This window comes from Flavobacterium muglaense (genome assembly GCF_014305155.1).
Taxonomy (GTDB): domain Bacteria; phylum Bacteroidota; class Bacteroidia; order Flavobacteriales; family Flavobacteriaceae; genus Flavobacterium; species Flavobacterium muglaense.
Map to the genome: position 1 here is coordinate 1 of NZ_JACRUK010000022.1, position 56,032 is coordinate 56,032.

50 protein-coding genes are annotated in these 56,032 nt (G+C 33.6%); 27 read left to right on the forward strand and 23 right to left on the reverse strand.

The features are described from left to right. Window positions 1–296 precede the first annotated feature (296 nt). The 5 genes from H8R24_RS10165 (at window position 297) to H8R24_RS10185 (ending at window position 5,074) form a co-directional block, all read left to right on the forward strand. Window positions 297–824, forward strand: coding sequence for a hypothetical protein (locus H8R24_RS10165; protein WP_187018640.1), 528 nt, complete (start codon window positions 297–299; stop codon window positions 822–824). A gap of 50 nt (window positions 825–874) precedes the next feature. After that, a complete protein-coding gene (locus tag H8R24_RS10170; protein ID WP_187018641.1) occupies window positions 875–1,264 on the forward strand; it encodes a hypothetical protein in 390 nt (129 codons plus the stop codon). Window positions 1,265–1,533: 269 nt separating this feature from the next. Then, a complete protein-coding gene (locus H8R24_RS10175; RefSeq protein ID WP_187018642.1) occupies window positions 1,534–3,378 on the forward strand; it encodes a PLP-dependent aminotransferase family protein in 1,845 nt (614 codons plus the stop codon). A gap of 130 nt (window positions 3,379–3,508) precedes the next feature. Beyond that, window positions 3,509–3,934, forward strand: coding sequence for a hypothetical protein (locus H8R24_RS10180; RefSeq protein ID WP_187018643.1), 426 nt, complete (start codon window positions 3,509–3,511; stop codon window positions 3,932–3,934). Between the two features lie 96 nt (window positions 3,935–4,030). Then, a complete protein-coding gene (locus H8R24_RS10185) occupies window positions 4,031–5,074 on the forward strand; it encodes an OmpA family protein (RefSeq protein ID WP_187018644.1) in 1,044 nt (347 codons plus the stop codon). A gap of 12 nt (window positions 5,075–5,086) precedes the next feature. Here the strand turns inward: H8R24_RS10185 and H8R24_RS10190 are convergent, their stop codons facing one another. Genes H8R24_RS10190 through H8R24_RS10215 form a run of 6 tightly spaced genes read right to left on the reverse strand, consistent with a single transcriptional unit; the run spans window position 5,087 to window position 8,605 of the window. Then, window positions 5,087–5,422, reverse strand: coding sequence for a hypothetical protein (locus H8R24_RS10190; protein WP_187018645.1), 336 nt, complete (start codon window positions 5,420–5,422; stop codon window positions 5,087–5,089). A gap of 7 nt (window positions 5,423–5,429) precedes the next feature. Beyond that, complete coding sequence (locus H8R24_RS10195; RefSeq protein ID WP_187018647.1) at window positions 5,430–6,119, reverse strand: hypothetical protein; 690 nt, start codon at window positions 6,117–6,119, stop codon at window positions 5,430–5,432. Between the two features lie 6 nt (window positions 6,120–6,125). After that, window positions 6,126–6,842, reverse strand: coding sequence for a hypothetical protein (locus tag H8R24_RS10200; RefSeq protein WP_187018649.1), 717 nt, complete (start codon window positions 6,840–6,842; stop codon window positions 6,126–6,128). Between the two features lie 24 nt (window positions 6,843–6,866). After that, window positions 6,867–7,172, reverse strand: coding sequence for a hypothetical protein (locus H8R24_RS10205; RefSeq protein WP_187018651.1), 306 nt, complete (start codon window positions 7,170–7,172; stop codon window positions 6,867–6,869). A gap of 5 nt (window positions 7,173–7,177) precedes the next feature. Next, window positions 7,178–7,864: a hypothetical protein gene (locus H8R24_RS10210; RefSeq protein WP_187038202.1), complete on the reverse strand. Its 687-nt coding sequence runs from the start codon at window positions 7,862–7,864 to the stop codon at window positions 7,178–7,180. A gap of 27 nt (window positions 7,865–7,891) precedes the next feature. Next, window positions 7,892–8,605: a hypothetical protein gene (locus H8R24_RS10215; protein WP_187018655.1), complete on the reverse strand. Its 714-nt coding sequence runs from the start codon at window positions 8,603–8,605 to the stop codon at window positions 7,892–7,894. Window positions 8,606–8,711: 106 nt separating this feature from the next. Between H8R24_RS10215 and H8R24_RS10220 the strand changes: the two genes are divergently transcribed. Then, window positions 8,712–10,724 (forward strand): transglutaminase domain-containing protein, encoded by a 2,013-nt coding sequence (locus H8R24_RS10220; protein ID WP_187018657.1) that lies wholly within the window; start codon window positions 8,712–8,714, stop codon window positions 10,722–10,724. 42 nt (window positions 10,725–10,766) lie between these two features. Then, window positions 10,767–11,243 (forward strand): hypothetical protein, encoded by a 477-nt coding sequence (locus tag H8R24_RS10225; RefSeq protein ID WP_187018660.1) that lies wholly within the window; start codon window positions 10,767–10,769, stop codon window positions 11,241–11,243. Window positions 11,244–11,277: 34 nt separating this feature from the next. On the opposite strand, the gene H8R24_RS10230 is transcribed toward H8R24_RS10225, so the two are convergent. Next, window positions 11,278–12,162, reverse strand: a complete 885-nt coding sequence (locus H8R24_RS10230) for an AraC family transcriptional regulator (protein ID WP_187018662.1) — start codon at window positions 12,160–12,162, stop codon at window positions 11,278–11,280. 163 nt (window positions 12,163–12,325) lie between these two features. Here H8R24_RS10230 and H8R24_RS10235 point away from each other — a divergent pair, with 163 nt between their 5' ends. The 9 genes from H8R24_RS10235 (at window position 12,326) to H8R24_RS10270 (ending at window position 20,353) form a co-directional block, all read left to right on the forward strand. Further along, complete coding sequence (locus H8R24_RS10235; RefSeq protein ID WP_222617390.1) at window positions 12,326–13,387, forward strand: L-dopachrome tautomerase-related protein; 1,062 nt, start codon at window positions 12,326–12,328, stop codon at window positions 13,385–13,387. Window positions 13,388–13,428: 41 nt separating this feature from the next. Continuing rightward, on the forward strand, window positions 13,429–13,722 hold the full coding sequence (locus H8R24_RS10240) for a putative quinol monooxygenase (protein ID WP_187018665.1): 294 nt from the start codon (window positions 13,429–13,431) through the stop codon (window positions 13,720–13,722). A 228-nt stretch (window positions 13,723–13,950) separates the two neighbouring features. Then, the gene (locus H8R24_RS10245) at window positions 13,951–14,526 is read left to right on the forward strand and encodes a glycine betaine ABC transporter substrate-binding protein (protein ID WP_222617391.1); all 576 of its coding nucleotides are present in this window, start codon (window positions 13,951–13,953) and stop codon (window positions 14,524–14,526) included. Next, complete coding sequence (locus H8R24_RS18305; protein ID WP_222617392.1) at window positions 14,486–14,725, forward strand: glycine betaine ABC transporter substrate-binding protein; 240 nt, start codon at window positions 14,486–14,488, stop codon at window positions 14,723–14,725. The genes H8R24_RS10245 and H8R24_RS18305 overlap by 41 nt, the downstream gene beginning before the upstream one ends. A gap of 221 nt (window positions 14,726–14,946) precedes the next feature. Next, window positions 14,947–15,960: a zinc-binding alcohol dehydrogenase family protein gene (locus H8R24_RS10250; RefSeq protein ID WP_187018667.1), complete on the forward strand. Its 1,014-nt coding sequence runs from the start codon at window positions 14,947–14,949 to the stop codon at window positions 15,958–15,960. A gap of 143 nt (window positions 15,961–16,103) precedes the next feature. Beyond that, entirely contained in the window at window positions 16,104–16,589 is a 486-nt protein-coding gene (locus tag H8R24_RS10255; RefSeq protein WP_187018670.1) for a cupin domain-containing protein, read from the forward strand. Between the two features lies 1 nt (window position 16,590). Continuing rightward, window positions 16,591–17,697 (forward strand): major royal jelly family protein, encoded by a 1,107-nt coding sequence (locus tag H8R24_RS10260; protein WP_225876802.1) that lies wholly within the window; start codon window positions 16,591–16,593, stop codon window positions 17,695–17,697. 243 nt (window positions 17,698–17,940) lie between these two features. Next, window positions 17,941–19,308 carry an NAD-dependent succinate-semialdehyde dehydrogenase gene (locus H8R24_RS10265; RefSeq protein ID WP_187018672.1) on the forward strand — a complete coding sequence of 456 codons (1,368 nt, stop codon included), beginning with the start codon at window positions 17,941–17,943 and terminating at the stop codon, window positions 19,306–19,308. Window positions 19,309–19,435: 127 nt separating this feature from the next. Further along, window positions 19,436–20,353 (forward strand): AraC family transcriptional regulator, encoded by a 918-nt coding sequence (locus tag H8R24_RS10270; protein WP_187018675.1) that lies wholly within the window; start codon window positions 19,436–19,438, stop codon window positions 20,351–20,353. A gap of 1 nt (window position 20,354) precedes the next feature. On the opposite strand, the gene H8R24_RS10275 is transcribed toward H8R24_RS10270, so the two are convergent. Together H8R24_RS10275 and H8R24_RS10280 are read right to left on the reverse strand one after the other, a co-directional pair. Further along, a complete protein-coding gene (locus H8R24_RS10275) occupies window positions 20,355–20,729 on the reverse strand; it encodes a DUF779 domain-containing protein (protein ID WP_187018677.1) in 375 nt (124 codons plus the stop codon). A gap of 68 nt (window positions 20,730–20,797) precedes the next feature. Continuing rightward, window positions 20,798–22,303 (reverse strand): aldehyde dehydrogenase family protein, encoded by a 1,506-nt coding sequence (locus H8R24_RS10280; RefSeq protein WP_187018679.1) that lies wholly within the window; start codon window positions 22,301–22,303, stop codon window positions 20,798–20,800. 263 nt (window positions 22,304–22,566) lie between these two features. On the opposite strand from H8R24_RS10280, the gene pheT reads away from it, so the two are divergent. After that, window positions 22,567–24,987, forward strand: a complete 2,421-nt coding sequence (pheT, locus tag H8R24_RS10285; RefSeq protein ID WP_187018681.1) for a phenylalanine--tRNA ligase subunit beta — start codon at window positions 22,567–22,569, stop codon at window positions 24,985–24,987. A 120-nt stretch (window positions 24,988–25,107) separates the two neighbouring features. Here the strand turns inward: pheT and H8R24_RS10290 are convergent, their stop codons facing one another. The 7 genes from H8R24_RS10290 to lon form a co-directional block, all read right to left on the reverse strand. Further along, window positions 25,108–25,662 carry a fasciclin domain-containing protein gene (locus tag H8R24_RS10290; RefSeq protein ID WP_187018683.1) on the reverse strand — a complete coding sequence of 185 codons (555 nt, stop codon included), beginning with the start codon at window positions 25,660–25,662 and terminating at the stop codon, window positions 25,108–25,110. 347 nt (window positions 25,663–26,009) lie between these two features. Beyond that, window positions 26,010–26,474 carry a hypothetical protein gene (locus H8R24_RS10295; RefSeq protein WP_187018685.1) on the reverse strand — a complete coding sequence of 155 codons (465 nt, stop codon included), beginning with the start codon at window positions 26,472–26,474 and terminating at the stop codon, window positions 26,010–26,012. Between the two features lie 109 nt (window positions 26,475–26,583). Beyond that, window positions 26,584–28,362 (reverse strand): 30S ribosomal protein S1, encoded by a 1,779-nt coding sequence (gene rpsA, locus H8R24_RS10300; protein ID WP_187018687.1) that lies wholly within the window; start codon window positions 28,360–28,362, stop codon window positions 26,584–26,586. Between the two features lie 370 nt (window positions 28,363–28,732). Further along, window positions 28,733–29,995 carry a nucleoside permease gene (locus H8R24_RS10305; RefSeq protein WP_187018689.1) on the reverse strand — a complete coding sequence of 421 codons (1,263 nt, stop codon included), beginning with the start codon at window positions 29,993–29,995 and terminating at the stop codon, window positions 28,733–28,735. A 68-nt stretch (window positions 29,996–30,063) separates the two neighbouring features. Continuing rightward, window positions 30,064–30,759: a (d)CMP kinase gene (gene cmk, locus H8R24_RS10310; protein WP_187018691.1), complete on the reverse strand. Its 696-nt coding sequence runs from the start codon at window positions 30,757–30,759 to the stop codon at window positions 30,064–30,066. Between the two features lie 7 nt (window positions 30,760–30,766). After that, window positions 30,767–31,786, reverse strand: coding sequence for a type IX secretion system protein PorQ (gene porQ, locus H8R24_RS10315; protein ID WP_187018693.1), 1,020 nt, complete (start codon window positions 31,784–31,786; stop codon window positions 30,767–30,769). 168 nt (window positions 31,787–31,954) lie between these two features. Next, window positions 31,955–34,405: an endopeptidase La gene (gene lon, locus H8R24_RS10320; RefSeq protein WP_187018694.1), complete on the reverse strand. Its 2,451-nt coding sequence runs from the start codon at window positions 34,403–34,405 to the stop codon at window positions 31,955–31,957. A gap of 299 nt (window positions 34,406–34,704) precedes the next feature. On the opposite strand from lon, the gene H8R24_RS10325 reads away from it, so the two are divergent. Genes H8R24_RS10325 through H8R24_RS10340 form a run of 4 tightly spaced genes read left to right on the forward strand, consistent with a single transcriptional unit; the run spans window position 34,705 to window position 37,587 of the window. After that, a complete protein-coding gene (locus tag H8R24_RS10325) occupies window positions 34,705–35,259 on the forward strand; it encodes an RNA polymerase sigma factor (protein ID WP_187018696.1) in 555 nt (184 codons plus the stop codon). Then, on the forward strand, window positions 35,256–35,792 hold the full coding sequence (locus tag H8R24_RS10330) for an anti-sigma factor (RefSeq protein ID WP_187018698.1): 537 nt from the start codon (window positions 35,256–35,258) through the stop codon (window positions 35,790–35,792). The genes H8R24_RS10325 and H8R24_RS10330 overlap by 4 nt, the downstream gene beginning before the upstream one ends. Next, window positions 35,776–36,840, forward strand: coding sequence for a hypothetical protein (locus tag H8R24_RS10335; RefSeq protein WP_187018700.1), 1,065 nt, complete (start codon window positions 35,776–35,778; stop codon window positions 36,838–36,840). The genes H8R24_RS10330 and H8R24_RS10335 overlap by 17 nt, the downstream gene beginning before the upstream one ends. Before the next feature lie 18 nt (window positions 36,841–36,858). After that, the gene (locus tag H8R24_RS10340) at window positions 36,859–37,587 is read left to right on the forward strand and encodes a head GIN domain-containing protein (protein WP_187018702.1); all 729 of its coding nucleotides are present in this window, start codon (window positions 36,859–36,861) and stop codon (window positions 37,585–37,587) included. A 59-nt stretch (window positions 37,588–37,646) separates the two neighbouring features. Here H8R24_RS10340 and H8R24_RS10345 read toward each other — a convergent pair whose 3' ends face one another. The 6 genes from H8R24_RS10345 to H8R24_RS10370 all read right to left on the reverse strand — a co-directional run bounded on the left by H8R24_RS10345 (window position 37,647) and on the right by H8R24_RS10370 (window position 47,244). Then, window positions 37,647–38,957 (reverse strand): MFS transporter, encoded by a 1,311-nt coding sequence (locus H8R24_RS10345; protein WP_187018704.1) that lies wholly within the window; start codon window positions 38,955–38,957, stop codon window positions 37,647–37,649. Window positions 38,958–39,091: 134 nt separating this feature from the next. Next, window positions 39,092–39,910, reverse strand: a complete 819-nt coding sequence (locus H8R24_RS10350) for a M48 family metallopeptidase (protein WP_187018705.1) — start codon at window positions 39,908–39,910, stop codon at window positions 39,092–39,094. A 91-nt stretch (window positions 39,911–40,001) separates the two neighbouring features. After that, entirely contained in the window at window positions 40,002–42,401 is a 2,400-nt protein-coding gene (locus tag H8R24_RS10355; protein ID WP_187018707.1) for a glycoside hydrolase family 31 protein, read from the reverse strand. A gap of 169 nt (window positions 42,402–42,570) precedes the next feature. After that, complete coding sequence (glgB, locus tag H8R24_RS10360) at window positions 42,571–44,478, reverse strand: 1,4-alpha-glucan branching protein GlgB (RefSeq protein ID WP_187018709.1); 1,908 nt, start codon at window positions 44,476–44,478, stop codon at window positions 42,571–42,573. A gap of 67 nt (window positions 44,479–44,545) precedes the next feature. Then, a complete protein-coding gene (locus tag H8R24_RS10365) occupies window positions 44,546–45,826 on the reverse strand; it encodes a glucose-1-phosphate adenylyltransferase (protein WP_187018711.1) in 1,281 nt (426 codons plus the stop codon). After that, window positions 45,823–47,244 carry a glycogen synthase gene (locus H8R24_RS10370; RefSeq protein WP_187018713.1) on the reverse strand — a complete coding sequence of 474 codons (1,422 nt, stop codon included), beginning with the start codon at window positions 47,242–47,244 and terminating at the stop codon, window positions 45,823–45,825. The genes H8R24_RS10365 and H8R24_RS10370 overlap by 4 nt, the downstream gene beginning before the upstream one ends. A 187-nt stretch (window positions 47,245–47,431) precedes the next feature. On the opposite strand from H8R24_RS10370, the gene H8R24_RS10375 reads away from it, so the two are divergent. From H8R24_RS10375 to H8R24_RS10385, 3 genes are all read left to right on the forward strand, one after another. Then, complete coding sequence (locus tag H8R24_RS10375) at window positions 47,432–48,301, forward strand: alpha/beta fold hydrolase (protein WP_187018715.1); 870 nt, start codon at window positions 47,432–47,434, stop codon at window positions 48,299–48,301. 14 nt (window positions 48,302–48,315) lie between these two features. Further along, complete coding sequence (msrB, locus tag H8R24_RS10380; protein WP_187018717.1) at window positions 48,316–48,705, forward strand: peptide-methionine (R)-S-oxide reductase MsrB; 390 nt, start codon at window positions 48,316–48,318, stop codon at window positions 48,703–48,705. A gap of 181 nt (window positions 48,706–48,886) precedes the next feature. Continuing rightward, on the forward strand, window positions 48,887–51,625 hold the full coding sequence (locus H8R24_RS10385) for an AsmA family protein (RefSeq protein WP_187018719.1): 2,739 nt from the start codon (window positions 48,887–48,889) through the stop codon (window positions 51,623–51,625). Window positions 51,626–51,863: 238 nt separating this feature from the next. Here H8R24_RS10385 and H8R24_RS10390 read toward each other — a convergent pair whose 3' ends face one another. Then, window positions 51,864–52,814 carry an NAD(P)H-dependent flavin oxidoreductase gene (locus H8R24_RS10390; protein WP_187018720.1) on the reverse strand — a complete coding sequence of 317 codons (951 nt, stop codon included), beginning with the start codon at window positions 52,812–52,814 and terminating at the stop codon, window positions 51,864–51,866. A 164-nt stretch (window positions 52,815–52,978) separates the two neighbouring features. Between H8R24_RS10390 and H8R24_RS10395 the strand changes: the two genes are divergently transcribed. From H8R24_RS10395 to H8R24_RS10405, 3 genes are read left to right on the forward strand one after another with little or no spacing between them, the layout of a single operon-like run. Beyond that, window positions 52,979–53,593 (forward strand): hypothetical protein, encoded by a 615-nt coding sequence (locus H8R24_RS10395; protein WP_187018722.1) that lies wholly within the window; start codon window positions 52,979–52,981, stop codon window positions 53,591–53,593. A gap of 1 nt (window position 53,594) precedes the next feature. Beyond that, a complete protein-coding gene (locus H8R24_RS10400) occupies window positions 53,595–53,888 on the forward strand; it encodes a winged helix-turn-helix domain-containing protein (RefSeq protein WP_187018724.1) in 294 nt (97 codons plus the stop codon). Between the two features lie 56 nt (window positions 53,889–53,944). Beyond that, a complete protein-coding gene (locus H8R24_RS10405) occupies window positions 53,945–55,327 on the forward strand; it encodes a DUF4153 domain-containing protein (RefSeq protein WP_187018726.1) in 1,383 nt (460 codons plus the stop codon). Window positions 55,328–56,032 lie beyond the last annotated feature (705 nt).

A 56,032-nucleotide genomic window follows, 5' to 3' on the forward strand; every position in this document is an offset into this window, starting at 1 on the left:
GAAATCCTATTATAAGCGCTTTTTTAATCTCTAGAAAACGACGTTAATCAAAATATGCGTAGTTTTTCAGTGCCCTCTCTTTTAGAGGTGCTTTTTTTTGTTTATAATTCTAGTAATCAAGCTTGCTATTAAACCGTTTTTCATAAAATAGTACATTGACAAGTTGGTACTCCAACCTTATTTGCTTTTAGGATCATTTTTACCATCAATTGATTCATTTCTACCTTTTACAAAATCTACAACTGTCGCACATTTGCATTGTTAAATAACATTTCAAAAATCTAAAAAAAATTAAAATGAAAAACACAAGCAAATTACTTTTAGCAACAATTACTTTTGGTCTATTATCACTTACTTCATGCAGTAGTGACGACAATACCACGACGCCAATTACTTTAGGTACCAATGTAAAAGTAGCCAATACCTTTCAAGGTACAATGACAAATAATGTAGAAACGGCTATCGAAACGGTTTTTAATGCGCCAAAAGGTTCACTGGAAGCAACGGCAAAATTGTCAGAATCTGTAGAATTCCCTGCTTACTTATTAGGATTGTATGATATTGACATCAATCAAAGTACAATTAACTTTAAACTTGTAGCAAAAGCTGGTGATGCAACTTATGGTAACTTTTTCAGAGTATTAGAAGCTGGATCAACAGATCGTTATTACTTTACTTTTGATAGCGCTCAAAATGTAAAAAGCTTTACTTCATCTGATCCTGCGGCTAAATTAAGAATGGATTCAAGTACGGTTTTAGTTGTTGAAATTGGTGAAGGATTTAATTTCAACCCAGATGCTAATTTTACTATTACCTTGAAATAAAACCCTAATTACGCACTTAAAAATATTCCTTGAATTCAAATAATTAGCAAATGAAAAAAATAATTGCAATTTTTGCAGTACTCGCATTGATGAGTTTTCATCACAAGATTCAGCACAAAAAACAGCTGTGTCATCAAGTAAAGAGTTCGTATATTACAGAAATAACTACTTTCAAATACAAACCAGAGGTCAATGCAGTCGATTTTTGGAAAGAAGACGCTAAAATTCAAGCGAACTACACCAGTGTTCAAGCTGGTTTTATAAGCCGTGAAAGTGGGGATTCTGAAGAAAAAAATGAAGTTTTAGTAATTGTAAAATGGAAAACTAAAGCAGATGCTGATGCATCGATGAATAAGTTCATGACAGACAAATCAGTACAAACCTATATGCAAATGATTGATCCATCAACGATGAAGATGGAACGTTATGAAAATAAATAATTAGCACGCAACTATTGTCATAACAGCAATAACTTCTTTAGTAGTCCTAAAGTCGTTGTTGCTGTTTTTTTGATCTTACACAAACTCACATAGCCTATTATTACCATCAAAAATTAGTACACAAAAAACATTCATAGTAACCTATCTTAGGGATTAGAACTTCAGTCGACAAACAAAATCGCAAAGCCAAAAAAGATTTAAAATTAGCAAGCATATTTTTAAAACAATTCTATTTGCTGTACCTTGGTCGCTTAATTAAAAGTACCGCCATGAACAACAATAAAATGCTTAATTATATAAAAGAAGTTGTAGCTAATATGCCTGCTGGTTGGCTTAATATCACCACTCACCGACTTGATATTTACGATGAGTCACAAGCCAAAACGCAATTTTTAAAGGAGTTAGAAACTTTATATTCAAACTCAAACGCACAACTTTCTGCATTAAAAGATTTACCTACCGCTTATGATTATATTCGTCTAGGACACCCATTATCATGTGTTTTAGAATGGGGAGTTGCTCAATTAAATGACTTAAAATGGGAAAATGCCATTAGTTTTTCATCTAATACTGTTCCTGTTTTATCCATACTTCGTAAAAATTTATTAGAACATAAAAATACCCAAATTCTATATTCGGGTTCTTTGCCAGCTTGCTTTGATGGCAAAGTACTAAAAGATATTTATGGCTATCAATTTGAATTGAAGCAAATTGACAATCAGGAACAAGTAACAGCCTTTGATGGTACTACAATTTACTTGACCAAAAATGAAATTGTAAGTGCAACGCATCGCACTGCCAATATCGATTTTTATATTACCCTTTATGATGATTTAGGAAGTATTCTACTCGTAAATGGCCTATCAAACGAAACTTACATCTCAGACATTCAGCATGTGCGCCGTCGTGAGACTATTGCTATGACGCCTGCCAATTGTTTAACAGCTTTGCATTCATTAGTAGATCAATCCAAAATTGTTAGATCGAATACCAATTTTCAACAAAATAAAACTGCGGTTCTAGAAGCAATTACTAAAATTACAGGAAGCGCAACAAAACCATTAGTCGCCTCTAGCGGACTTTCTATTCAATATGCCATTTTAATGGGACTTATAGATGATGCAGTTCAAAAACATCCAGGTAAAGCCATTAAAATCATTGTTCCTCCCAACTGTTATGGTGGTACAAACGATCAAGCACGTCGTGTTGCAGCTTGCATTGAGAATGTTGAAATTGTCGATTTATTGGTTGATGGAGACAATGATATGGTACAAAGTATCAACACGGTCCTAGCTCAAATTGCGATTGAAGATGCTGTACCGTATATTATTGCCGAAATTCCAACAAATCCAAGAGTCGAAGTTCCAAACTTAATTGAGTTGAAAAATGTTTTAAGCGCTGAACGCAAAACAGCATCTGGTGCTTTTGCAGTTGATCCAGTGTTTATATTAGATCAAACATTTTGTCCTAATGTTCACTTTTTGGGGGAAAATGAGATATTATCTTCGGTGCGAACCATCTCGTTTGCTAGTGGATCAAAATTCCCAAGTGGCGGACAATGTACAGCAGGATATTGTGTAGGTAACACGAAAACCAAAGGATTAATGGCAGAAATAGAAAACCATTTGATGCTATGTGATAATGAAGCCACTGAATTGCAATACGAAATATTAGCCAAGCAACTGCCGTCTATGAACCAGCGCATTGCCGACGCTTACAAAAACACTCGCGAATTTGTAAACTTTATTCATACCGTTTTACCAGCTGCAAAAATCAATTTTGTGTCTGATGAACTTGCTGAACAAGGTTTTACCCCTTCAGTTTTCTCTCTAGATTTACCAACAAAAGGAGCAAATGATGCCGAAAAAGAGGACTATAAAAGAGCCTTGAATTTGAAACTGATTCATTTAATGATAACCGAAATTCCAGATGAAAGTAAGTTTTGTGTGAGTTATGGACAATTAAAAGGTTGCTATTGGACCATTCCAGCAACCTCTACACAAGGAACAACAAAGGAATGCGATAAAGATTATATTGTACGAGCAGCACTTTCAGGTAATATGGATTTGGAACTGCACAAGAGAATATTTTCGAAATTTGTTGAAAGTATTTAAAATTAAATGGGAGACTGAAAAGTCTCCTTTTTTTTTGTTTAACAAATTGTAAACAAATACTTAAATTGATTTTGTAGCGTTTTTATTTGTAATTTAGATCTAATAAAATAGCGTAATTTAAATCAATACAGTGAAAATATTTCTAACGACACTTTTAGTACTATGTAGTATTGGCCTTTTTGCTCAATCGCAACAATTAACTGGCAATTACAGACTCGTAATAGAGAATAAAGAAGAACACTTATTTGAATTTGATTTATCTCTAAATCAAGACGGTACTTTTAATTTTCAACATCACTCCATTGTTAAAAATAGAATTCCTACCGAAGAAAATAAATATGGAAAAGGAAAATGGATTGAAAAGAATAATATGATCCAGTTCATAACCAATTCAAAAAACGATATTGATCAAAAATTTACTTTAGATTTCAGCAATTCCAAGGCTCGATTTATCACAAAATCTCCTAGAGACAAAAGCGACCGTGTCATTGCAACAAGTTTGCGATTTATAGAATCTGATATCTTTTGGATGAAAGGAGTCACTGTTATACAATGATAGCCAAACCAAAATAGAACAGCCCCAATACCTATAGATTGCTCCAAATTCAATTGTTTTAAGTACAATATTATTTCTAAATTTAAAATAGAACCCATGAAGAAAATTGCAATACTTGCTTTAGGAATCGTACTTTTTTCTTGTAAGAAAGAAAAAGACGCAGTGCAAACTACTACACAAAGCGTAGAAACAGAAGCCAACGAAGTTGGAGGAAACGCTACGGCTAAAACCGATTTTTTTATAAAAGACTTAGACTGGTCTAAAATACCCGAATCTAGTGCGAACATTGGAGCCTTTCCTTATATAACGGCTCCAGATGGTTTTGTAATTTTAGCCGATGGGCACAATGCTGTAGCTAAGAACGGAATGACTGTGTTTTCTGATTTCAATAAGTTAATCATGTATAACGGAACCTCCTTTTACAATGCCGAAGGTAAAAAAGCCGAAATGCATTTTAAGATGGCTCAAGAGAAAAACGATTTCAATCAATTTAAATTTGATAAAAGTGTTGATAGTTATTTAGAGAGTATTGGAGCTGTTTTGTTATTCAAAGGACAAATTCCGAAAGATAAATTAACGGAACTAAACAAAGAAGATGATAGAACCGTGTACAATTATATTCAGGGAGATCCGTGGAATAGTGATCCTGTTAGACATTATGCGTTAAACCATAAAAATGGAAAAATTATGTTCCAAATCTGGTCAAACTCTGCCACGGGCGAAGTGGGTGTTGTAGAACTTGAAGGATTTAAACAAACTATTAAAGCACCTACGGCTAGCGAAATGCAAAAAGATATTGAAGCGAAAGGAAAAGTGGTTTTGGATATAAATTTTGATACCGATAAGGCAATCTTAAAACCAGATGGTCAAAAAGTGGTAGATGAAATATACAATCTACTGTCTACAAATTCCTCTTTAAAATTATCAATTGAAGGTCATACAGACAATACAGGGAATAGCCAGCATAACAAACAATTGTCTGGAGAAAGAGCCAATACCGTCATGTATATTCTAGCTTCCAAAGGTATTGATATCAAGCGATTAAAAGCCGCTGGTTTTGGAGCTGAAAACCCCCTAGTCCCTAACGATTCAGAAACGAATAAAGCTAAAAATAGACGTGTTGAATTGGTTAAATTTTAAAAAAAGAGGCTATTAAGCCTCTTTTTTTTTACTAGGTTGCCATTCTTTCTTTTTTGCCGCTACATGTTTTTTATAGTGAGAATACGCACCAACAAACATCCCAATGCCTGGTCCTAGGAACAAGACTAAAACTGCCCATTTCCCAAAAGTAGAATAGATTTTATATAATTCTTTGAATATATGTACTTCTTCTCCTCTTTCGATCGCTTCAAATTGTGTATTATAATAATAAGCAAGTAAAAAACAGATAGATCCCATTATGATGGCAAAAATCATTAATCCAACATAATCTTTTTTGGTCGAACCAGAATATTCAAATTCTTTGTTCGGGTTGTTGTTTAGTTCCATTTTGTAATTATTCTTTAATATTTGAAAGGATATAACCCATGACAAAATATTTTAATTTTTCTGATGTTGGATTAACATATAATAAGTGCCCATAAGTTTTTAATTTTGGAGTTTTAACTTCAATTATTGTTCCAAATTTTGAATTGTCCACATCAGAAAGTCTCATTACATATTGATCTTTATAATCAAATTTATCAGAATAAGTGGTAAGAATTGTCTTGTTTGCATCCATTTTTATCACTTTTGCTAGTGAAAAATCGCTTTTTTCGGTTACTTCATCTCTAAATTCAACAAAAAGTACGTCTCCCACTTTACAGTTTTCAATAGCCCATTTGTTAACTTGATTTAAAACTGTAGGATGATCAATTTTATATTTTATATAAACAAAAGGACTTATCCCTAACATTAGAAAAACAAGTAAACCAAGCAAGAATTTTTTAGGCGTTTTTAATACTTTCTTTTCTTGTTTATAAATGGCATCTAATTCTTTAGACCATAATTTATTAGGAATTGTTTTTTTACAATAATCACAATCTAATACTGCATATTTTTTGCCTGGCATAATAGGAAAAATTACCGAAGCATACTGCTGCATTAAATGCATTTTGAGCACGCCTCTATTTTTACATACAGGACAAGTTTGATCTTGTAAATTGATTGTTTTATGATGGTGTGAGCGAAGAGTATAAAAGAACATATTTTTTTATTTTATAATGGTTAAAGATTTTCCAAAAACCTTATTTTCGAGCATTCCTTCTTGTTTTGTGTAATAGACTAAACTTTCATCTTCTCTTAAAAAATTTGTTTTTACCACTATTTCTTCTTTAAATTTTGAATCGTCAATCGCAGACAAACTAAGGGTATTTTGATCTTTAAAATCAAACGTTTCTGTATACTTTTTTAATTTAGTTTTGTCGCCTTCAATTTTAATTACTTTAGCCAATGTAAAATCATATAAACTAGTATTGTTTTTATTGGCTTTGTCTGCACTTATAAACAACACATCACCTTCTTTAAAATCTTTTACATCGGTTTTTTTAGCATTAACCGTTTCGATTAAAGGTTTTACCGTTGCTTTTTTAAAGACTTTAAGTTTGATTAAGGTATATGGAATCAAATATAGTAATACCATTAAAACAGCGCCACGCCACATTCGTACTGGTGTTTTAATTGCCTTTATTTCTTTGTGGTATATAACTTCTGTCTTTTTATTCCATTCAGAACTCGGTATTTTGTTATCACAAAAACTACATTCAATAATTGCATACTTTTTACTTGGCAAAAGTGGAGCAAACAACCAAACATACTTTTGCATCAAGTACATTTTAAGAGTACCACGATTGCCGCAATTGGTACAAGTCTCATTGGGCAAATCAATTGTCTTATGATGATGAGAACGTTCCTGATAAAATACAATCATAGTGAGAATTTATATTACGACTCTTTATTTAGATTGTTGATCTTCTTCAATAATCCAATCGGCTTTCATTTTTTTAACTTCAGTATACCCTATTAATCCTGCAATGAATAAAGCAACAGCAATATTGAGCCACTTCCCTCCTATTGTGTATATGAGAAAAGAAAAACCATCCATTTTTATATCATTGCCTGCTTCATAACTACTAAATTCTACATAGTAATAATAGCACATCCACAAAAAGCAAATTATAGCAAATAACATAATTAAAACTCTAAATGATTTTTGAAACAAATTAGGTTTACCGGTATAATGATCGTCTGGCTCAAACATGGCGTTTATTTTATGATTAATTTTGCTGCTGCAAATGCCTTATTATCGGTTTCGGGGTCAATTAGGATATTGTTCTTTTTAAATTCTGCTGCATCAAAATAACGTATTTCATCACCAAAATCAGCATCATTTACTTTGGATAAAGAAAGGTCAAAACCATCTAACCAACTAGGATACTTTATAGCACTAATTTTTACACCAATCTTATTTCCATCAACAGAAACCACTTTTACTATTCCTGCATCTCCACCATTTAAAAACGCAACCATCATCACATCATTGACTTGAATAGCTGCAAAACGAGCTTTACTTTCCGCTTCGGTTTGTTGATCATCTTTCATCCCAAGCGGATTTTTAATTCCAGATTGCATCAATAAAAACAATCCTAAAAAAACAGAAACAATCACAATTGTACCTCTCCATAATCGCAAAGGTGTTTTTAGTTTTGCTTTTTCGTCCTTGTAAATAATCTCTAATTCCTTAGTCCATTTTTTATTTGGAATCGTAGTTTGGCAACTTTCACATTCTAAAACTGCATGTTTGGTATAAGGCATCATTGGCCCAAAGAAAAAGGCATAATTTTGCATAAAAAGCATTTTCATTGTGCCTCTATTTTTGCAAACAGGGCAAGTTTGATCCTGTAAATCAATTGTTTTGTGATGATGATCTCTAATTTCGTAAAAGAAAAACATAGTATCTAGTTTAAGATTATTATTAATTTAAGGTTCGATTTTGGATACAGCAGTTCCATACATAGCCTCTGCAGAAGGTTTGTTAGGATATAGTAATCCTTGGTGCTTTATTAAATTTTGTGTTTGAATAATGATATTTGTTGAGTTAAATTGATTTTGATCAATATCTTCGTAATCAATTGAACGGCCATCTGAAAAATCCTTATATCGTTGCGAGTATTCTTTAATAACCGTTTGCTCTACATTGGTCGAAATCACTTTTACCAGTCCATAACCACCTCGCTCTCTATCGTGTTGTATCGAAACAAACAAAATATCATTTACATGTATTTCCTTTAGATTTTCTTTTCTAGCTAATGAGCTATTAGCACCATTGAATTTAACTTGGTATACCAAGAACAAGGCTAAGAAAACGAATGGGAGTATAAACATTAGTGCCAAATTTCGATATAGCTTTTTAAGTTCTTTTGGAGTTTTTAATTGTGCTAATTCTTGTTTGCTTAAAGTTTTTAAATCAGCATCCCATTCTTTTTTTGGAATTTCGGTATCACAATAGTCACAAATTAACGAAGCAATTTTATTAAAACCTCCTTTTCCTAGTAAATTAGAACGGTATAATTGACTAAATATCATATTCAAAGTACCTCTATTTTTGCAATACGGACAACTATGATCAGGAAGTGAGATCGATTTATGATGGTAAATATTAAAAGCTACTGATTTTTGTTTTAAAGTGCTCATAGGTAAATGACTATTATTTTATACATGTTAAAAATCTTGTCAAATTTATTACAATTTTCTTTAACGTTTTCAGTTTTTTCTTATTTTTGATATAAATTTTAAAACAATGAGCGAAACCATTATTGAAAATATATACCGTGTACAACAACCTGATGCTTGGGCTGTTAGTTTAACAGATGCACAAATAATAGAAAAATGTCAAGAAACCCCTTTTTCAAGAGCCCAAAATGATGAGGGTAGAGATTATTGTTTTTTTATTGACAAAATATACCATACCACAGATTATTGCAATAGCGAATATGCTTTTCTAGCCTACACTCTAAATGAACCAGCAAACTTAGAAAAAGCATCAATTAATGAAATCATTGTTGAGGATAATGAAGTCTATCAAATTCATCGCATCAGCGTATTGAGAGAAGGTGTTCTTATTGATAAAATACCTGATTTGCAAATCAAAGTTTTGGATGGAGAAAACCAAAGTGCTACAGGCGTACTGAATAATTTCAAGAAAATAAACATTACCGTTAAAGATTTACGTTTGTACGATATTTTAATTTTAGAAGACACTAAAGTAAAGACTTTTACTCCCGATGAATTTTTACGTAGGGATTTTGCAAAGTATGTTTGGGTTGGTCCAGATGTGTATTGGGCTTATGGACATTATAAGTTTCAATTTATTAATGAACGTCAAAAAACAGTAGCTTGCAAAAAACTCTATTTTAGAGATTCTTTTGGAACTATCATCACGCCAGAAGTGTTGTCTCTAGAGAAAGGAGATATATTTGTTTTTGAAGAAACGGAGTACATCAATCCCGTAGATTCTACTAGAGAGATTCACCCTTTTATCGACTTTGCTACAAAATCCGATTGGCATTCATTGTCTAATTATATGGTTCCAATTTATCAAGCGATTTATGACCACCAAAAATTAGAAAATTTTGCGCCTAACTTAATCGAAAAAATAGATGCTTTTACCGATTTAGAAGATAAACTACGTTTTGCCATTGAGTACGTGCAAAACAACATTAACTACATTTACAATGCTTATGAAATGAACGGACATAAGCCGCAAGAACCTGCTAAAACCTTCGAAAACAAACAAGGAGATTGTAAAGCGAAATCCGTTTTAATGAAAGTCGTTCTAGATTATATAGGAGTGGAAGCCGCGGTTGTATTAGTGAATTATAATACTGATGTGTATCTCGCGCACTACTTTCCATCTTTACTTTCATTTAATCATGCCATTGTTAAAATAAAACACAAAAACGAGATTTATTTTGTTGATGCGACACAGCGAGATGAGTTTGGCTATTTAGAAAATAGAGGTGTTATTTTCTTCAAATATTATTTAGAAATAGGTGCTAATCAAGAACTTCAAAAAAGACCATCTTTTGAATACAACTACTTTGCAATTGATGAAAAAGTAAACTTTACTGTTAAAAACAATATAGGCGACTTTTCTCTAACTACCATTTACAAAGGAAATCGGGCCAACAATATGCGAAAATATTTCAAAAGCACTAACAAGCGCGAAATAATCGACAGTTGGAACAACTTTTTATACCATACAATGCATTATTCTAGTGATCGAAAAGGAACGGATGTGCGAACCATTTTTCCAAATGCAACCATCGACATTGTGAGCGACGATAAAAATGCCAATGAATTTACTATTTGTTACAAAGCAACCATTGACAAGGCGTATTATGTAGATGGCAAAAACAATCGTTTTTTAATGTATTTTGATCGTACTTTAATCAAAGATAATGCGCGAGAATATACGCATAAAGATTTATTGTATTGGCAAACATTTGAAAATGAACGATACGAAATAGCTTTATTTACCGATCTAACTATTGATCAAAAAGAAAGGTACACTGTGCAAGAAGCCAACATCAACAATCGCTATTTTACGCACAAAACAACGAAACAAATTCAAAAAAACGGTGCGATCGTGACCATTGAGTCCAAACCTATTTCAAATATAGAAATTGAAAGCCAAGATTTTGAGGCTTATCGAATTGCGCATCATAACGTAGCTGACAGTAATTTTGGTTTAGGAATTGATATCGTTCAGCCTAGTGTTTTCAATTTCATCAAGTCAAAAATAATGGGTTAACATACTTCTTGTATACTATTCCTAATACCAATAAAAAAAGCAATGATCAAGCAACTAACAAAGATTGGATTACTAATAGCAATCTTATTGTTTTCGATAAATTCGATTTATGGACAAGATGAGAAAAGTTTCAAACTCACTTTATATTCTCAATTTAACAATCAAAAAAGTGTACTAGACTTGACTTCTTTTGTATACACTATTGGCAAAGATCCCACTAATGGTGTAGCAAAACCACTTACCAACACAGAAAATATTTTCCTGTCACTATCTGGTGCTATGCCGGTAGATTATGCTTGCTTAAAAATGTTTGAAACAAAGACACAAAGCATAAATGGTTTTATCGAAATTGTTGACCTTAGCGGAAAATTACCCACTCGGAAAATAGAATTCAATAACGCTACCTACTTTTTGACAGAAAGTTTCTCGGCAGTATCCTATGGAGACATCTCTAATTTCTCTTTAAATATTTACACTACAGATCTTGTTATTGACGGGATTTCTATATTTAAAAACTAATTTTTGATCCATTTGGAAGCACCAAAAAAAACAATTAAAAGGTACAACTACTCCTTTTTAACAGAATATATTCACCCTCATTTTTAAATTCTCGAATGGATTTTCCGGAATATTTTTTAAAGGTTTTAGATAAGTGGCTAACATCTGTAAAACCAAGATCATCAGCGATTTCTGTTAAAGTAAAATTTGAATTCAGTAAACGAATTTCAACCAACTTCAATTTGGCTTTAATGATGTATTCGCGTAACGGAATGTTGACTTGTTTTCTGAAAAATTCACTCACATAAGTGGGTGACATTGCAAAAATATTGGCAAGATTTTCAATTTTAATAAGTTCTGGCTTGTCTATATGCTCATTAATATAAGTAAGCATTTTTGTGATTCTCTCGTCATTATTAGACGATGGCAACTCGTTAAAACTTCCCTTTTTAATATTACGAATGAGAATCTCAAGCACACTCATCATCAAACTCACAATAAAACTAATTGATTCTTCGCCATAATTATGTGATTCTTGTAAAATCATAGCAATTAAACGTTCTAAATGCTGACGATCTAAATCATTCTTAATAATATCACCAGGCATCTGATTGTAATTGGATAAAATATAGGAAGCTTCTTTGAACCATTCGTTTCTATCAATGGCAAAGCGATTGGTACTTTTAAAAATAGAATCGGTAAATTTTAAAAAAACAAATTTAGAAGGCGTTTTGATATCAAATGAATGACACTTTAATGGTGGTAGCAAAAAAATACTTCCTGAACTATATGAATAATGATTGTAATTGATGCATTGCGTTCCTTCACCAGATTTCACAAAAACTAATTCAAAAAAATTGTTTTTAACGGGTCGTTGTTTCCAATCTGTTAATTCTAATTCTTGTATTTCAAAAGGTTTATAAGTCTCTAATACTTGCATTGTAATGTTATTTTGATACAAAAATAGTTTTTTTCATCCAATAAAAGGCTATACAAATGACACAAACCTTTAAATGTACATAAACACCCTTTTTTATTACCTCGTTGACTAAAAGTAACCATTATATCTTTGCATCATCATTTAAACAACTCATACAAACGCGATGAAAAAAAATGCAACAAAAATAGTTTTATTATCGGCAATGATTGCTATTACTATACTTAGTAGAGGGGCTGAAAGCCAAAAAAAAGTAACTTTAATCAATATAAAAGATACAATTGCTAAAGTACCAACTGCTCAAACAGTTTTTACTAGCGCAGTAGTACGACCAGGAAACATGACTATCACAAAAAGTGGACGGATGTTTGTTACTATGAATCCGCTCATGGCTCCAGTTACCAAAGTATTCGAAATAAAAAAAGACGGCAAAACAGTAGCTTATCCAAATGAAAAATATGCCACAGGCGACGTTTCTGTCATTAAGGCTATTATTGCCATTCGAGCAGACAGCAAAGACAACCTTTGGCTATTAGATATGGGAGAAAAACAATTTATTATTTGGAATACAAAAACTGAGAAACTAGTAAAAACTATCCAAATTCCATCCAATGTAATTGAATCTACCAGTTTTTTGCAAGATTTTGTAATTGACGAAAAAAACAATCGTTTGATTATTGCAGATATGACACAAGGAGATTTAAAAAGTGCTCCGATTCCGGCCTTTATTGTTATTGACACTAAAACGGGAAGTGCTAGCAGAATGGCCAAAAGTCACTCATCAATGATGCCGGACTTTGAAGGTGGTTTTGGATTGAATCCGATCGCAATTGATCCAAGTTTTAAATGGGTTTATTTTGGTGCACTTCATGGTAAAAAAGTATATCGAGTTCCTGCAAATAGTTTTGACAGTGACGAAAAGCTAATTCAAGATATTGAAGAATATACTCCAAAATCATATTCTGACGGAATTGCAGTGGACGAAAAAGAAAATGTATATGTAACTAACATAGAAGAGCAAGCAATTGGCCTAACAAATAAAAAAGAAGGTTTTAAAAACATTGCACTTTTGCCAAAAGGACAAACTTGGCCTGATGGACTTCATATTGCCAATGATGGTTTTATCTACAGCACCGTAGATCAATTAAACAGAACAGCTGCTTTAAATAATGGAAAAGACGAAAGCACAGCTCCATTCTTGATTATTAAAACAGAACTGATAAAATAAAGTATTCACAAAAATAATTTCACACTTAAAAACAAATTATTATGAGCAATCAATTGACTATCGTAGCTAGAATTTTAGCAAAAGAAGAAAAAAGAGATTTAGTAAAAGCCGAACTACTAAAGCTAATAGATTTTACTAGAACCGAAAAAGGCTGTATTAATTATGATCTGCATCAAGACAATAAAGATCCCAATTTATTTTTATTTTATGAAAACTGGGAAAGCTATGAACTTTGGCAAATACATATGGGGAACCAACATCTAGCTGATTATTTGAAGGCTACTGAAGGAGCTGTAGTAGAATTTATTGTACACGAAATGACAAATATATCTTAATCACTATCTCTGAAAGCGCACTTTAAATAAAAATAGAGTGCGCTTTTTTTTACTTAATTTTAAAAGGTAACATCATATCCTTAGCATTATCCAATATGATGTAATTAGGAACGAAAGCACCCGATTTCAGATTACTAGATAATTTGATAGCTGGTGAACAAGTTTCTGATGTACAGCACCCAAGTATGGGTTGTATTATCAAAATGGGAATTATAAAAATTAAAAATCATGTCAAAAAAAATAACAATTGGGGTTACTGATCTTTCGTTTCATCATATTGCAGCATCATTGGTAACCAACACGCTCCAAGAAATGGGATTTGAAGTGGAAAGAATCTACTCAACGCACGAAGAAAATTTCAAAAAACTAAAAGAAGGAACTACAGACATGCTCGCTTCGGCCTGGTTACCATCGAGTCATGGCGGCTACAAAGCGGAGGTAGAGAAAACTGTTCCTCTTATAGAATTAGGACTGCATTACGAACCTTATGCATTATGGGGTGTTCCTGATTATGTACCGGCCGAAATTGTTTCTGAAATTTCCGATCTTTTGAAACCAGAAGTCGTCAAAAACATGAATTCTGATATTCAAGGAATTAATCCTGGTGCCGGAATTACACGTTTTTCGATAAAGATGATGTATGAATATGGACTTAGCGAAGCAGGGTATAAATTTAACACAGGATCTGAAAAGGATTGTTTTAGTGCTTTTAAAAAGGCTGTTGCCAATAAAGAATGGGTTATTGTACCTTTAGCCGCAATTTTTGCATTACAAATACAAAATTCGAGAATTAAAAGAACCTAAGGGCCTTTTAGGGGTCGTCGATAAAGCGGTTTTACTTTTAAGAGAAGACAAGAAGCAACTTTTCAGCCAACAGCAACTAGAAAAGCTTGATGGATTGCATTTTTCTAATGAAATCATTGCCGAACTGGATTTCCAAGTTTCTAAGCAAGCTAAAAACAAGGATGAAGTGACCAAAAACTGGCTAAAAGCACATTCTTAATCTATATTTTGTATATATCAAGGTTATTTACGATTTTTAACGGACGTTTAAGAGTGTTTTTTCTTAAAAACTAACGTTTAGTTCTTCTATTTAAAGCAAAAAAGACTCATAAACCTTTAAACATACATAAATACCCTTTTATAATACCTTAAATAAAGAGTATTGCTTCCGTATCTTCGCATTATAATTAAAACGAAATAAAAATTTAAATATATACTATTATGAAAGCCATCGGATTCAAACAATCACTGCCAATATTAGACGCTAACAGCTTTATCGCCTTCGAAACTGAAAAACCAACTCCATCAGGTTTTGATTTATTAGTAAAAATAGCGGCTATCTCAGTAAACCCAGTCGATTTTAAAATTAGAGAAAGTGCTGCTAAAGACACTGTACTTGAAACTCCAAAAATTATTGGTTGGGATGCAGTAGGAACTGTGGAGGCAGTAGGAGATACAACCTCAAAATTCAAAGTTGGAGACCAAGTATATTATGCTGGAGACCTAACTAGAAGTGGTAGCAATGCAGAATATCAGTTGATTGACGAACGCATCGTAGGACACAAACCTAAAAATTTAAGTATTGCCGAGGCTGCAGCGATTCCTTTGACAGGATTAACAGCTTACGAATCACTTTTTGACCGTATAAAAGTGAATCCAGAAACCGACAAAGGAAAAACAGTTTTAATATTAGCAGGAGCTGGCGGAGTAGGATCTATGGCAATTCAATTAGCTAAGAAAATAGGAAACCTTACCGTTATTGCAACTGCTTCTCGTGAAGATTCCGTTCAATGGTGTAAAGATTTAGGTGCTGATTTTGTAATTAATCACCACAATCTAAAAGAAGAGCTAGAGAAAATTGGCCATAGCCAAGTGAACTATATTTTGGACTATGTAGACCTAGAGGGATACTGGGATACGATGGCCGAAATCATCAAACCTCAAGGACATATTGTTTCAATTACAGAAAGTAGTAAACCATTAAACCTAAACATACTTAAAGCAAAAAGTGTTACTTTTTCTTGGGAATTGATGTACACGCGTTCGATGTTTGGTACTGAAGATATCGAGAGACAGCATTTTATCTTGAATACTATTGCAGATCTACTAGATGCGGGAACTATCAAAACGACTTTGACAACGACTCTAGAAGGATTTACTGTTGATAATTTGAAAAAAGCACACCAAATGCAGGAATCTGGAAAAACTATTGGTAAAACAGTAATTAAGTATTAATATATCAAATCGGTTTCGAATTAAAAACAAACGTTTTTCAACTCAAATGCAACAGCAGGAATATCGAGAATTGGTTACGGAAAACGGGATCATTTTCGATATTTCTATTCAATTATTTAGTCAAAACAAGAATACACATCAATATGAATAACATCTCAAAAATAAAAGTATTCGGTTTTTTACTCTTTGGAACATCTTTTTTTACAGTTTGCAGTGCACAGACTGCACCACAAAAAGAAGCCTTAACATCAAAGTCAGAAGTGCAACATTTTGATTTTGACAACATGAAATCCGAAACCATTTCAGAAGGTATTAGTCGTAAATGGTTTCATGGAGACAAAGGACAAATGACTATTTTCAATTTAGATAAAGACGCTCACATTCCCTGGCATAAACATCCAAACGAACAAATTACCTACATTTTGTCGGGTAAGGTAAAGATCAAAACCATCATTAATAGCAAAGAAGAGTTTGTGATAGTTTCCGCTGGTGAAGTGATTGTTTTTCCAGAAAATGTACCCCATGAATTTTGGGCTTTAGAAAAAACAGTCGATTTAGATGTGCATGTTCCTGTACGCCAGGATTGGTTATCTAAAGAGTTACCAGAGTATTTAAAAAAAAGCAAATAATATGAAAAATATTAAATTCTTATTCGTTTTAATCACATCAGTGATGTCGATACAAGCACAAAATACAATAACTGAAGCCGAAGTTTTTACAACTACAGATCAGGCTGTTGGTAATATTACGTTTACCAATAATGGAGATTTAGTATACAGCCATCATCCGTTTTTTAGTCCTGAAATTAGAGTGGTTAAGTATGATCAAAAAACAAATACAACCAGTCCATTTCCAAATTTAGAGTGGAACACGCCAAGAGCAACGGATGATAATTATCTAAGTAATGTTTTAGGCATTAGAAATGATAAAAACGGAATTATTTGGATCTTAGATATGGCCCAACGTGATAATGTGACGCCTAAAATTGTAGGTTGGAATACGCATACCAATTCATTAGAACGTATTTACTATTTACCAAAATCTGCTGTACCAGCCATAGCACAACCCAATGATATGGTGGTAGATACAAAACACGGTTATTTCATTATTGCAGATGAAGATATTGGTAATGGTGGCGATGGTACCAAAGCAGCTTTCATTCTAGTTGATATGAAAACAGGAATTACACGTCGCGTTTTAGAAGACACCCGCACTACTTTACCTGAAAACACGCCTACGGTGATTAATGGAAAGCACTTAGCCGTAAACGGTGTAGATTTGTTGATTGGTAATGACGGAATTACAGCCGATGCCAATTTTAATTATATTTACTATGGCCCATTAAACGGTACAAAAATCTATAGAATTAAAACGGTAGATTTAGTGAATCATGATTTTACAGATACCGAATTAGACTCTAAAATCGAAACGTATTCAGACAAGCCTAATAATGGAGGAATGTCTATTGACAAAGAGGGAAATTTATATTCAACGGCTTTGGAAACCAAAAGTGTAGCAGTAGTTTTAGCAAAAGACCGAAGCGTACATACCATGATAAAGGATGATAACTTAGTTTGGCCAGATGGCGTTAGTTACAACCACGTAGACGGTTATATGTACGTATCTGCAGCTCAAGTTAACAGAGGCGCTGTATTTAATGATGGTAAAGATTTGTCTACAAAACCATTTTTCATTTTCAGATTTAAACCTATTGCAACAGGGGTTTCTTTTAGATAATTCTAAATTCATTACTATAATATATAAAAGCCTCTTTAATAGTGGCTTTTTTGTTTTTAAAAAAATAGTTATAAAGTAAATAAAAGTAACTACCATAGGTTTTTTTAAACAATTAGCTAATAATCATGACTTTTAGATGATTGCTACTGATACATCTCAAAATATTAGGAATTTATAATCATTAGAAAATCGATTATTCGACATTCATTTTTTAATTTTAACCTTAATACTAATACAGAAATAATGGAAAATACAATCATAATAAATCCGGTAACGGGAGAAAAAATAGCCGAATACAATAGAATTACTATCGACCAGGTCCAAGAAAAAATAAACCAATCTAATACAACTTATGCTTCTTGGAAACAAAAAAGTTATAAAGAGCGTGCTGCTTTCATGCACAAGCTAGCCGATATTCTTGATGAAAACAAAGAAGAATATGCTCAGCTTGCTACGCAAGAAATGGGTAAAGTAATAGGGCAATCTCGCAAAGAAATAGAAAAATGTGCACTTGTTTGCAGGTATTACGCTGATAATACCGAAGCTTTACTTAAAGACGAAATAGTTAAGACAGAAGCAACCAAAAGCTATGTAACCTTTCAGCCAATTGGAGTAGTACTAGCCGTTATGCCTTGGAATTTTCCGTTTTACCAAGTAATTCGTTTTGCTGCTCCCGCTTTAATGGCGGGGAATACAGCTGTTTTAAAACACGCTTCTAATGTGCAAGGTTGTGCACTCGCGCTAGAGCAAGCTTTTGAAAAAGCAAGTTTCCCTGAAGGGACTTTTACAAATTTAAATATCGATTCTAAATTAGTAAAAGCGGTTATAGAAGACAAAAACATCGTTGCGATCACCTTAACCGGTAGTGATCCTGCGGGTCGTTCTGTTGCATCTATTGCTGGTCAGAATCTGAAGAAAACCGTTATGGAACTGGGCGGCAGTGATGCTTATATTGTTCTTGATGACGTTGATTTAGAAAAAGCTACAACCCTTGCCACTTTGGGACGTTTACAAAACAACGGACAAACTTGTATTGCAGCCAAACGTTTTGTAGTACTAGATGCTATATATGACGAATTCCTTGCCCTTTTTACTAAAAAAATGAAAGCAGCTAAAATGGGTGCACCTACTGATACCGATTCGTACTATGGGCCTATGGCGCGCATTGATTTGCGTGACGAACTGCACGAACAAGTTTTAAAAACCATTTCACAAGGCGGTAAATTGGTTTTAGGAGGCGAAATTCCAGATCAGAAAGGAGCTTATTATCCTGCAACGATTCTCGCTGATTTAAAACCGGGAATGGAAGCTTTTGATACTGAATTATTTGGTCCAGTAGCATCAGTGATTCGTGCAAAAGATGACGATGATGCTATTGCATTAGCTAATAATTCCCAATACGGTTTGGGATCAGGGGTGTTGACAAGCAATAATGAGCGTGGTGAAAAAATTGCATTACAACTCGAAGCCGGAAGTAGTTTTGTTAATAAATTGGTCGTTTCTGATCCTCGTTTGCCGTTTGGAGGAGTAAAAAATAGCGGTTACGGTAGAGAGCTAGCAGCTTACGGAATTCGTGAGTTTGTCAATACTAAAACCATTTGGATAGATTAAGGCATAACTTTACAAACCAACTCGGTTATTTTATTAGCGAAAGAAAAAATTAGAGCCATTTTAACAAAATCGAGCGTTATTAATACATTTATTTTTAGTAAGTTTATATTTCATATACACAACAAAGATGAATCGTACTTTAATAAACCCGCCACATTTATCGAATGAAAAATCGCTAAAAACTTTAGTCGAAAACAGAACGGTTTACAATTTAAATCATTGTGAATTGAATCTGTTTGAAACCTATAAGACAACCGAGTTAGTTCCATTAAAATTCAATGATTTAGTAGTAACAAGTATGTTAAGAGGCAAAAAAGTCATGCATCTTTTTGATGATCCTTGCTTTGAATATTTACCGGGTGAAACTGTTATGATTCCATCTAATGTCGAAATGAAAATTGATTTTCCAGAAGCATCAAAAAACAATCCTACGCAATGCTTGGCTTTGGCTATTGAACAGCAAAAAATAAACCATACATTGGATTTTTTGAACGAAAGATATCCAAAGGAAGGAAACAAGCAGTTTTGGCAATTGAATTATCAAAATTATTATTTCTACAATAATGTAGAATTAGCTACAACTATTAACAAATTGATCAAGGAATGCATGAGTACTTCGGTTACCAAAGATGTTTTGGCTGATTTGACTTTGCAGGAATTATTGATCCGCATTATACAAACACAAACTGCAAAGTCCATAGACGATGGTTTGTATGCCGACCCCAATTCTCCAATCACTCCTGTTTTAGATTACATCAGACTAAACATTAGAGAAAATATTAGCTTGAAAAACTTAAGCGACAAAGCATGCATGAGCACGACTTCTTTTTACCGTTATTTTAAAAAAGAGCTGGGTATGAGTCCCATTGAGTTTGTGATCAATGAAAAAATTAGATGTGCAAAACAATTATTAAAAAACCCTACGATACAAATTAATGAAGTCTGTCATTTAGCAGGATTCGACAACAGTAATTACTTTATTCGATTGTTTAAAAAACACGAAGGAATTACCCCAAAACAGTACCAATTATTATATGTCAATTGATTTATTCAATATATGTCAAAGGTGTTAAATTTTCCATTTCTTCGGGGGAAAAAATACGGTATTCGATTTGAAACGTTTTTTTCAAAGGCGTTTCTAGTGAAAATCCTCCTACTCCAAAAGCATCAATTACTTTTAAGGTAAAATGTGCGTTTTTCCAATATTCGAACAAATCCTTGTCAACCCAAAATTCAGTTTCTTCAACAGTACCAATGCATACATCTCCCATCCTTTGATAAAAACCTCCTTTTTCAAAACATTGCGGCTGCGTACCCTCGCAACAGCCACCAGCTTGATAAAACATTAAATCACCGTGCTTTTCTTTTAATAATTTAATTAATTCTATTGCTTCAGTAGTAGCATCTATTCGTTTTGTCATTTTTTTTATTTAAAATAAAACCTGACAAATTATAAATCTGTCAGGCCTTAAGATTAACCAACTATTTTCTAAAAGAAACCTAATTTATTTTTATCGTACGAAATCAACATGTTTTTCGTTTGACGGTAATGACCTAGCATCATTTTGTGATTTTCACGACCAATTCCGGATTGTTTGTATCCCCCAAATGGAGCACCAGCTGGATATGAATGATACTGATTAACCCAAACACGACCGGCTTGAATTGCTCTAGGAATTTGATAAATTTCATGCGCATCACGTGTCCATACACCTGCACCTAAGCCGTACATGGTGTCATTTGCAATAGCGATTGCCTCCTCGGTAGTTTTAAAAGTAGTTACAGCTAAAACTGGTCCGAAAATTTCTTCTTGAAAGATTCTCATTTTATTATTCCCTTTAAAAAGCGTAGGTTGAATGTAGTAACCACCATCCAAATCGCCTCCAAAATGATTCGCATCACCACCAATCAACAACTCAGCACCTTCTTCTTTCCCTAATTTAATATAGGACATGATTTTTTCTTTTTGAACCAATGAAGCTTGCGCACCCATCATCACCGTTCTATCTAATGGATTCCCTACTTTGATAGCTCCTGTACGCTCAATCACTCTCGCGATAAATTTTTCATAAATATCCTCATGCACCAATAATCGTGACGGGCATGTACAAATTTCGCCTTGGTTCAATGCAAACATTACAGCACCTTCAACCGCTTTATCAAAAAATTCATCATCCGCATCTCCTACTGATTTCATAAAAACATTAGGTGACTTCCCTCCTAGTTCCAGCGTAACCGGAATAATATTTTCGGTTGCGTATTGCATTACTAAACGTCCAGTTGTTGTAGAACCTGTAAATGCAGCTTTAGACACTTTTTTATTCGTAACCAAAGCTCGTCCTAATTCGGCTCCAAAACCATTAACAATATTGACAACTCCTGGAGGCAAAATATCTCCTATTAACTCCATAAGAACTAAAATCGAGATTGGGGTACTTTCTGCTGGTTTTAAAACTACGGTATTTCCCGCGGCTAAAGCTGGTGCGAGCTTCCATACTGCCATCAGTATTGGGAAATTCCATGGTATTATTTGAGCAATCACTCCTAATGGCTCACTTAAAGCAATAGATACTGTTTGTGAATCTAGTTCGGCAATAGAGCTTTCTTCCGCTCGTATTACACCTGCAAAATATCGAAAATGATCAATGGCCAAAGGAATATCTGCCGCCAATGTTTCGCGAATCGCTTTTCCATTATCTACCGTTTCTACGGTTGCAATATATTCAAGATTATCCTCCATAACTTGCGCAATTTTATTCAATAAATTACTGCGCTCTGTTACCGATGTTTTTCCCCAAGTTTGAAATGCTTCATACGCTTTATCTACTGCAAGATCTAAATCCACCTTCGTAGAATGTGCTGCTCTTGTAAAAACTTTTCCATCAATTGGTGATACAACATCAAAATATTGTCCACCAATAGGAGGTACAAAATCACCTCCAATATAATTATCATACGTTGCCTTAAAAACGGGTCTTTTTACTATGTTACTCATACTCTATAAATTTTAATTTATCAAATTTACCTTTCCAATTATCAAATAGATAGCACTATTCATTCAGTTAATAGCATAAAATTTCCACATTCGTTTTTTTAACATATTATTACTACTTAATTCGTAAATAATTAAGTTTAAAAATAAAAAATCAGCATTTTTAAAGCATTCACACCGAGAAAATAAAGTGCCAAAAAACCAAAAAAATTGTTTCTTACTACAAACTGCAATCCTTATATTTGCAACCTTATTAAAAATGACAGATGAAAATATCTTATAACTGGTTAAAACAATTCATTAAAACAGACTGGAATTCCGAGGAAACTTCAGCTCTACTTACAGATCTAGGTTTAGAAGTAGAAGTTGTTGAAAAATACCAATCCGTAAAAGGAGGTCTTGAAGGTATCGTAGTAGGACACGTGCTTACGTGCGTTCCCCATCCTGATGCCGACAGACTAAAATTAACAACAGTTGATATAGGAACAGGAACACCTATACAAGTAGTATGTGGAGCTGCCAATGTTGATGCAGGACAAAAAGTCCCAGTAGCAACAATAGGTACTGTTTTATACGACAAAGAAGGTGTTGCATTTACCATCAAAAAAGGAAAAATTCGCGGACAAGAAAGCCACGGAATGATATGTGCTGAAGATGAATTAGGCCTTGGCGAAAGTCATGACGGTATTATGATTCTTGACGAAACACTTATTCCTGGAACAAAGGCAGCTGAAGTTTTTAAAATTGAAAATGACGAAGTATTCGAAATTGGCTTAACGCCAAATCGCGCTGATGCTATGAGCCATTTAGGAACAGCCCGTGATTTAAGAGCAGGAATGTTACAAAACGGAGTAAATGTCGAATTGATCACGCCATCGGTAAGTAATTTTAGAGTAGACATGCGAACTTTGAAAATCGATACCGTAATTGAAGATATAGCACTCGCACCAAGATATTGCGGACTTACAATATCAGGTATTACAGTAAAAGCCTCGCCTAGCTGGTTACAAGATCGATTAAAAGCAATTGGAATCAATCCAAAAAACAATATTGTTGATGTTACTAATTATGTTTTGCATGAGTTAGGACAACCGCTTCACGCTTTTGATGCTACTAAAATCAATGGAAAAATAATTGTCAAAACTGTAGCAGAAGGTACAAAGTTTACCACATTAGATGACATTGAAAGAACATTACACGAAGAAGACTTAATGATTTGTGATGAAAAAGGTCCTTTGTGCATAGCAGGAGTTTTTGGAGGAAAAAATTCAGGAGTTACTGATCGTACCACATCTATCTTCTTAGAAAGTGCTTATTTCAATCCCGTTAGTATTCGCAAAACAGCCAAGAGACATCAATTGAATACTGATGCATCTTTCCGATTTGAAAGAGGTATTGATCCAAGTATCACAGCATACGCATTAAAACGTGCCGCGATCTTGATTCAAGAAGTAGCTGGTGGAGAAATCACTTCGGACGTTAGTGATGTGTACCAAAAGAAAATCGAGGATTTCTCTGTCTTTCTAAATTTTGCTAATGTGGCAAAAATTATCGGACAAGAAATTCCAAAAGATACAATCAAGCAAATCTTAGTTTCTCTGGAGATAAAAGTAAATAGCGTGTCGGATTCAGGTCTTGGATTAACAATTCCATCATATAGAGTAGATGTACAACGAGAAATCGATGTTATAGAAGAAATTTTAAGAGTTTATGGATACAATAACATTAGCTTCTCTAAAAAGTTTAATGCAACTGTATCAAATTCTCCACGCAATGAAGATTACAAACTACAAAATATTATTGCTACTCAGTTAAACTCTCAAGGGTTTAATGAAATGATGGCTAATTCCTTGACTACAGCCTCTTATATTCAACTTTCGGATGTATTAAAAGAAGACTATAACGTTACGATGTTGAACCCATTGAGTAACGACCTAGCTACTTTAAGACAGTCTTTATTGTTCTCTGGACTAGAAGCAATCTCATACAACATCAACCGTAAAAATAGTGATTTAAGACTTTTTGAATTTGGAAAAACCTATCACAAGTTTTTATCTGGTTTTGAAGAACACAAGCATTTAACTTTATTCCTTACAGGAAATAGAAATCAAGAAAACTGGTCAAGTACACAAAAACCCTCAGATTTCTTCTTATTCAAGGGATATGTAGATGCAATACTTGCAAGATTTGGAATTTCTAAAACACAAAACAGCCCTGTAACATCAGATGTTTTCTCGGAAGGAATCGCTATTGGAACAGGACACAATGCATTAGTAGAATTTGGGGTAGTTAAGAAATCAATACTTAAACACTTTGGAATCAAACAAGAAGTATTTTATGCTGATTTTAATTGGGATGTCATCATCAAAATGATTTCTAGTAAAATAAAATTTGTTGAAATCCCGAAATATCCTGAAGTAAGACGTGATTTAGCTTTATTGATTGACAAAAGCGTTAGTTATGATGACATCTATGCAATTGCTCGTAAAACAGAAAAATCACTTTTAAAGGACATCAACTTATTTGATGTGTACGAAGGTAAAAACTTAGCCGAAGGTAAAAAATCATACGCTTTAAGCTTCATTATTCAAGACAGTACAAAAACACTAACAGACGTACAAATTGATAAAATAATGAACAAGTTGCAACAAAACTTCGAAACCGAACTTGGAGCAACCTTAAGATAGTAGTAATTTAATAAAAGTAAAAAGCCCATTTCTGATTACAGAATTGGGCTTTTTTTTATCACTGAAAAAGTCTTGAATAGTATTCAAGACTTTTCAAATTAAAACCAACCTTTATTCGTATTAGCTCTTAGATAATAAAACAGCATCAACAACGTGAATTACCCCGTTTGATTGATTCACATCTGCAATAGTAACCATTGACATACCGCCTTTTTCGTCAGTAATGTATATTTTTTTACCTTTCATCCAAGCAGTTAATGTACCACCACTTACCGTTTTCAGCATTGCTTTACCATTCCCTTTTTTGATTGCCATCGCAATATCAGAAGCATTCATTTTTCCAGCTACTACATGATACGTCAAAATTGTTTGCAACATTTTTTTGTTTTCTGGCATTAACAGCGTTTCTACAGTTCCCATTGGCAACATATCAAACGCTGCATTGGTAGGGGCAAAAACAGTAAACGGTCCCGCAGATTGCAAAGTCGCTACCAAGTCCGCGGCTTTGACTACCGCAACTAATGTAGTATGATCTTTCGAGTTCACAGCATTCTCTACAATATTTTTAGAAGGATACATGGCAGCGCCACCAACCATTACTGTTTTTTGAGCAAAAGAGGTTGCTCCGAATACTAATGCAAATAATGCTACTGATAAAAATTTTCTAGTTTTCATAAATCTATGTATTAAGTTATATAAAAGCATTTACGCAACAACAACTAATTTGGATTTAAAAAATTGAATAAAAAATTAAATATTATTATTAATACTTATAAATCAACAACTTAAACACAATCACAAAACTGGATCATCTACAAACATTAAAAAAAATAAGCTTTTCTACCGTTTAAAATCAACTAGAAATAAATAAGACAATCTCTAACACCATTGATAATAATTTCTCAACAGAGGAAATGTCGTTACTAAATCAACAAAAATTATAATAGTTAAAATCACATAAAAAAAGAGCTAGTATTCCAGTTGAATACTAGCTCTTTTTAAACATATTTATTTTATTCACCTTAACTAAATGCCGCAAATGCACCTAGAACAAAGGTAAGTAGAAATATTAACCCATATATAATTACGAATACCAATGCCAAAATTCCCATAAATTTATAATGAGATTTCAAGAAGCCAAAAGATTCATTAAGCAGTTCGTTATCGTCAGTTTTAAAAGCCGTTTTTAACTTGGCTGAAAACTTAAAAAGGTAATAAACAGGAAAAAAATAAAGCGCTGCAATCACAAGATACAAAGCACTAATAAAACTTCCTCCCATATACTGAAAAACAGCCGCTTGACCACCTAACGCACCTAGTTTTGAAAATATAGTACCAATAAAAATAGCCAATAAGACCATCATACCTACTCCTACAAATCCTAATATGGACAAAAAATAAGCCCATTTAGCTGTTTCTTTCAAGAATCCTTTCGACTCTTCATTCAAATAAAAATTTGATGTACTTTGTACTGCATTTTCTTCCATAAAAAGATAGTTTTATAATTAGCTATAAATATATAAAAAATAGTCAGAAATTACTACAAAAAAAGCCTCACATTTCTGTGAGGCTTTTCTATTATAAAAAAGTTGAGAATTATTTTTTCTCAGATTTTTCCATTTTAGCTTTCAATGCAGCCAATACATCATTACTATCTCCTAGAGTAGCAGCTGGTGCATTAGTGTTTGAAGCAGAAGAAGTGTTTTCTGTTGCAGATTTCACGTTTTTCTCTTCTTCCTCGCGGAAGATAGCAGTGTGAGATGCAACTACTCTTTTGAATTCTTTGTTGAATTCAATTACTTTGAAATCAGCAGATTCTCCTTTTTTCAATTTCTTACCATCTTCTTTTTCAAGGTGACGAGTAGGAATAAAAGCAACGATATCATCTCCAAATTCTACAGTAGCTCCTTTATCAACAATTTCAGAGATCTCTCCGTTGTGGATAGTTCCAACAGCGAATGAATCTTCGTACTGATCCCATGGATTAGGAGTAGTTTGTTTGTGACCTAAAGATAATTTACGTCCGTCAACATCTAATTCTAATACAACAACGTCAAGTTTTTCACCAACGTTAACGAATTCAGAAGGATGTTTGATTTTCTTAGTCCAAGATAAGTCAGAGATGTAAATTAATCCATCAATTCCTTCTTCAAGTTCTACGAAGATACCAAAGTTTGTAAAGTTTCTAACGATACCTGAATGTTTAGAACCTACAGGGTATTTAGAAGTAATATCAGTCCAAGGGTCTTGAGACAATTGTTTGATACCTAATGACATTTTACGGTCATCTCTATCTAATGTTAAGATAACAGCTTCAACAACATCACCTACTTTTACGAAATCTTGAGCAGAACGTAAATGAGTAGACCATGACATTTCAGAAACGTGGATTAAACCTTCAACACCTTCAGCAACTTCGATGAAAGCTCCGTAATCAGCAATAACAACTACTTTTCCTTTAACTTTATCTCCAATAGCCAAGTTAGCATCTAATGCATCCCATGGGTGAGCGTTTAATTGTTTCAATCCTAATTGAATTCTTGTTTTCTCATCATCGAAATCAAGGATTACAACATTTAATTTTTGATCTAATTCAAGAACTTCAGATGGGTGGTTAATTCTAGACCAAGAAAGGTCAGTAATGTGAATTAATCCATCAACTCCACCTAAGTCAATAAAGACACCATAAGAAGTAATGTTTTTAACAACACCTTCTAATACTTGTCCTTTTTGTAATTGACCAATGATTTCTTTTTTCTGTACTTCAATATCCGCTTCAATAAGCGCTTTATGAGATACAACAACGTTTTTAAATTCGTGGTTGATTTTCACAACTTTGAATTCCATTGTTTTGTTTACGTAAACATCGTAATCTCTAATTGGTTTAACATCAATTTGAGATCCTGGTAAGAACGCTTCAATTCCGAAAACGTCAACGATCATACCACCTTTAGTTCTGCATTTTACAAAACCATTAACGATTTCACCTGTTTCGTTTGCAGCAATAACTCTATCCCATGATTTGATAGTACGTGCTTTTCTGTGAGATAAAACTAGTTGTCCAGTTTTGTCTTCACGGATATCGATTAATACTTCAACAGTATCACCTACTTTTAAATTTGGGTTGTAACGGAATTCGTTTAATGAAATAACACCTTCCGATTTTGCATTGATATCAACGATAACGTCTCTATCTGTAATTCTTACAACAGTACCATCTACTACTTCTTCTTGGTCCGTAGCGATAAAAGTTTTTGATACTAATTCTTCGAATTCTAATAAGTTTTTTTCATCTACTGGATCGATACCTTCTTCGAAGTTATGCCAGTTAAAATTTGCTAAAAACTCTTCTTGTGATTGGATTTGTTCAGACATGCTGATTAAAATTTGTATTCTGCATTCTCTCGAGTCTCTTAAAGTAGTAGAAAACAACAGAAGTTGTTTGTATAATTAATTGATACCTAATGGAAACTCTTATCCACCAAAAGGTGTGCAAAAGTAATACTTTTATTCGAAACAACAAAAATATTCGACAAAAGATAAACTGTTGAAAATCAGAAGTGAAACAATAGTCCTTTTTGCCAGCATGGTTTCCACCTTTCACCTTTATCTATCCGTCCAAAAAAAAGAAAGTATGAGGATAACGGCTCCAACGGGACTAAACAGCTTATACCCTTCATTTTCAGCCATAAAAAAAACCGATACTATTAACTATCGGGTGCTTTTATATAATTAACGGCAAATATTAATGCTTTAAATCTTCCACAATTTTTGGATCGTGTTTGTATTTGAACAAAATCGAAAAAGCAATAGCAATAACAAGTGCATAAGCTGCAAATGAAAACCAAACACTTGGCCAAGCTACTGTGCTTCCCTCTGTAAAATAACTAACAGTCCTTCCTGCTAACTCTCCACCTACAATCGCGCCAATACCATTGGTCATTAACATAAACAACCCCTGAGCACTAGATCTAATTTTACTATCGGTTTCTTTTTCAACAAATAAGGAACCTGAAATATTAAAAAAGTCAAATGCCATTCCATATACAATCATTGATAAAATCAAGAATATAACTCCCGATCCAGGATTACCAATACCAAACAAGGCAAAACGCAATACCCAAGCAATCATACTAAAAATCATTACCTGCTTGATGCCAAATTTTCTTAGAAAAAACGGAATCGTTAATATAAATAAGGTTTCTGAAATTTGCGAAAGCGAAATAATTAATACCGAGTGCTCTACACCAAAAGTTCCTTGGTATTCCGGATTTGAGCCAAAATCTCTAATAAAAGTATCGCCAAACATATTGGTGATTTGCAAAGCCGCACCAAGCAACATGGCAAAAACAAAAAATATGGCCATTTTCTTTTGCTTGAAAAGTACAAAACTATCTAAACCAAATTTACTAGTTAGTGTTTGATTGCTATTCTTATTCTCTGCAGGAACGTTAGGCAACGTAAAACAAAAAAGTCCAGTGATAATCATTGCAACCGATGCAAAAACAAACTGATTCGTATTTGACTTCCAGTCTGTTAAATCAGTGGTCCACATAGCAAATACAAAACCTACTGTTCCCCATACACGTATAGGAGTAAATGTTTTTTGAACATCAAAATTATACTTATTTAACACCGCATAACTCACTGAATTATTTAATGCAATAGTTGGCATATAAAAGCAACTCGTTGCAAAAATAACCCAATACATCTCTGTTGAATTAGTAGCCTTGGTTGCAAAAAATATAGCTATACCTGCAACAATATGAGCAAAACCTAATACTTTTTGCGCACTAAAATACTTATCGGCAATTATCCCTAACAAAGCAGGCATAAATAAACTTGCCCAGCCCATAGATCCGTATGTTCTACCAATTGACAAACCAATACTTCCTCCTTCAATAGGGCCAAAAACTTGTCCCATATATCCACCTAGCGAAATCAACCATATTCCCCAAACAAAAAATTGGAAAAAGTTCATGATGGTTAGTCTTAATTTTATACTCATAATATACCGTCTGGAATTAAAATAAATGAAGTTGTAAATCTAATATTAAAAATGATACTTGCAAAAAATTATACCGTTTTAGTAATTTCATTTACCAAACTCAACACAGCATCAAATTGTTCTTCACGGCTCAGATGCGAATTGTCAATTTCTACAGCATCCTCTGCCATTACTAAAGGAGAATCTTCTCTATGCGTATCAATATAATCCCGTTCTTGCACATTTTTCAACACTTCATCATAGGTAACCTGATCTCCTTTTTCTTGAAGTTCTATAAACCTTCTTTCAGCTCTAGTGCTAGCACTTGCATTCATAAACACCTTAAGTTCTGCATCTGGAAAAACAACAGTACCTATATCTCTACCGTCCATCACAATTCCTTTGTTGGCCCCCATTTGTTTTTGCTGTTCAACCAATTTAGCCCGTACTTCTGAAATCTCAGCAACTTTACTTACAAAACTAGAGACTTCAATTGTTCTAATTTCAGTTTCAACATTAACATCATTCAAATACATTTCAGCAAATCCTAAGGATGCATTAAATTTAAATTCTAATTTGATAAAAGATAAACTATTAATCAAGCTCTCTTTATTAAAGAAAGCGGCAGAGATATACCCTCTTTGCATAGCAAAAAAAGCTACTGCTCGATACATAGCGCCAGTATCTACATACACATATCCCAAATGATTGGCCAATTGTTTGGCCAAAGTACTTTTTCCAGTCGATGAAAAACCATCGATAGCAATTGTGATTTTTTTATTCAAAATAATATTATTGAAAATTAATAGTTAGTCCAAACAAACTCGTATTGGCAGCCAAAGTGTACCTTGAATACGAATAGTTGAATTTTAATTTATTTAATTTTAATCCAAAACCTACCGAAACTCCAGAGAAATTTCGTTGTTCTAAGACCCGCAATTCTTCTCCTCTTCGAAAATTATAACCGAGGCGCAAATTAAATGCTTTTTTTGGAAATAATTCGACTCCAAAAATAACATGTCGCAACGCATTATTAACAAATGATACTTTCTCTACGCTAGAACTGCCATCAATTGAGTTTTGAGTTCTCACTGGATTTGAAAAAGCAATATTCCATTGTTGGAGATTTTCTAATGTAAGATGCCAACGAATAGGAACATTCTCGAGCTCTTGTGACACTCCCACTAAAATCTCTAAAGGTAATTTCTCACGGGTCTCATTATAAGTAGTAAACTGTGTTCCCATATTGCGAATCACCAAAGCCCAATTGATATCATTTTTTTCATCAATGTAAATAGCACCCAAATCAACTGCACCACCTAAGGAATTATAAGTTTCTAAAGTTGAAGAAATCAATTTAGCATTAGCTCCTAAATACAAAGAAGTAAAAGGAACATTGTAGGCATAACCAAAAGACAAGGCGGTTTCACTACCCGAAAACGACGAAGTAGCTTGACCGTTTTCATCATAACCCTCAAAATTACCGTAATTAACATAATTCACACCCACTTGAAAAGTTTGCAAATGCCTGTCATAGGTATAAGCATAAGAGGCGGTTCCGTAGGTAACTTCACCAAAATAACTCCCGTAATTGATCGCTAAGTGATTGTCCATCTCTGGATTAATAGTAGCTGGGTTAAAGTTGACTTGATTGACATCATCGTCATATATGGTTATGGTTTTACCTCCAAGTGCCGCTTGCCTAGGCGAAGTGACCAAGTTTAAAAACTGATAGGTGTACTTCCCTCCTATTTGTCCGTATGAAACCGTACAAATTAAAAGAAGAGTAGATATAAAAAGCTTTTTAAACATACTTTAAATGCTGTTTGTCAAAATAAAACGCAGTAACGAAGATAAAATTATAATACTAATAATAGTGTTTTTTTGACTTTCGAATAAAAAATAAATAAAATTCCAAAACCAACACTTATTGTTCTATAAGTACTGATTTTGGAATTTGTTTTTTATTCGAAATAAATATTACAAGACTTTAGCGTTTTTTACTTTTTGGTCTGTAATGGCTATTTTTAAAACTTCACTCATTTCTTTTACAAAATGAAAGTTCATACCGTCAATGTATTCTGGTTTAATCTCGTCAATGTCACTTTTATTTTCATGACATAGAATAATCTCCTTGATACCAGCACGTTTTGCAGCCAATATTTTCTCTTTGATACCGCCTACTGGCAATACTTTTCCTCTCAGGGTAATCTCACCAGTCATAGCAAGGTTTTTCTTGACTCTTTTTTGTGTAAACAAAGAAACCAATGACGTTAGCATTGCAATTCCAGCACTTGGTCCATCTTTTGGGGTAGCGCCTTCCGGCACGTGCAAGTGAATGTTATTTTTAGTCAAAATTTCTGGATTCAATCCCATTTGCTCAGCGTTAGCCTTGATATATTCTAATGCAATCGTTGCCGATTCCTTCATTACTGTTCCTAGATTTCCTGTAATGGTCATCGTTCCTTTTCCTGGAGAAATAAGTGATTCGATAAATAAGATATCGCCCCCAACGCTTGTCCAAGCTAAGCCCGTCACTACACCAGCAACATCATTACTTTCGTATTTATCACGTTCTAAACGGGCAACACCTAGGATTTTTATAATATCCTCATCGGTTACTTTTTTATTGTATTCTTCTTCCATAGCAACCGATTTGGCTGCATTTCGAATCACTTGAGCAATTTTAGCTTCTAGTCCACGCACTCCAGACTCACGAGTATATCCTTCAACTATTTTCTCTAGCTGTTTTTTACCAATCGTTAAATCCTTAGTAGTCAATCCGTGCTCTTTTAACTGTCTTGGAAATAAATGTTGGCGTGCAATTTCGATTTTCTCTTCAATGGTATAACCTGACATTTTAATAATCTCCATCCGGTCTCTCAACGCAGGCTGGATGGCCCCCATATTATTAGAAGTTGCAATAAACATCACCTTTGATAAGTCATAACCCATTTCTAAGAAATTGTCATAAAAAGCACTGTTTTGTTCTGGATCTAATACTTCCAGCAAAGCCGATGAAGGATCTCCTTGATTGCTGCTTGATAATTTATCAATCTCATCTAATACAAATACTGGATTTGAAGTACCCGCTTTTTTCAAGCTCTGAATAATCCTTCCTGGCATTGCACCTATATATGTTTTTCTATGTCCTCTTATTTCTGCTTCATCACGCAATCCACCTAGCGAGATACGAACGTACTCTCTACCCAAAGCTTCTGCAACAGAGCGCCCTATGGAAGTCTTACCAACTCCAGGAGGTCCTGTTAAACAAATGATTGGCGATTTCATATCATTTCGTAATTTTAAAACAGCAAGGTGTTCAATCATACGTTTTTTAACATCTTCTAGGCCACAATGATCTCTATCTAAGATTTTTTGTGCACGCTTTAAATCAAAGTTGTCTTTTGAGAACTCTCCCCAAGGCAACTCTAAAAACAACTCTAAATAATTTCTTTGAATACCAAAGTCAGGCGCTTGCGGATTCATACGACGCATTTTTGACAATTCTTTATCAAAATGTTTTTGCGTTTTTTCATCCCACTTTTTCGTCTTCGACTTTTGTAGCATCTCGTCCATTTCCTCTTCTTGCGAAACCCCTCCCAATTCTTCTTGAATGGTTTTCATCTGTTGATGAAGAAAATATTCTTTTTGTTGCTGATCTAAATCAAAACGCACTTTAGACTGAATGTCATTTTTAAGTTCTAATTTTTGCAATTCCAAATTCATGTAACGCAAGGTCTCCAACGCTCTATCTTTCAAACTGTTTAAAGCCAGCAAATCTTGCTTTTCTTTAACAGTCAAATTCATATTTGAAGTTACAAAATTGATCAAGAAAGATTGACTTTCTATGTTTTTTATTGCAAAGGTAGCCTCAGTTGGAATATTTGGACTTTCTTTGATAATTTCGATAGCAAGCTCTTTAACCGACTCTAAAATGGCTAAAAATTCTGTGTCCTTTTTATCAGGTCTATTTTCCGTGAAGTCCTTAATTGTTGCTGTAATATAAGGATCTTCGGCAATAACGGTATCAATTTCAAAACGCTTTTTACCTTGTAAGATCACAGTAGTCGTCCCATCAGGCATTTTTAAAACACGTAAAATACGTGCTACAGTCCCTATGGTATGAATATCGTTTTTAGTAGGGTCTTCGTCCTCCTCATTTATCTGGGCAACAACTCCAATTGTTTTACCCGACGCATTAGCATCATCAATTAATTTAATTGATTTGTCACGTCCTGCAGTAATAGGAATGACAACACCAGGAAACAAAACCATATTACGTAAAGGTAAAATTGGTAATGATTCTGGAAGCTCTTCATTGATCATTTCTTCCTCGTCTTCCGGTGTCAATAATGGAATTAATTCCGCTTCTGAGTCGAATTCCTGAAGTGACAGATTGTCAATTGTTAGTATTTTATGGTTTGACATAGTATTATTTAAGTCTTTTTGTCATTAAAAATTTCATGGTAGTAACAAATATAAGCTAAGCTTTATATAAAATAAGATATATATCTGTAATATTTATTAGTTCTAAGGAAGGTACAATCACTATGCCATTTTAATTGAATTGCGTTTAAACATAAGCAGTCGTACGCTATGTAAAAGTCAAAACAATCCTTTTGATAAATGAAATAATATTTATTTTTTGCTTTGCTATTTAATTTATTTTTATAAAACTGTAACAACTTTAAAATAAAGCAGTCTTTATAATAAACCAAACGCTCTATTTGAAATTAACTGCATTACATATTGATGAGCTTATCCTTCTTTGCAAAAAGAAAGATCAAAAAGCACAATTCGAAATTTATAATCGCTATTGCAAGGCGATGTATAATGTGGCGTTTCGTATTGTAAAAGACCAACATTATGCCGAAGATGTCATGCAAGAAGGCTTCTTGAAAGCTTTTACAAAAATAGATTCCTATAAAAACGAAGTTGCCTTTGGTGCTTGGTTAAAAAGAATAATTGTGAATTATAGCATTGATTTCTACAAACAGCAAAACAAGTATTTTCAAGAAGATCTCAATACGACGCTTCAAAAAACCGAATACACAAACGAACAACACATCGAATACATTGATTTTAACGATCTAAAAGTCCAACAAATACTCAGCACAATACAAAGTTTAAAAGAAAATTATCGAATGGTTTTAACGCTTTTTTACATCGAAGGCTATGACTATGATGAAATAAGCGATATCCTTAACATCAGCTACTCCAACTGCCGCACCACACTGTCTAGAGCCAAAGATAACTTACGATCAAAATTGATGAAACTATGAAAAATGAAAATGAAAAATTAGATCAAATGTTTAAAAACCATTCTAATGAGTGGGATATAGAACGTTTACCATCCAATCATGAGAAACGATTTCAAAAAAAATTAGGACAAACAACCACTAGAAAAAAATTATATTACTCGTTTGCCATAGCGGCTTCTATAGTACTAATTCTAGGCTTCGCCCTTTTCTATCAAACGGAAAGCAAGCCTCAGGATTTTCAATTTGCATCGAAAGAAACCAAGCAAACCGATTCTATTTTCACAGTCTTAATAGCCAAACAACTCAATGAACTAGAGGAAAAAAAATCACCTAAAAATCAAATCATTATTCGAGATGCTTTAAAACAGATGAAGGAATTAGATAATGATTACAATAAAATTATAGTCGAACTGCAAAAAAATGGAGAAAACAAAATCATTATCAATGCTTTAATAAGCAATTTACAAACTAGAATTTCATTTCTTCAAACTGTTTTACAACATATTGACGCCAATGAAAAACTAACAAGCCTACAAGATGAAAAAACATTATAAATACCTCGTTTTACTGCTGCTACTGCCTTATTCCATGTTTTCAAATGAGGACAAATTTGCGCATTCGAAACAAAAAAATATTAAAATCACCTACTTGGTAAATCCCGATGCCAGTTTAGCAATAACAAACTCTTACGGAAGCATTACTGTAATGACTTGGGACGAAGACAAAGTAGATCTTGATGTGACCATCAAAGCAAGTAGTAACAATGAAAATTGGGTCAATCAACGCATTAGTGACATTAATATTGACATCAACGCTTTGAAAAGCATTGTAAGCGCCACAACGGTTATAGGAAGTTCTAGCTCCACTAATAGTAGTTCTAGTAGTAACTTTGAAATTAATTATATTATAAAAATACCCAAAAACAGTAACAACGTAACTTTAAATAATAAATACGGTAATATTTACACCTCTGAACTATCATCAAGCACAAACTTTTTTTGTAAATATGGAATGTTGACATTAGGAAAATTGAATAGCGCCAAAAACAGTATTACCATGGAATACTGTGATAATTCTACGATTAGTTTTTTAAACATGGCTGTGATTACTGCCAAATATTCGAACATAACTATAGGCCAACTTTCAAAACTAGACTTAATATCAGAATATACAGATATTGACATTCAAGAAGGAAAAGAAGTGAAATACAGCAGTAAATACGGATCAATTGACATTGATAACATCCAAGATCTTGATGGTTTGGGAAACTATTTAAAAGTGAAAATTGGGAATTTGAATGGGAACTTGAACCTCAACACAAAATACAGTGATATTGTAATTAATAATGCTAGTATTAAAACCAATAAAATTGACATTGTGTCCAGTTACACTAATACTAGAATTTTATATGATGAGAATTTGGCTTTCAACTTTGACTTTTATCTAAAATATGCCAACCTGAAGTACGGAACCGATTTTAATTTTATCAATAAAGAAGAAACAAATACGGCTAAAAAATACATGGGCTATTACAAGAAGAAAGCAGCAACCTTAATCAAAATAAGCTCTGATTTTGGGAACATAACAGTAATTAAAAAATAACCTTAAAGAAAACCACAGATGAAAAAACTATTCAAATCAGTATTGTGCCTCAGTTTATTCGTAACCACATTTGCAAATGCACAATGGAGCTCTAAAAACACCATAAAGGGCAACGGAAAAATAATCACAGAAAAACGATCTACAACCGATTATGATGAAATAAAAATTGCAGGATTTTTTGACATTGAGTTAATTGCAGGAAAAGAAGGCAACATTACGCTGCTAGGAGAAGAAAACATTGTACCGAAAATAAAAACAGAAGTAGAAAATGGCGTTTTAAAAATTTATACCGAAAAAAATATAAGTTTGACAACCAAAAAGAAATTGATAATCACTATTCCGTTTGAAAGCTTAAATGCTGTTACACTTGCTGGTTCAGGAGATGTGACTTCTAAGGCTATTATAAAAACGGAGGATTTCTCAGTAAAACTGGCAGGATCAGGAGACCTAAATCTAATTGTTGAAGCAGCTAATGTAGATGCTCAACTAAGCGGTTCAGGAGATTTAAACCTCAGCGGAAAAGCGACAAACTTAAAAGCTAACGTTGCAGGTTCTGGAGCTATAGCAGCAGCAGCGCTTATTACTCAAAACGCAGAAGCTAATATTTCTGGGTCTGGTGCTATCACCCTATATTGCACTGCTGCATTAAAAGCGAGAGTTTCAGGCTCTGGTGATGTATTTTATAAAGGAGATCCAAAAACAAAAGATACAAAAGTAAGTGGTTCTGGAGCAATTTCTAATAAATAGTACAACCTCAACGTAAAAAAAAACTGCTTTAAGTAATTCTTAAAACAGTTTTTTTTTGATTATTTGTTCGGTTCTTGCGGCTCTTTTATAAAACTCAAAACAATAAAACCGAGCAGAAAAAAAATAGCAAGGATAAAAAAAGAGTTTCGCATCGAGTCGGTTATTGCTCCCACAAATCCAAAGATAAAAGTTCCCAAAACAATTGCTCCCTTCTCTGTTACATCAAAAAAGCTAAAATAAGTAGCATGATCTTCAGTATCCGGCAAAAGCTTTGAATAGGTAGATCGAGATAACGATTGGATTGCTCCTAAAACCATACCGATGGTTGCGCCAAGTCCATAGAACTGAAGATCAATATTTTCATTTTTGGCATCTAGCAAATAAGCCGCAACACAAATTCCGCCCCAAATTAAGATGGTGATTTTTAATGTTTTTATGTTCCCAATCTTTTCTGAAATTCTTGAAAAAACAAAGGCTCCAAAAATAGCGACCAAATTGATAATTAGTATAATGATAATTAATTTACTGGTATCAATACCCAATTCCTTTTTACCATAGAGCCCTGCCAATAGAATTACTGTTTGCACCCCTATGCTATAGAGAAAAAACGCTGTTAAAAACTGCTTTAAAGCTACTAATTTCTTTAAACTATACAGTACGTTTCTTAATTCCTTAATTCCTTTAAAAATAAAATCTTTCTCTGGTTTTTTATGATAAACATTATTGGGTAAAAAATAGAAAGTGATCTGAGCAAAGCCCATCCACCAAACTCCAACCGCTAGAAACGACAATCGTGCTGGTAAAGAAGGATCTGTAATGCCAAACCATTCTGGCTTCATTACCATAGTTAAACTAAAACCCAGCAAAACTAGAGAACCAAGATATCCGCACATAAATCCTTTAGCGCTTACTCTATCATGTTGTTCTGGGTACGCAATCTCTGGCAAATAGGAATTATAAAAAACAATACTCCCCCAGAAACCAATACTTGCCAAAACAGTTCCGAGGATACCTATCCAGAGTGTATCTTGACCGGTAAAAAAAAACAAACTGATCACCGCTACCGATCCCAAATAACAAAAAAACTTAAGAAACTTCTTTTTATTACCTGTATAATCTGCGATTCCGGATAAAATTGGTGATAATAATGCAACGATCAAAAACGAAAAAGACAAGGAATACGATAAAAGCGTAGTATTATTAAAATCGGTTCCTAGAAAATGAACTTTGCCATTGTTGCCATTGGTCACAGACTCATAATAGATAGGAAACACAGCAGTTGCAATAACCAAACTATAAACTGAATTTGCCCAATCATAAAAAGCCCAGGCATTAATTAATTTTTCGTCTCCTTTTTGTAGCGATTTCATACTCTGATTTTTATCCGAATTTATCTGTTATTATTGGTAGAAAGATACAATTATAATCTAGAAAACCACATCATCTACCGAACAAAAAAAAAGCCAACTCAGATGAATTGGCCTTTTAATACTATTATTATTTTTTATTTAAATACAACTCCAAACTTTGCAGCTGTTGCTTTTGCTTCTGGAATCATTGCTTTCAAGTTGGCAATTCTAGTCGCATCTGAAGGGTGCGTACTCATAAATTCTGGTTGAGCTGCTCCGCCTGAATTAGCTGACATTCTTGTCCAAAATGAAATTGCTTCCTCAGGATTGTATCCAGCAATAGCCATTAATGTTAATCCAATTTGATCAGCCTCTGTTTCATGACTTCTACTAAAAGGAAGCATTCCTCCTACTTGAGTTGTAACTCCGTAAGCTTGTTGCCATAATTGCTGACTTTCGGCGCTTTTACCACCTGTGGCTACAGCAACTCCCATCGCTCCGTAACTTTGTAGCTGCGCAGCACTCATACGTTGTGCACCATGATTGGCTAATGCATGAGAAACTTCGTGCCCCATAACAGTTGCTAAACCGGCATCATTTTTAGTAATAGGTAATATTCCTGAATAAACAACAATTTTACCACCTGGCATACACCAAGCATTTACATCTGGGCTCTCTACTAGTTTATATTCCCATTTGTAATCGTTCAAATATTCTGTTTGGCCTAAAGATGCCAAGTATTTTTCTGCTGCAGCTTTAATCTTCATCCCTACAGATTCTACTTTTTTAGCATCTGTTGTCCCAGCAATTACTTTATTTTCACTTAAAAAAGTACCATATTGTTGAAATGAAGATGGAAACAATTCACTATTAGATACAAAATTTAATGTTTTTTTACCTGTTAAAGGGTTCGTAGCACAAGAAAATAACAAACCTACTATTCCTAAACCTACAATTATTGAATGCTTTTTCATATTTCTTTTTTTATTAGTTAACAAAAATACAATTTAACTCAGTTTTTTACTTATAAAATTAAAAACAATTGTATTCCTTTTTTCACTTTTATTATTCTCCCACTAAATGCAAGATATTAAACTCTTTGTTTACAACAAGATAACTGTTTTTTTCTAAGGCAGCACTATCGAATGTAATTTTTTCATTGTCAATCTCAATAGTTGTCACTTTAAAAGGCAATCCTATGAGGTTAATTTTATACTTCGAATAAGCGGTATCGTACTTTCCTTCTTTGTGCAATTGCACATTGAGTTCCTTTGTTTTACCTGTTAGTCTAAAAGTCAAAAAACTATACCTTCCTTTTTTATAATCGTATCCGTCTTGCGCATCCTCATAGACTACTGACTTTTCTTTACCCTCTTTGTAATACAAGTCTAATGTTAACTCATCAAACTCTAATTCGCCTACATATTGCTGAACAGGATATTTAGGAATAATAGCGCCCGCTTTAACAAAAACTGGAATTTCGTCATAATGTGTATCGACCCACATTTCCTTACCTCCTTTTACCCTACTATTGGTCCAGTAATTATACCATTCTCCTTTTGGGACATACATTCTTCTTCCTAAAGCATTAGGTTCTAAAATAGGGCAAACCAGAATTTGATTTCCAAAAACAAATTCGTCATTGCGATAATGTGTTTGAATATCGGCTTGATCAAAGTATACTAAAGGTTTTAGCATAGGAATACCTTCTTCAATATACTGATAAAAAATTGTGTATAAATACGGTAGTAATTGGTACCGTAGATTAACAAATTTTCTAGTAATATCAATCACTTCTTCATCAAAAGCCCAAGGTTCCTGATCACCGTGATCACCAGAAGAATGTGTTCGACAAAAAGGATGAAAAACTCCTAATTGAATCCAGCGTGCATAAAGTTCTCCTGTAGGTTGCTCTGCAAATCCACCAATATCCGAGCCTGTAAATCCCATACCCGAAATAGACATGCGTTGCACCTGAATATTAGCAATCCATAAATGTTCCCAACTCGCTACATTGTCCCCAGTCCACGAAGATGTATAGCGTTGTGCGCCCGCATAAGCCGACCGTGTAATAACAAAAGGCCTTTTGGGATAGGCAAATCTTTTAACACCATGATAAGTAGCTCTCGCCATTTGTGTACCGTAGATATTATGCGCCTTTCTATGACTACAAGGATTACCATCATAATCATGACGCACATCGTTGGGAAAGGTCTTATTAGGAACTTCCATTACTGCAGGTTCGTTCATATCATTCCAAACACCTTTAACCCCTATATCAGCAACAAGTTCTTTAAACAATCCTGCCCACCATTCGCGTACTTCTGGATTGGTATAATCCGGGAAATTACATTCGCCTGGCCAGACTTTACCTTTCATGTAAGGGCCATCGGCTCTTTTGCAAAAATAATCTTTCTCTAGTGCTTCTTTATAAATTGAATATTCCTTGTCAACTTTAATCCCTGGGTCAATAATCACAACCGTCTTAAAACCGTCTTGGCCTAATTCGGCCACCATTCGTTTTGGATCAGGAAAATATTCTTTATTCCAAGTAAAACAACGAAAACCATCCATGTAATCGATGTCAAGGTAGATCGCATCACAAGGGATTTTTAACGCTCTAAACTTAGCTGTAACTTCCTTTACGTTATGTTCTGGAAAATAGCTCCACTTGCATTGGTGGTATCCTAAAGCCCATAAAGGTGGTAACTCTGGTTTTCCTGTTAAATCAGTATATGTGGCTACGACATCCTGCATTTGAGGACCATAGAAAAAATAATAATTCATCTCTCCTCCTTCGGCCCAAAAACTAGTTACATTGCGCCTTTCGTGACAAAAATCAAAAAAAGTTCTAAACGTATTATCAAAGAAAATACCGTATGCTTGCTTGTTTTGTAATCCTATGTAAAAAGGAACAACTTTATATAAGGGTTCTTGGTCTTTTTGATACGCATATTGATCTGTTGCAAAATTCTCTAAACGTTTTCCTTTCAAATTCATTTGGGTTGCTTTGTCTCCCAATCCGTAGAAGCATTCGCCGTCTTTAGACGATTTGCTCATCTTGACAATATTTCCTCCAAATTCAAAACTCTCTTCCCAATGAAAACCAAGTTCATCCTCTAACAAAACATTTCCTGCTAAGTCGTAAATAGACTTTCTCATGTCTGCCTTTTGAATGACGCATTTAATTTTACTTGTTACTATTTGATAATAATCGGCTTCTTCTGTAATTGACAAAAAGTTGTAACCATGCAACTGCGTTTTATCAATTGCATACGAGAAATCATTACTAAAGTATCCTTTTGTAGTAAATCGAAAACGAATTAAGCTGTCGCGTAAAACGGTTACTTTAAGAATAACGTTATTATCTGTATTGAAATAAACCGAATCGCCTTCTAGTGTATAAGAAACTATATTGGAAGGGTAAAGATCCCCTTTGTATTCTAATGCTGTATTGGTAATCATGGAAATATGGTATTTTAAAAAATGAATTCTAGCTTTCAAAATTACAAAAAAACGCTATTAACCACTTAAAATAAGCCTTTTATTAGCAAAAACGTTTGTATACAAACAAAAAAGTTGCAAAATCTCCCCTGTGAAGAGAAATTTTGCAACAAATTTAAAAAATCTTTATTTATGAAATCTTAAAGACATTGACACTCAAAGGCGCCAAAAGCAATTCGATTGAATAATCTCTACCATCGTAAGGTGATGACTCAATAGCTAACTTACCTGTGTTACCTACACCGCTACCAGCGTAAATAGTTGCATCACTATTAAAAATTTCTTTTAACTTTCCTTTTTTCGGTAAGCCAATGCGGTAATTCGGGCGCACCACTTGAGTAAAATTACAAACTATAATCAAATCATCTTTTGGTTTGTTTCCTTTTCGAATAAAAGAAAAAACAGCATTTTGATGATCCGAGTAATTGATCCATTCGAATCCCTCGGGACTAAATTGTTTTTCATATAAGGCAGGTTCTGATTTGTACAGTGCATTCAAATCTGTTATTAACTTCTTTACTCCTTCATGAAAAGGAAATTGTAATAAATGCCAATCTAAGCTACTCTCAAAATTCCATTCTCCACTTTGACCAAATTCACTTCCCATGAACAGCAATTTAGTTCCAGGATGTGTAAACATATAACCATATAGTAATCGTAAGTTTGCAAACTTTTGCCACTCATCACCGGGCATTCTACCAGCAATTGACTTTTTACCATACACCACTTCGTCATGCGAAAGAGGCAACATAAAGTTTTCTGAAAAGGTATACGTCATTGAGAAAGTCAATTCGTTTTGATGGTACTTACGGTATACCGTATCTTTTTGAAAATACTCTAAAGTGTCATGCATCCATCCCATCATCCATTTCATCCCAAAGCCTAACCCCCCTACAGAGGTAGGTCTTGAAACCATTGGAAAAGAAGTGCTTTCTTCGGCGATGGTTTGAACGCCTTCATAATTGAGATATACCGCTTCATTGAATTCCTTCAAGAAACTTATGGTGTCGAGATTTTCTCTACCGCCATATATATTTGGCTCCCATTCTCCATCTTTCCTAGAATAATCCAAGTATAACATCGATGCTACTGCATCTACACGTAAACCATCGGCATGATAATGTTGCAACCAAAATAAGGCATTACTGATCAAGAAGGAACGAACTTCGTTACGACCATAATTAAAGACTAGACTTTTCCAATCTGGATGATACCCTTTCCTACGGTCTGGATGTTCGAAAAGATTAGATCCATCAAAAAATCCTAATCCATGTGCATCATCCGGAAAATGTGAAGGTACCCAGTCTAGAATAACCCCTATTCCTGCTTGATGCAGCTTATCCACAAGCATCATGAATTCTTGCGGGTTACCAAAACGGGAAGTTGGAGCAAAATACCCTACTAATTGATAGCCCCATGAAGGATCATACGGATACTCCATAATAGGCATAAATTCTACGTGCGTAAATCCTGTTTCTTTTACGTAAGCGACAAGATCCTCGGCAAATTCTAGATAAGTTAAAAAACGATTTTCTTCTCCATGACGTTTCCACGAGCCCAGATGGACTTCATAAACCGAATACGGTTTGTCTAGTCCATTATGATCTTGACGCGATTTCATCCATTTACTATCACTCCATTTATGATCTAAGTCCCAAACAATAGATGCTGTGTTGGGTGGTTGCTCACAATAAAAAGCAAACGGATCTGCTTTCTCAGTAACAATACCATCATTATTAGATTGAATTTTATATTTATAGGTTGCTCCTTTTTCGATAAGCGGAATAAATCCTTCCCATATACCCGAGGAATCCCAACGCACTTGCAATAAATGCTCGCCTTGTGTCCAATAGTTAAAATCCCCTACTACTGATACAGAATGTGCTGTGGGTGCCCAAACAGCAAAGTACACGCCTTTCACGCCATCTATCTCGATTAAATGCGCCCCTAGCTTTTCATACAATCGATAATGCTTTCCAGCTTTGAATAAGTCAATATCAAAATCAGTAAAAAGAGAATGTGTAATAACTTTACTCATATGGTATTTTTATAATTCTAAAGGTATAACCAGTAGAATAATTAGTTTAATAAAAACAGTTTAATCCTTAATTAATCTTGTAATTATCCGGTATTACTGACCCTTTTTTAATAACAACAATTCCTTCTCTAATAGAATACAAATCATTAGAAAAATCTTCTAAATGCTTTCCTCCATTGATATAAACATCATTCCCGATGCGGCAATTTTTGTCAACCAAAGCATTGTTAATAAAACATCTTTCACCTATACCCATCAGGATCTTACTATTGGCTTTATCTTCTTCCATTACATCAATACTTTGATAAAAGTCATTACCCATAATATAAGAGTTTTGAACAATTGTATCGTCTCCAATACGAGATCGAATCCCCACAACCGACTTTTTAATCTCCTTTGCACTAATAATACACCCCTCAGAAATTAATGATTTCTCAATAAGCGTATTATTAAATTTTGAAGGCGGTAAAAGTCTTGGACGTGTATAGATTTTATTGTCATTGTCAAACAAGTTAAACTTAGGCACATCATCAGTTAAACCAATATTAGCCTCAAAGAATGAATCAATATTACCAATATCAGTCCAATATCCTTCATACTGATAACTTAATATTTTTTTCTTTCCTACAGCTTGCGGAATGATTTCTTTTCCAAAGTCTTTTGTATCTGGATTAGACATTAATTCAACTAAAAGTTTTCTGTTAAAAATGTAAATTCCCATTGATGCAAGGTATTTTTTACCCTCACTTTTCATTTGGTCACTTACATTAGACTCCCAATCCGGAAGTAATGAGGCATCTGGTTTCTCAATAAATGATTCAATACAACTTTCGCTGTTGGTTTTTAGTATTCCAAACTCAGGTGCATCTTTAGCATTTACAGGTAAAGTAGCTATGGTAATATCGGCACCGTTTTTCACATGCTCTTCAATCATTTCGTTGAAATCCATTTGATACAGTTGATCTCCAGATAGAATCAAAGCGTAGTCAAAATCGTGATTTAAAAAATGAGGCATGCATTGTCTTACCGCATCCGCAGTTCCTTGAAACCAAGTTGGATTATCCGGAGTTTGCTCAGCAGCTAGAATATCAACAAAGGCTTGACTAAAAACACTAAATGTGTAGGTGTTTTTAATATGGGCATTCAAAGAAGCTGAATTAAATTGCGTCAGTACAAACATTCTATAAATATCCGAATTCATACAATTTGAAATTGGAATATCTACCAGTCTATATTTCCCTCCTATTGGCACAGCAGGTTTAGACCTTGTCTCTGTCAACGGGTATAATCTTGAACCTTGACCTCCTCCTAGAATAATTGCAATAACATTTTTCTTTTTAGCCTTCATTTTTTATCTATTATTAAATTATACATGTCTATATATTCTTGGCAAACTCTTTCCCAAGAATGGTCAGTTTCCATTCCTTTTTTTATTATTTTATTTAAATGCGTTTTGTCTTTGTACAGTTTCACAGCTCTACCTATAGAATAACAAATGTCTCCAACCGAAGATTGATCATGACAAATACCATTTCCGTCATCTCCAAAATCAATTACAGTATCTTTCAATCCACCGGTTCTTCTTACAATAGGAATTGTACCATAACGCAAGGAATACATTTGATTTAAACCACAAGGCTCTACTCTGGAAGGCATCATTAAGAAATCGGCACCTGCATATATTAAATGCGCCAATTCTTCATTATACCCTATAAAAGTATTGTAGTTTCCTTTGTAATCTGGCAACAAACTATTTAGTCTGTCTTCTATATCAGAGTTTCCAGAACCTAGAATTAAAATATTAATTTCTTTAAAATTTTCAGATAAAGCCAAGGCTGAAGCATGAGGCAATAGATCGCCCCCTTTCTCGTCTAGCAGTCTACCTATAAAGCTAAATAATGGTTTACTAGGATCTAAATTAAAAAGTGTACACAGTATTTCTTTATTTTGTTGTTTCCCCTTTTCAAAATTTTTGATCGAATATTTCTTTTCTAACATTTTGTCTTTGGCTGGATCCCAAACCTCAGTATCAATCCCGTTCAAAATACCTTTTGACTTATATCGCACTAAGTTAAACAATGACTCCAGTCCATTAGCCGAAGCGTTAATTTCGTTCAAATAGCTAGGCGATACCGTTGTTACTGCCCAAGCACATTTAATCCCTACTGCCAATGAATTGATGCAATGATCCCACTCTAAAACATTTACATGAGCCAAATCGAATTCGGGAAAGTAACTCAATTTATCAAAACCAAATTGTCCTTGATACAATCCATTGTGAATGGTGATCATCGAAGGAGTTTTTTGCAACTTTTGATATTTAGAACAATACAACATCATAAAAGGAATTAAACCCGTATGATGGTCATGGCAATTGATCACATCGGGAACTGTTGCTCTACCAATAATCCAATCTAAAGCCGCTATTTGAAAAGATAGAAAACGCTCTATGTCATCTTCATAACCATAAACGTCTTTTCGGTCAAAAAGCTCGGCTATTTCAATCAGATACAATTCAAAACCTAACTTATCGGTGGTTTCTTTCAAAACACTAAACGGAAAATCAAATTTCCCTAGCTTTATACTGCCCCAATGCACACATTCAAATTCGTTCTCTTTTCTAAACTTTGTATCATAACAAGGAACAACAACTCTTGTATGATGACCAGCATTATTTTGATATTTTGGTAATGCACCTACAACATCTGCAAGTCCACCTACTTTGGCTACAGGATAACATTCTGCGCTAATATGAAATATTTCCATCTACTAATTTTTCGGTTCTTTGGTTTATAAATATTCAGTCCAGCAGCTCTAAATTTTACTTTGGTCAAAACAATAGCAAGCTAATGTTAATTAATACGCTAAAAATTTATTTATTATACTACTTTTATGTTTTTCTAAATTTACTAAAAAATAAACAAAATAAAAGCCCTACTCAAAAATTATTATAATGACAAAAAAAGCAGCTAATAGCAAACAAACATTAGAAATTCCTAAGGTTATCATGCTAAGTGGTAAGTTTATCTCTTTTATTTCGCCTAAATGGGCTACGCTATACACAGCAAAATTATTTACAACACCTATAAAACATAAAACTCCGAAGCGAGAACTAGCTATGGACGCTAGCAGTCGCCAAAATAAAATAATGATTCCTGAAATAAAAAAAGAAGTTGTGGTCTACGAATATGGTAATAGTCCTAAAAAAGTCTTGCTAGTTCATGGCTGGTCTGGTAGAGGTACGCAACTCTTTAAAATAGCCGATGAACTAGTTAATGCTGGATATTCAACCGTAAGTTTTGACGCTCCAGCACATGGGAAATCTCCTGGAAACAATAGTATCATGGTCGACTTTATAGCTTCAATCCATGAAATTAACAAACTATACGGTCCATTTGAAGCTGCCATCGGTCATTCTCTAGGTGGAATGTCAGTTTTGAATGCTGTAAAACAAGGATTAAAAGTTAAAAACATCTCTATTATAGGTAGCGGTGACATCGTACAAGATATTATAGACGACTTTATTTCCAAATTAAAACTACCTGCACACTATGCTGATTCGCTTCGAGAGCATTTCGAATTAAAATACGGAGCAAAAATGAGTGATTACTCGGCCTTTAAAGCGGCAGAACAAATTAAGCTTCCTGTATTAGTGGTTCATGACAATCAAGATTTTGAAGTACCCGTAAAAGCAGGACTACACATCCACAAACATTTAAGCAATGGCGAACTGATGCTTACTGAAAGACTAGGGCATCGCAAAATATTGGGTGATGCAAATGTTATAGAAAAAGTCATTAACTTTACGATAGCGAATAATTAAAAATTAAATACATTATGGAATACCCTTTAAATAAAACCGAAGAACAATGGAAAGAGGAATTAGGGGAAGAAAGATACCGTATATTACGTCAAAAAGGTACTGAACGTCCACACACAGGAACCTATAATTTACATTACGAGAAAGGTACCTACTGCTGTGGTGCTTGTAACGAACCTTTGTTTGAATCTAACGCTAAGTTTGATGCGCATTGCGGATGGCCCTCTTTTGACGACTCAATTCCTGGCAAAGTAAAAAACGTATTAGACAAGTCACATGGAATGATTCGTACTGAAATTGTTTGTGCTAATTGTGGTAGTCATCTAGGTCATGTTTTCAACGATGGTCCTACAGAAACCGGACAACGTTACTGCGTGAATTCTCTTTCTGTAGATTTTACCGAATAGTTTCTAGACATAGTAATACAATCGGGATTTAATTTTAAAAAGCCTAAAATTAAATCCCGATTTTTTATGCCTTTTTTTTATTCGAAAAAAACAACCAAAACAGCTAGATAATTAAAAAAATAAAGAGCCAGTTTTTGATTACATTTGCACTTTTTTATAAAAATAATTTCCAATACAAAACATGGCATCTCCATCTTCAACTAAAACTAAGTCGGTTGTTATTAAAACGCTAAAAATCATAGGCATCACCATAGTAAGTATCCTTGCATTGATGTTTCTAGCTCCATTTATTTTTGCCGATAAAATAGAATCCGAAATCAAGAAAGAAGCCAATAAAAAGCTAAACGGTGAATTGAATTATGCTGAAGCAAAAGTTTCGTTTTTTCATCACTTTCCTTCCTTAACGATTTCCCTGACTAAATTCAAGCTTAACGGAGCAGCTCCTTACCAGCAAGAAGCATTCATCACCGCTGATGAGGTCTCTTTTGGAATTAACGTTTCTAGCCTCGTTTTTAGTAGCGCCATCAATATTGACCAAATTTACTTGAACAATTCTAAAATCAACGTAAAAGTAAACAAAGACGGACAAGCAAATTACAACGTTTACATCGCACCAAAAGAAGAAGCAACTCCTGAAAAATCCGAGACTGCTTTGAAACTAGAAAAGATTGAGGTAAAAAACAGCCAAATTATTTATGACGATTTATCAACCAAAATCCATTTTGACGCCATAGGTTTTAATTACAACGGAAACGGAGATTTAAGCAAAGATGTTTTTGATCTTTATTCGAAAGCCAAAATTGACAAACTGAATATCATTTATGATAATGAACCCTACTTAATGAATAAAAAAGTAGATGCTGATTTGATTACAAAGGTCAATGTGAACTCGTTGTCGTTTATTTTTCAGCAAAACGATCTAAAAATTAATAAGCTACCTGTGGATTTCAAAGGGAAATTTGATTTCTTAAAAGATGGTTACAATTTAGATTTTGTTATAAAATCAAACAACAGCAATTTACAAGATTTATTTACGGCTTTCCCTCCAAAGTATGTTACTTGGTTGAGCAAAACGGAACTTAAAGGAAAAACAGATTTACTGCTTACCCTAAAAGGAAAATACATTGCTGCACAAAATATTGCACCTAATTTAAAATTAGATTTCAAAATAAAAGACGGTTACATCAATTATAATAAAAGTCAGTTTCCAGTTTCAAACCTAAATTTAGAGCTGTCCACACAATTGCCATCTCTTAATCCGGATCTTTTAATTGTTGATGCAAAACAACTGGATTTAAACATTAATACTCAATACCTAAAAAGTAAATTTTACGTAAAAGGGGTTAAAAACCCTGATATTGACGCCACATTTGACACCAAAATAGATTTAGAAAAACTAAACCGTGCTATAGGTATTCCAGATATACTATTAAAAGGAATGCTAACTGCTAAAGGAAATACCAAAGGAAAATTTGATGCCGAAAATCATGTTTTTCCTGTAACGGCAGCTAATCTAAACTTGCAAAACGGTTTTATCAAAACAAAATATTACCCTAACCCTATTACAAACATTACCATTGTTTCGCAAATCACTAATAGCAAAGGAACCTTCAATGATTTAAAAGTGACCTTGCAACCTACGCAATTTACCTTTGAGGGCAAGCCGGTTCATGTAACTGCTGATTTGTATAATTTTGATGACCTAACCTATGATATCACTGCCAAAGGTGTGCTTGACATTAGCAAAATATACAAAGTATTTTCTCAACAAGGACTTGAAATTAATGGTTCAATAAAAGCCGACTTAGCATTAAAAGGAAAACAAAGTGACGCCGAAAAAGGAAATTACAGCAAGCTCAACAACAAAGGAACTTTAGAATTGAGAAACATACAGCTCGTATCTCAATATTTACCAAAAGCTTTTTTAATCAAAGAAGGAATTTTCAAAATCAATCAAGACAAAATGAGTTTCAATCATTTTCTGGCAGCTTATGGCCAGTCTGATTTTAAAATGAATGGCTATTTGCAAAACGTTTTCAATTTCTTAACCGCCAAAAATGGTGTTTTAAGAGGCGCTTTTACCATGAACTCAAAATACATCAATGCTGATGAATTTATATCTAATCAAACCACTGAAACAGAACAAAATAATACTGCTGCTCCAGAAACGGGCGTGATACTTATTCCATCCAATTTTGATTTGCATTTTCAAGCCAATGCTCAAAAAGTGAATTTTAATGATCTCACTCTAAACAACGCCAAGGGACAACTCAAACTGAAAAATGGAACCTTAAGAATGACAAATACTGGTTTCAACTTAATAGGTTGTGACGTGGCTATGAATGCCGTTTATAAAGGAATTACACCTCAAAACGCCCAGTTTGAATACGACATTAAAGTAACCGAATTTGACATTAAACGCGCCTACAAAGAGATCAAAATTTTTAGAGAAATGGCAAGTGCTGCCGAAAAAGCACAAGGAATAATCTCTCTAGATTACAAACTAAAAGGAAGATTAAACAGTAAAATGGAGCCCGTATATCCATCGCTTTCTGGAAACGGAATCGTATCCGTAAAAGACATTAAGCTGTATGGTATGAAAATGTTTAATGCAGTAAGTAAAAAAACCAGTCATTCCGCTATTAAAAACCCTGAACTATCAAAGGTTGACATCAAAACATCCATCAAAAATAACATTATAACAATTGAACGCTTCAAGTTTAAATTTGCCGGTTTCCGCCCTAGAATTGAAGGAGAAACCAGCCTTGATGGCAAACTCAACATCAAGATGCGTCTGGGGTTACCGCCGCTAGGTATCATCGGAGTTCCTTTAATTATTACGGGAAACAAAGACAATCCAAAAATTAAAATCGGTAGAAAATCCGATGAGTTAGAAGAAACGCAAGATACAATCAAATAACAGTTAGATATCATTTATATTGCTAATTAGGGCATGACCTTCCTGAAAAAGTCAGGTCGCGCTATACGTTGCAAGTCCGCGCACTTCCTACGTCAGGCTGTGGGCTTTTCACTGCTATCGCTCATGCAATCTAGTGCACATGAGTAATAATTTTTACAAGATTTAAAATACATTACAAACAAAAAAGCTATTACATCACACGATATAATAGCTTTTTTTATGAAAAAGAAAATTGTATTTACATACAAATCTTGTCTACAATTTTAGTAATTGAAGTTATTTCTGTGGTATTCTCAATAGTAGGTCCTGCAACCCAAACCGTTTTATAAGTCACTTCAGTAGCTGCTTTAGTTACTGCGTTTGACCCAATCATATAGCGAATCATTTTGACCCACTTTTTTAATGTTTTATTCTTATTCAAAGTACGTTCAATCCAAGATTGCTTCGTTCCTACTTTTTGAACATAAGGTGTATTGATCACCGTACAAGGTGTGCCTGAAATTTTCTCAGTCAATACAATATCTATAGATCCATAATCTACACAAGCTTGTTTGTATTCCTGTGAGACACCAGATTCAAACGATGCTATAAACGGACTACCAACGGATACTCCTACTGCTCCATAAGCCATCATTTTATCAAGATCAGCCTTAGTACTCACCCCTCCAGCAGAGATAACAGGTAAAGTAGTTTTTTCGTTTAACTCTTTTATCAATTCTGCTGCCGAAAGGTTTCCGCGGTGTCCTCCTGCTTCATTATTAACTGCAATCAAAGCATCGGCACCTAAACTTTCTACTTTTTTGGCAAAAGACAAATCAGTCACATCACAAAAAACTTTTACTCCCGCTTTATGCGCTTGATTAATTGTTTCCTCAGGCGAGCCTAATGATGTAATGATGAAGTCTACTTTTTCTTCACACAAAACCGCTAATTGATCTTTGTACTTAATGTTTGATTTGTTAACAATCAAGTTGTAGCCAAAACTTCCACCAGGGACTTTAGCCGCTTTCAATTCTTGAATCGAAGCTCGCAGTTCCTCTAATGTTCTATAATTTAAGGCTGGAATACAACCCGCAACACCTGCTTTCATTCCTTCAATAACCATTTTAGTATTTGAAACAAGAAACATAGGAGCCATAATCAAAGGATGTTTGATCTGTAATAGAGCAGTAAGTGTAGGTTTTGTCATTTTTTTGGTGTATTATAAAGTAACAAATATATACAAATTTACTATGCATGCCTACTAAATTTGTAGTTAAGCGCTTTAAAAGGTATTGAGAGTGCAATATTTTTTACTTTTTTCTTTTATTATTCGAAATTAATAATAACTTTGCAATTCAAAGTACTTTAATTATGACTGATAAACATCAAGAAGATTTAATGCATATCCGTTCCATGATGGAACGTTCTTCCCGTTTTATATCTCTAAGTGGTCTCTCTGGTGTGTTTGCAGGATTATCTGCATTAGCTGGCGGAACTTACGTATACATTCGATTAAAAAATTTAGGAGTAGATTATCTCACTTCTGAAAATGCGTACTATGAAAAAGAGTTGGTTTTAGAATTCTTTTTAGTTGCCTTAGCTGTTTTATTCTTTGCAATCACTTTCGGAATCTATTTCACGTTTCAAAAAAGCAAAAAAAACAACCACCCTATTTGGACATCAACTACTAAAAATTTATTAATCAACTTAACAATCCCATTGTTTGTAGGTTTTGTCTTTTGTCTTTCCTTATTAATGCATCACTTGTTTGTATTTATAGCACCTGCAACATTACTTTTTTACGGTTTAGCATTGATCAACGCTGAGAAATATACTTTTTCAGATATTAAATACCTTGGTTACCTAGAGCTTTTATTAGGAATGGCTTCTCTATTTTTCCTAGGTAAAGGATTGTTGTTCTGGATTATAGGGTTTGGAGTATTACATATATTGTATGGCATCATCTTATTCAAAAAATACAAATAAGATGAGCATCATAGACAAACTAAATAAAGATTTTGAAAGCAGAGTAAGACTAGGTATAATGTCTATTCTGTTAGTAAACGACTGGGTAGATTTTACCGAGATGAAGTCTTTATTAGCCGTAACTGATGGTAATTTAGCAAGCCATTCGGCTGGGCTTGAAAAAATGAATTACATAGAAGTAAAAAAAGAATTTGTAGGCAAAAAACCTAAAACATCCTATCGTGTGACCAATACAGGTCGTGTTGCATTCAAAGAACATCTGGACTTTCTTGAAAAATTAATCAAATCAAAATAACACTATTTTTTTAACTTTACACTTTGAAAAACAAAGTGCTTTTAAATAATTAAATCATGAAAAAACACCAATTAATTCTAACTACTACTGCCCTATTCACATTCTTATTCTATAATGAAGATATGGGGACAAACGTTTTCTTTTTTGCACTAGCATTACTATTTTTTACAGTTAAGCAAACCAACCAAAAAACCAAACTTTTTAAGTGGTTTATTGGTACAACAATACTATCAGCTATGTCCTTCGCTTGGTACGGTGATATAGCTTCTTTCTTTGCATTAGCATTTTCATTGATTTTTTTACAATTTCAAAGCATTGATCCGCAATTAAAATTAATTCAATCTATTGGAGTTGTAGCTATCAACATGGTAACATCAGTAGGTAGACCATTTATTACCAGCCAATGGGTACCTAAAACCAAAATTGACAATGATGGTATAAAGAAAATTATTGCTTATATACTTATTCCTTCAATTTTTATAGTACTTTTTTTCGTAGCCTATTCATTTGGTAGCGATACCTTCTCTTCTTTATTTCAATACGAGTTAGATGTAAACGTATGGCAAATTACTTTAATAGCGGCATTAGGCTTTTACATCACTTTTAGTTACTGGAATTATTTTACGCCCAACTATTGCCAAGGATTAAACAACAAATTAGCCAACGATTTTTCGGCAGAAACCCACGAACAACACAAGCCGACATTTTCATTTTTAGATAAAAACTTCGAGCGTAAAAGTGGCGAAATCTCTCTTATACTTTTAAACTTTATGCTCGTAATATTCATCGGAACCTATAATTACGAACAGTTCTTTAAAGCCACCGATGTAGCAAACTTAAGCGCAGACACCCATGATCGTGTCAATGCAGTAATTATATCAATTATAATGGCTGTAGCTGTAATTCTGTTTTACTTTAAAGGAGCCTTCAACTTTGATAAAAACGCTAAAGTTTTAAAAGTACTAGCAAAAATTTGGATAAGTTTAAACGCAATACTCATCATTAGTTCTGCTATAAAAAATTCAGAGTATATTTTGCAATTTGGGATGACTTACAAACGCTTGGGTGTTTATGCTTTCCTTGGCCTTGCCTTTATAGGGTTAATCATGACGTTAATCAAAATTCAACATAAAAAAACAAACGCTTTTCTATTCAATCAAATGTTCTTGTATGTCTACGGTTTGTTATTAGTTTGTGCCATATTTAATTGGGGAAACTTGATCACAACTTACAATATAAGTGTGAATAAAGGTGTAGATCCCTATTTTATATGTCATCTTAATTTTAATGATGAAGCTAGAAGAATTTATTTTAAAGAAAATAAATTAAATGCAAAATATAGCGAAGAAAATAAAGAAAGTAACATTAGTCGAAATCAAAATACAAGCTTCCTATCAAAGAATTTATATTACTCATCTATCGATAAATTAAAACAGTAATTGATAAAAACAAAGAGTCCGAAATAAATTTCGGACTCTTCTTTACTAAACCAAAGTAAATATAATATAAAAAACTAAACGATTAAATTTATGATAGAATTGGGGCAAATTCTTGTATACTAATTCGTTTCTTAAATTCTTTAGTAAACTTAGTAAAAATTAGATTAAAACAGCAAAATAATCGATTAAATACATATAATTATAAAAATAATAAGTTTTAACTTACTATAAATAAAATTACACCAACGTGATATCCCACTACTAAAATGAAATACACTAGAGCAAAACTCTCTTATTATTAAAAAGGAAACCAACTTATTATAGGGTCACAAGAGTAAAAATAATTAGCAGCGACTACTCTAGATACTGAAAAGCTGATTTTTTACAAATATCAAAAATGGTCCCAACTAGCTAATTAAAACTTTACTTTTAACTAATTTAAAAGCATATAATAAGTGCTATCCTGACACTACATAACTTTGAGAAAGCAAACAAATTGATTTTTTGTGTACTTGTATTCTAAGGGCTAATAAATGGACTAAACTCCAGAAAGTTCTTTTTATTTAGAAAAGCATTAGTATTTTTAATAATGTAGAATCCAATGGTACTACCCTTATGATCTCTTTTTAATAATTAGAGGTGTAAAGTTATGTACTTATTTTAATTATTTGTAATCCAATGTGTTTATGCTTCATCATCTTAATA

Coding starts and splice junctions, on each gene's coding strand:
- H8R24_RS10165 (WP_187018640.1), top strand. CDS start 297: ATGAAAAACACAAGCAAATTACTTTTAGCAACAATTACTTTTGGTCTA.
- H8R24_RS10170 (WP_187018641.1), top strand. CDS start 875: ATGAAAAAAATAATTGCAATTTTTGCAGTACTCGCATTGATGAGTTTT.
- H8R24_RS10175 (WP_187018642.1), top strand. CDS start 1,534: ATGAACAACAATAAAATGCTTAATTATATAAAAGAAGTTGTAGCTAAT.
- H8R24_RS10185 (WP_187018644.1), top strand. CDS start 4,031: ATGAAGAAAATTGCAATACTTGCTTTAGGAATCGTACTTTTTTCTTGT.
- H8R24_RS10190 (WP_187018645.1), bottom strand. CDS start 5,422: ATGGAACTAAACAACAACCCGAACAAAGAATTTGAATATTCTGGTTCG.
- H8R24_RS10195 (WP_187018647.1), bottom strand. CDS start 6,119: ATGTTCTTTTATACTCTTCGCTCACACCATCATAAAACAATCAATTTA.
- H8R24_RS10200 (WP_187018649.1), bottom strand. CDS start 6,842: ATGATTGTATTTTATCAGGAACGTTCTCATCATCATAAGACAATTGAT.
- H8R24_RS10205 (WP_187018651.1), bottom strand. CDS start 7,172: ATGTTTGAGCCAGACGATCATTATACCGGTAAACCTAATTTGTTTCAA.
- H8R24_RS10210 (WP_187038202.1), bottom strand. CDS start 7,864: ATGTTTTTCTTTTACGAAATTAGAGATCATCATCACAAAACAATTGAT.
- H8R24_RS10215 (WP_187018655.1), bottom strand. CDS start 8,605: ATGAGCACTTTAAAACAAAAATCAGTAGCTTTTAATATTTACCATCAT.
- H8R24_RS10220 (WP_187018657.1), top strand. CDS start 8,712: ATGAGCGAAACCATTATTGAAAATATATACCGTGTACAACAACCTGAT.
- H8R24_RS10225 (WP_187018660.1), top strand. CDS start 10,767: ATGATCAAGCAACTAACAAAGATTGGATTACTAATAGCAATCTTATTG.
- H8R24_RS10230 (WP_187018662.1), bottom strand. CDS start 12,162: ATGCAAGTATTAGAGACTTATAAACCTTTTGAAATACAAGAATTAGAA.
- H8R24_RS10235 (WP_222617390.1), top strand. CDS start 12,326: ATGAAAAAAAATGCAACAAAAATAGTTTTATTATCGGCAATGATTGCT.
- H8R24_RS10240 (WP_187018665.1), top strand. CDS start 13,429: ATGAGCAATCAATTGACTATCGTAGCTAGAATTTTAGCAAAAGAAGAA.
- H8R24_RS10245 (WP_222617391.1), top strand. CDS start 13,951: ATGTCAAAAAAAATAACAATTGGGGTTACTGATCTTTCGTTTCATCAT.
- H8R24_RS10250 (WP_187018667.1), top strand. CDS start 14,947: ATGAAAGCCATCGGATTCAAACAATCACTGCCAATATTAGACGCTAAC.
- H8R24_RS10255 (WP_187018670.1), top strand. CDS start 16,104: ATGAATAACATCTCAAAAATAAAAGTATTCGGTTTTTTACTCTTTGGA.
- H8R24_RS10260 (WP_225876802.1), top strand. CDS start 16,591: ATGAAAAATATTAAATTCTTATTCGTTTTAATCACATCAGTGATGTCG.
- H8R24_RS10265 (WP_187018672.1), top strand. CDS start 17,941: ATGGAAAATACAATCATAATAAATCCGGTAACGGGAGAAAAAATAGCC.
- H8R24_RS10270 (WP_187018675.1), top strand. CDS start 19,436: ATGAATCGTACTTTAATAAACCCGCCACATTTATCGAATGAAAAATCG.
- H8R24_RS10275 (WP_187018677.1), bottom strand. CDS start 20,729: ATGACAAAACGAATAGATGCTACTACTGAAGCAATAGAATTAATTAAA.
- H8R24_RS10280 (WP_187018679.1), bottom strand. CDS start 22,303: ATGAGTAACATAGTAAAAAGACCCGTTTTTAAGGCAACGTATGATAAT.
- pheT (WP_187018681.1), top strand. CDS start 22,567: ATGAAAATATCTTATAACTGGTTAAAACAATTCATTAAAACAGACTGG.
- H8R24_RS10290 (WP_187018683.1), bottom strand. CDS start 25,662: ATGAAAACTAGAAAATTTTTATCAGTAGCATTATTTGCATTAGTATTC.
- H8R24_RS10295 (WP_187018685.1), bottom strand. CDS start 26,474: ATGGAAGAAAATGCAGTACAAAGTACATCAAATTTTTATTTGAATGAA.
- rpsA (WP_187018687.1), bottom strand. CDS start 28,362: ATGTCTGAACAAATCCAATCACAAGAAGAGTTTTTAGCAAATTTTAAC.
- H8R24_RS10305 (WP_187018689.1), bottom strand. CDS start 29,995: ATGAGTATAAAATTAAGACTAACCATCATGAACTTTTTCCAATTTTTT.
- porQ (WP_187018693.1), bottom strand. CDS start 31,786: ATGTTTAAAAAGCTTTTTATATCTACTCTTCTTTTAATTTGTACGGTT.
- lon (WP_187018694.1), bottom strand. CDS start 34,405: ATGTCAAACCATAAAATACTAACAATTGACAATCTGTCACTTCAGGAA.
- H8R24_RS10330 (WP_187018698.1), top strand. CDS start 35,256: ATGAAAAATGAAAATGAAAAATTAGATCAAATGTTTAAAAACCATTCT.
- H8R24_RS10335 (WP_187018700.1), top strand. CDS start 35,776: ATGAAAAAACATTATAAATACCTCGTTTTACTGCTGCTACTGCCTTAT.
- H8R24_RS10340 (WP_187018702.1), top strand. CDS start 36,859: ATGAAAAAACTATTCAAATCAGTATTGTGCCTCAGTTTATTCGTAACC.
- H8R24_RS10345 (WP_187018704.1), bottom strand. CDS start 38,957: ATGAAATCGCTACAAAAAGGAGACGAAAAATTAATTAATGCCTGGGCT.
- H8R24_RS10350 (WP_187018705.1), bottom strand. CDS start 39,910: ATGAAAAAGCATTCAATAATTGTAGGTTTAGGAATAGTAGGTTTGTTA.
- H8R24_RS10355 (WP_187018707.1), bottom strand. CDS start 42,401: ATGATTACCAATACAGCATTAGAATACAAAGGGGATCTTTACCCTTCC.
- glgB (WP_187018709.1), bottom strand. CDS start 44,478: ATGAGTAAAGTTATTACACATTCTCTTTTTACTGATTTTGATATTGAC.
- H8R24_RS10365 (WP_187018711.1), bottom strand. CDS start 45,826: ATGAAGGCTAAAAAGAAAAATGTTATTGCAATTATTCTAGGAGGAGGT.
- H8R24_RS10370 (WP_187018713.1), bottom strand. CDS start 47,244: ATGGAAATATTTCATATTAGCGCAGAATGTTATCCTGTAGCCAAAGTA.
- H8R24_RS10375 (WP_187018715.1), top strand. CDS start 47,432: ATGACAAAAAAAGCAGCTAATAGCAAACAAACATTAGAAATTCCTAAG.
- msrB (WP_187018717.1), top strand. CDS start 48,316: ATGGAATACCCTTTAAATAAAACCGAAGAACAATGGAAAGAGGAATTA.
- H8R24_RS10385 (WP_187018719.1), top strand. CDS start 48,887: ATGGCATCTCCATCTTCAACTAAAACTAAGTCGGTTGTTATTAAAACG.
- H8R24_RS10390 (WP_187018720.1), bottom strand. CDS start 52,814: ATGACAAAACCTACACTTACTGCTCTATTACAGATCAAACATCCTTTG.
- H8R24_RS10395 (WP_187018722.1), top strand. CDS start 52,979: ATGACTGATAAACATCAAGAAGATTTAATGCATATCCGTTCCATGATG.
- H8R24_RS10400 (WP_187018724.1), top strand. CDS start 53,595: ATGAGCATCATAGACAAACTAAATAAAGATTTTGAAAGCAGAGTAAGA.
- H8R24_RS10405 (WP_187018726.1), top strand. CDS start 53,945: ATGAAAAAACACCAATTAATTCTAACTACTACTGCCCTATTCACATTC.